The organism is Flavimarina sp. Hel_I_48, assembly GCF_000733945.1.
Lineage (GTDB): Bacteria > Bacteroidota > Bacteroidia > Flavobacteriales > Flavobacteriaceae > Leeuwenhoekiella.
Genome location: NZ_JPOL01000002.1, coordinates 1,804,728 through 1,862,398 on the forward strand (window position 1 = coordinate 1,804,728; position 57,671 = coordinate 1,862,398).

At 40.5% G+C, this 57,671-nt stretch carries 52 protein-coding genes, 1 tRNA gene and 1 pseudogene (2 of these 54 cut by a window edge); 35 read left to right on the forward strand and 19 right to left on the reverse strand.

The window, feature by feature from the left end:
• The 5 genes from P162_RS07965 to trxA all read right to left on the reverse strand — a co-directional run.
• Window positions 1–1,691, reverse strand: partial view of a protein-disulfide reductase DsbD family protein gene (locus tag P162_RS07965; RefSeq protein ID WP_031426771.1) — the 5' portion only. 289 nt of this gene lie to the left of the window's left edge; 1,691 of the gene's 1,980 nt are visible here — the first part of the coding sequence; it begins with the start codon at window positions 1,689–1,691; its stop codon lies beyond the left edge, outside the window.
• Window positions 1,692–1,983: 292 nt separating this feature from the next.
• Window positions 1,984–2,057 (reverse strand) — tRNA-Asp (locus tag P162_RS07970).
• A 96-nt stretch (window positions 2,058–2,153) separates the two neighbouring features.
• Window positions 2,154–3,083, reverse strand: a complete 930-nt coding sequence (locus tag P162_RS07975) for a DUF58 domain-containing protein (RefSeq protein WP_031426772.1) — start codon at window positions 3,081–3,083, stop codon at window positions 2,154–2,156.
• Between the two features lie 40 nt (window positions 3,084–3,123).
• A complete protein-coding gene (locus P162_RS07980; protein ID WP_031426773.1) occupies window positions 3,124–3,669 on the reverse strand; it encodes a ClpP family protease in 546 nt (181 codons plus the stop codon).
• A 132-nt stretch (window positions 3,670–3,801) separates the two neighbouring features.
• Window positions 3,802–4,119 carry a thioredoxin gene (gene trxA, locus P162_RS07985; RefSeq protein WP_031426774.1) on the reverse strand — a complete coding sequence of 106 codons (318 nt, stop codon included), beginning with the start codon at window positions 4,117–4,119 and terminating at the stop codon, window positions 3,802–3,804.
• 733 nt (window positions 4,120–4,852) lie between these two features.
• Between trxA and P162_RS07990 the strand changes: the two genes are divergently transcribed.
• Window positions 4,853–5,332, forward strand: a complete 480-nt coding sequence (locus tag P162_RS07990) for a regulatory protein RecX (RefSeq protein WP_031426775.1) — start codon at window positions 4,853–4,855, stop codon at window positions 5,330–5,332.
• Here P162_RS07990 and P162_RS07995 read toward each other — a convergent pair.
• Together P162_RS07995 and P162_RS08000 are read right to left on the reverse strand one after the other, a co-directional pair.
• The gene (locus tag P162_RS07995) at window positions 5,322–6,044 is read right to left on the reverse strand and encodes a geranylgeranylglyceryl/heptaprenylglyceryl phosphate synthase (RefSeq protein WP_031426776.1); all 723 of its coding nucleotides are present in this window, start codon (window positions 6,042–6,044) and stop codon (window positions 5,322–5,324) included. The two genes, P162_RS07990 and P162_RS07995, sit on opposite strands and share 11 nt — an antisense overlap.
• Window positions 6,045–6,048: 4 nt before the next feature.
• On the reverse strand, window positions 6,049–6,681 hold the full coding sequence (locus P162_RS08000; protein WP_031426777.1) for a 4'-phosphopantetheinyl transferase family protein: 633 nt from the start codon (window positions 6,679–6,681) through the stop codon (window positions 6,049–6,051).
• A 60-nt stretch (window positions 6,682–6,741) separates the two neighbouring features.
• Here P162_RS08000 and ahcY point away from each other — a divergent pair, with 60 nt between their 5' ends.
• Window positions 6,742–8,058, forward strand: coding sequence for an adenosylhomocysteinase (ahcY, locus tag P162_RS08005; RefSeq protein WP_031426779.1), 1,317 nt, complete (start codon window positions 6,742–6,744; stop codon window positions 8,056–8,058).
• 145 nt (window positions 8,059–8,203) lie between these two features.
• Here ahcY and P162_RS08010 read toward each other — a convergent pair whose 3' ends face one another.
• The 4 genes from P162_RS08010 to P162_RS08025 all read right to left on the reverse strand — a co-directional run bounded on the left by P162_RS08010 (window position 8,204) and on the right by P162_RS08025 (window position 10,452).
• Window positions 8,204–8,788, reverse strand: a complete 585-nt coding sequence (locus tag P162_RS08010) for a DUF3332 domain-containing protein (protein ID WP_031426780.1) — start codon at window positions 8,786–8,788, stop codon at window positions 8,204–8,206.
• A gap of 140 nt (window positions 8,789–8,928) precedes the next feature.
• Window positions 8,929–9,192 (reverse strand): 50S ribosomal protein L27, encoded by a 264-nt coding sequence (rpmA, locus tag P162_RS08015; RefSeq protein ID WP_031426782.1) that lies wholly within the window; start codon window positions 9,190–9,192, stop codon window positions 8,929–8,931.
• Window positions 9,193–9,225: 33 nt separating this feature from the next.
• Window positions 9,226–9,885: a 50S ribosomal protein L21 gene (rplU, locus tag P162_RS08020; RefSeq protein ID WP_031426783.1), complete on the reverse strand. Its 660-nt coding sequence runs from the start codon at window positions 9,883–9,885 to the stop codon at window positions 9,226–9,228.
• 102 nt (window positions 9,886–9,987) lie between these two features.
• Entirely contained in the window at window positions 9,988–10,452 is a 465-nt protein-coding gene (locus tag P162_RS08025; protein WP_031426784.1) for a DUF4199 domain-containing protein, read from the reverse strand.
• 253 nt (window positions 10,453–10,705) lie between these two features.
• On the opposite strand from P162_RS08025, the gene P162_RS08030 reads away from it, so the two are divergent.
• The gene (locus tag P162_RS08030; RefSeq protein ID WP_031426785.1) at window positions 10,706–12,022 is read left to right on the forward strand and encodes a M16 family metallopeptidase; all 1,317 of its coding nucleotides are present in this window, start codon (window positions 10,706–10,708) and stop codon (window positions 12,020–12,022) included.
• 76 nt (window positions 12,023–12,098) lie between these two features.
• Window positions 12,099–14,168 carry a M16 family metallopeptidase gene (locus P162_RS08035; RefSeq protein WP_031426787.1) on the forward strand — a complete coding sequence of 690 codons (2,070 nt, stop codon included), beginning with the start codon at window positions 12,099–12,101 and terminating at the stop codon, window positions 14,166–14,168.
• Window positions 14,169–14,250: 82 nt separating this feature from the next.
• Here the strand turns inward: P162_RS08035 and gldD are convergent, their stop codons facing one another.
• From gldD to P162_RS08050, 3 genes are read right to left on the reverse strand one after another with little or no spacing between them, the layout of a single operon-like run.
• On the reverse strand, window positions 14,251–14,850 hold the full coding sequence (gldD, locus tag P162_RS08040) for a gliding motility lipoprotein GldD (RefSeq protein WP_410471164.1): 600 nt from the start codon (window positions 14,848–14,850) through the stop codon (window positions 14,251–14,253).
• On the reverse strand, window positions 14,843–16,168 hold the full coding sequence (locus P162_RS08045) for a gliding motility-associated protein GldE (protein WP_031426789.1): 1,326 nt from the start codon (window positions 16,166–16,168) through the stop codon (window positions 14,843–14,845). The genes gldD and P162_RS08045 overlap by 8 nt, the downstream gene beginning before the upstream one ends.
• Window positions 16,169–16,209: 41 nt before the next feature.
• Window positions 16,210–16,698 (reverse strand): single-stranded DNA-binding protein, encoded by a 489-nt coding sequence (locus P162_RS08050; protein ID WP_031426790.1) that lies wholly within the window; start codon window positions 16,696–16,698, stop codon window positions 16,210–16,212.
• A 381-nt stretch (window positions 16,699–17,079) separates the two neighbouring features.
• Between P162_RS08050 and P162_RS08055 the strand changes: the two genes are divergently transcribed.
• The 17 genes from P162_RS08055 to P162_RS08135 all read left to right on the forward strand — a co-directional run bounded on the left by P162_RS08055 (window position 17,080) and on the right by P162_RS08135 (window position 33,118).
• On the forward strand, window positions 17,080–19,617 hold the full coding sequence (locus P162_RS08055; protein WP_031426791.1) for a tetratricopeptide repeat protein: 2,538 nt from the start codon (window positions 17,080–17,082) through the stop codon (window positions 19,615–19,617).
• A gap of 10 nt (window positions 19,618–19,627) precedes the next feature.
• Complete coding sequence (locus P162_RS08060; protein ID WP_316931592.1) at window positions 19,628–20,155, forward strand: polymer-forming cytoskeletal protein; 528 nt, start codon at window positions 19,628–19,630, stop codon at window positions 20,153–20,155.
• On the forward strand, window positions 20,124–20,339 hold the full coding sequence (locus tag P162_RS08065) for an AtpZ/AtpI family protein (RefSeq protein WP_031426793.1): 216 nt from the start codon (window positions 20,124–20,126) through the stop codon (window positions 20,337–20,339). The genes P162_RS08060 and P162_RS08065 overlap by 32 nt, the downstream gene beginning before the upstream one ends.
• A complete protein-coding gene (locus P162_RS08070) occupies window positions 20,336–20,734 on the forward strand; it encodes a DUF6168 family protein (RefSeq protein WP_031426794.1) in 399 nt (132 codons plus the stop codon). Before P162_RS08065 ends, P162_RS08070 begins: the two co-directional genes overlap by 4 nt.
• Window positions 20,735–20,824: 90 nt before the next feature.
• Window positions 20,825–22,012: a F0F1 ATP synthase subunit A gene (gene atpB / locus P162_RS08075; RefSeq protein WP_031426795.1), complete on the forward strand. Its 1,188-nt coding sequence runs from the start codon at window positions 20,825–20,827 to the stop codon at window positions 22,010–22,012.
• A gap of 17 nt (window positions 22,013–22,029) precedes the next feature.
• On the forward strand, window positions 22,030–22,218 hold the full coding sequence (gene atpE / locus P162_RS08080) for an ATP synthase F0 subunit C (protein WP_004569351.1): 189 nt from the start codon (window positions 22,030–22,032) through the stop codon (window positions 22,216–22,218).
• Between the two features lie 76 nt (window positions 22,219–22,294).
• Window positions 22,295–22,795 (forward strand): F0F1 ATP synthase subunit B, encoded by a 501-nt coding sequence (locus P162_RS08085; RefSeq protein WP_031426796.1) that lies wholly within the window; start codon window positions 22,295–22,297, stop codon window positions 22,793–22,795.
• Window positions 22,796–22,801: 6 nt separating this feature from the next.
• Entirely contained in the window at window positions 22,802–23,341 is a 540-nt protein-coding gene (atpH, locus tag P162_RS08090; protein WP_031426797.1) for an ATP synthase F1 subunit delta, read from the forward strand.
• A 50-nt stretch (window positions 23,342–23,391) separates the two neighbouring features.
• Window positions 23,392–24,966 carry a F0F1 ATP synthase subunit alpha gene (atpA, locus tag P162_RS08095; RefSeq protein ID WP_031426798.1) on the forward strand — a complete coding sequence of 525 codons (1,575 nt, stop codon included), beginning with the start codon at window positions 23,392–23,394 and terminating at the stop codon, window positions 24,964–24,966.
• A gap of 47 nt (window positions 24,967–25,013) precedes the next feature.
• A complete protein-coding gene (gene atpG / locus P162_RS08100; RefSeq protein WP_031426799.1) occupies window positions 25,014–25,889 on the forward strand; it encodes an ATP synthase F1 subunit gamma in 876 nt (291 codons plus the stop codon).
• A 105-nt stretch (window positions 25,890–25,994) separates the two neighbouring features.
• Window positions 25,995–26,495 (forward strand): hypothetical protein, encoded by a 501-nt coding sequence (locus tag P162_RS08105; protein ID WP_031426800.1) that lies wholly within the window; start codon window positions 25,995–25,997, stop codon window positions 26,493–26,495.
• Between the two features lie 144 nt (window positions 26,496–26,639).
• A complete protein-coding gene (locus P162_RS08110) occupies window positions 26,640–28,070 on the forward strand; it encodes an oligosaccharide flippase family protein (RefSeq protein WP_031426801.1) in 1,431 nt (476 codons plus the stop codon).
• A 12-nt stretch (window positions 28,071–28,082) separates the two neighbouring features.
• Window positions 28,083–28,517, forward strand: a complete 435-nt coding sequence (gene dut / locus P162_RS08115) for a dUTP diphosphatase (protein ID WP_031426802.1) — start codon at window positions 28,083–28,085, stop codon at window positions 28,515–28,517.
• A 167-nt stretch (window positions 28,518–28,684) separates the two neighbouring features.
• Window positions 28,685–29,695: a sugar phosphate nucleotidyltransferase gene (locus P162_RS08120; RefSeq protein WP_031426804.1), complete on the forward strand. Its 1,011-nt coding sequence runs from the start codon at window positions 28,685–28,687 to the stop codon at window positions 29,693–29,695.
• Between the two features lie 65 nt (window positions 29,696–29,760).
• Window positions 29,761–31,107, forward strand: coding sequence for a tetratricopeptide repeat protein (locus tag P162_RS08125; protein ID WP_031426805.1), 1,347 nt, complete (start codon window positions 29,761–29,763; stop codon window positions 31,105–31,107).
• Window positions 31,108–31,112: 5 nt separating this feature from the next.
• On the forward strand, window positions 31,113–31,877 hold the full coding sequence (locus P162_RS08130; protein WP_031426806.1) for a DUF4292 domain-containing protein: 765 nt from the start codon (window positions 31,113–31,115) through the stop codon (window positions 31,875–31,877).
• Window positions 31,878–31,939: 62 nt separating this feature from the next.
• Entirely contained in the window at window positions 31,940–33,118 is a 1,179-nt protein-coding gene (locus P162_RS08135) for a murein hydrolase activator EnvC family protein (protein ID WP_081868395.1), read from the forward strand.
• A gap of 33 nt (window positions 33,119–33,151) precedes the next feature.
• Here the strand turns inward: P162_RS08135 and P162_RS08140 are convergent, their stop codons facing one another.
• Window positions 33,152–33,508: a hypothetical protein gene (locus P162_RS08140; RefSeq protein ID WP_164076235.1), complete on the reverse strand. Its 357-nt coding sequence runs from the start codon at window positions 33,506–33,508 to the stop codon at window positions 33,152–33,154.
• Between the two features lie 107 nt (window positions 33,509–33,615).
• Window positions 33,616–34,374, reverse strand: a complete 759-nt coding sequence (locus P162_RS08145; protein WP_241077747.1) for a glycerophosphodiester phosphodiesterase — start codon at window positions 34,372–34,374, stop codon at window positions 33,616–33,618.
• A 218-nt stretch (window positions 34,375–34,592) separates the two neighbouring features.
• On the opposite strand from P162_RS08145, the gene recJ reads away from it, so the two are divergent.
• On the forward strand, window positions 34,593–36,299 hold the full coding sequence (gene recJ / locus P162_RS08150; protein ID WP_031426812.1) for a single-stranded-DNA-specific exonuclease RecJ: 1,707 nt from the start codon (window positions 34,593–34,595) through the stop codon (window positions 36,297–36,299).
• A 64-nt stretch (window positions 36,300–36,363) separates the two neighbouring features.
• On the opposite strand, the gene P162_RS08155 is transcribed toward recJ, so the two are convergent.
• Complete coding sequence (locus tag P162_RS08155) at window positions 36,364–37,197, reverse strand: endonuclease/exonuclease/phosphatase family protein (protein WP_031426813.1); 834 nt, start codon at window positions 37,195–37,197, stop codon at window positions 36,364–36,366.
• 87 nt (window positions 37,198–37,284) lie between these two features.
• Window positions 37,285–40,182: a triple tyrosine motif-containing protein gene (locus P162_RS08160; RefSeq protein ID WP_081868396.1), complete on the reverse strand. Its 2,898-nt coding sequence runs from the start codon at window positions 40,180–40,182 to the stop codon at window positions 37,285–37,287.
• 297 nt (window positions 40,183–40,479) lie between these two features.
• On the opposite strand from P162_RS08160, the gene P162_RS08165 reads away from it, so the two are divergent.
• The 6 genes from P162_RS08165 (at window position 40,480) to P162_RS08190 (ending at window position 50,800) form a co-directional block, all read left to right on the forward strand.
• Complete coding sequence (locus tag P162_RS08165) at window positions 40,480–43,596, forward strand: SusC/RagA family TonB-linked outer membrane protein (RefSeq protein ID WP_031426815.1); 3,117 nt, start codon at window positions 40,480–40,482, stop codon at window positions 43,594–43,596.
• Between the two features lie 9 nt (window positions 43,597–43,605).
• Window positions 43,606–45,120, forward strand: coding sequence for a RagB/SusD family nutrient uptake outer membrane protein (locus P162_RS08170; RefSeq protein WP_031426816.1), 1,515 nt, complete (start codon window positions 43,606–43,608; stop codon window positions 45,118–45,120).
• A gap of 18 nt (window positions 45,121–45,138) precedes the next feature.
• Window positions 45,139–46,005: a hypothetical protein gene (locus tag P162_RS08175; protein WP_031426817.1), complete on the forward strand. Its 867-nt coding sequence runs from the start codon at window positions 45,139–45,141 to the stop codon at window positions 46,003–46,005.
• Window positions 46,006–46,165: 160 nt separating this feature from the next.
• Window positions 46,166–47,632, forward strand: coding sequence for a glycoside hydrolase family 30 protein (locus P162_RS08180; RefSeq protein WP_031426818.1), 1,467 nt, complete (start codon window positions 46,166–46,168; stop codon window positions 47,630–47,632).
• Window positions 47,633–47,651: 19 nt separating this feature from the next.
• Complete coding sequence (locus tag P162_RS08185; protein ID WP_031426819.1) at window positions 47,652–49,391, forward strand: cellulase family glycosylhydrolase; 1,740 nt, start codon at window positions 47,652–47,654, stop codon at window positions 49,389–49,391.
• A gap of 2 nt (window positions 49,392–49,393) precedes the next feature.
• Window positions 49,394–50,800, forward strand: coding sequence for a glycoside hydrolase family 30 protein (locus P162_RS08190; protein WP_051907826.1), 1,407 nt, complete (start codon window positions 49,394–49,396; stop codon window positions 50,798–50,800).
• Window positions 50,801–50,808: 8 nt separating this feature from the next.
• On the opposite strand, the gene P162_RS08195 is transcribed toward P162_RS08190, so the two are convergent.
• Complete coding sequence (locus tag P162_RS08195) at window positions 50,809–51,699, reverse strand: helix-turn-helix transcriptional regulator (RefSeq protein WP_031426821.1); 891 nt, start codon at window positions 51,697–51,699, stop codon at window positions 50,809–50,811.
• A 193-nt stretch (window positions 51,700–51,892) separates the two neighbouring features.
• Between P162_RS08195 and hemA the strand changes: the two genes are divergently transcribed.
• The 7 genes and pseudogenes from hemA to P162_RS08230 all read left to right on the forward strand — a co-directional run.
• The gene (hemA, locus tag P162_RS08200; RefSeq protein WP_031426822.1) at window positions 51,893–53,152 is read left to right on the forward strand and encodes a glutamyl-tRNA reductase; all 1,260 of its coding nucleotides are present in this window, start codon (window positions 51,893–51,895) and stop codon (window positions 53,150–53,152) included.
• A gap of 3 nt (window positions 53,153–53,155) precedes the next feature.
• A pseudogene (gene hemC / locus P162_RS08205) lies at window positions 53,156–54,090 on the forward strand (hydroxymethylbilane synthase).
• A gap of 29 nt (window positions 54,091–54,119) precedes the next feature.
• Complete coding sequence (locus tag P162_RS08210) at window positions 54,120–54,665, forward strand: HNH endonuclease (RefSeq protein WP_031426823.1); 546 nt, start codon at window positions 54,120–54,122, stop codon at window positions 54,663–54,665.
• Between the two features lie 30 nt (window positions 54,666–54,695).
• A complete protein-coding gene (locus tag P162_RS08215; RefSeq protein ID WP_031426824.1) occupies window positions 54,696–55,355 on the forward strand; it encodes a uroporphyrinogen-III synthase in 660 nt (219 codons plus the stop codon).
• Between the two features lie 64 nt (window positions 55,356–55,419).
• Entirely contained in the window at window positions 55,420–56,502 is a 1,083-nt protein-coding gene (gene hemE, locus P162_RS08220; protein ID WP_051907827.1) for a uroporphyrinogen decarboxylase, read from the forward strand.
• Window positions 56,502–56,984: a DUF6973 domain-containing protein gene (locus P162_RS08225; protein WP_031426826.1), complete on the forward strand. Its 483-nt coding sequence runs from the start codon at window positions 56,502–56,504 to the stop codon at window positions 56,982–56,984. The genes hemE and P162_RS08225 overlap by 1 nt, the downstream gene beginning before the upstream one ends.
• Window positions 56,981–57,671: the 5' portion of an EI24 domain-containing protein gene (locus P162_RS08230; RefSeq protein ID WP_031426827.1), read on the forward strand. 68 nt of this gene lie beyond the right edge of the window; only the first 691 of its 759 coding nucleotides appear in the window; its start codon is at window positions 56,981–56,983; its stop codon lies off the right edge, out of view. The genes P162_RS08225 and P162_RS08230 overlap by 4 nt, the downstream gene beginning before the upstream one ends.

Sequence of the window (57,671 nt, forward strand, 5' to 3'; positions counted from 1 at the left end):
ACCTGTGGGTCTGGCCACACGCGCTCTTCCATCTTACGGCAGTTCACGCAGGCATATCCAGTAAAATCGAGCATTACGGGTTTATTCTGGCTTTTGGCGTATGCCATGCCCTCCTTATAATCTTTAAAGGTAATAATATCCAAAGGGCCCAATTCTGCATTTGGTGGGATTTCAACAGATGCGTTATTGCCTCCTTGTGAATTTCCCACGCCATAAGGGGACTCACTATATTGCATGGGTGGAGGAAAACCACTGATCCATTGCAAAGGTGCCCCCCAAAGTCCTGGGATCATATAAACTACAAAGGCTAGAACAAAAAGGCCCAGACTTAATCTTCCAACTGAAATATGTGGCAACGGACTATCGTGTGGAAGCGTTATTTTTCCGAATAAATACAAAGCCAGACTACTAAAAATAGCTATCCATATAGCTAGAAATGTCTCCCGCTCCAGTAAATGTAATTGCAATACGAGATCGGCATTGCTCAAAAACTTAAATGCAAAGGCAAGTTCCAGAAAACCCAAAACCACTTTTACCGTATTCAGCCAGCCACCAGATTGTGGCAAAGTGTTTAACCATCCCGGAAATGCGGCAAATAACGCAAAGGGCAATGCGATTGCAGAAGAGAAGCCAAGCATCCCTACAATAGGTGCTATCCCACCGGTAGATGCTGCTTTGACAAGTAAAGTCCCTACAATAGGCCCCGTACATGAAAAAGAGACAATGGCCAAGGCCAGCGCCATAAAGAAAATGCCAATAAACCCGCCACGATCTGCCTGTGAATCAATTTTATTTGCCCAGGAATTGGGTAACATTATCTCAAATGCCCCCAGAAACGAGCATGCAAAAATCACGAGCAGTGCAAAAAAGATGAGGTTGAACCAGACGTTTGTAGAAAGCGCATTGAGTGCATCAGCTCCAAAGATCGCCGTAACTACAGAACCTAAAATAACGTAGATCAAGATGATAAAAAAACCGTAAGACAAGGCATTTTTTATTCCGCTTGCCCGGCTTTTGCTCTGCTTGGTAAAGAAACTAACCGTCATGGGAATCATAGGAAACACACAGGGCGTAAGCAAAGCTGCAAAACCGCCTAAAAAACTGAGAATAAAAACACTCCAGAGATTGCCGTCACCCTCCTTTATCACTTCGGTCTCTTTAGAATCATCTTGAATATTATCAGAAGAAACAGAAGGTTTTGAATCTGTATTTTCGCTAGGCCCAGCAGTAGGTTCTTCTAAAATTGAAACCTGAAAAGATTCGGTTTTAGGGGGAAGGCACTGAGTATCATTACAGACCATAAATTCTACTGAAAAATCTATAGTTCGCGCCATATCTTTATTAAGCAGGATAAATTGCTGTGTAAAAAGGGCGGTATTATCAAAATACTTAATGGGCATTTCAAAAATGGGGTCGTCCACAATATGGCCTTCGGGTTCTTTAACCTCCTCTACAAGCTCATATCCTTCACTTTTCTCAAAAAGAAACGTTGTAGGAATAGGACCTCCGTCTTCAACATTTTGGGAATATAAATGCCACCCCGGTTGAATAGCTGCCGTTATATTTAATAAAAAATGATCATCTCCGGCTGTCTTCTCAATAGATGTTGTCCAACGTACAGGATCATAGATTTGCGCATATGACAATTCCACAATAAATAGTGCGCAGATTGCAAATAAAAGTTTCCTCATCATCAATTTTATTTCAAAAGTATTTTAAAAACAACTTTTGCTAGAAGTTCTCCCTATTTATTAAGAATGCAAATTTAGCGATAACTAATTTGTCAATATTATAAGATCGTATTTAAATCTGAAGGGAAAGTAAGCCAAAAGTATGGGGCACTATAACTAATGAATGAAGGATGCTGGTGGATAGAAGTTCAAAAGATTGTAGCTACCTTTTAAAGATATAGAATGTCCTGAAGCTATATAAAAGTGGAATTTCTATAAACAAAAAAAGCCCTTCTTTCGAAGAGCTTTTAAGCGGTCTGGACGGGACTCGAACCCGCGACCCCATGCGTGACAGGCATGTATTCTAACCAACTGAACTACCAGACCAAAATTTCAATCTGCAAGAGCGCCTATTGCTTTCTTGCGGGTGCAAATATAGCTTCTTTTTATAAGTGCACAAACAATTTTCGACAAATTTTTATTTTATAAAAATTTACGTCGTTCAACTAAAAAGGAACTCAGTATAGGAGCAAAACCTTTATTGATATCCGCAGCTATATAGCTAATGTTATACTGTGCACAACGTAACTTCAACCCTTCAAAATATTCAGAAACCGCTTTTTTATAATTTGATTTCACCGTATCTGCATATATATTGACATGATTTCCAGTTTCAGTATCTATAAATCGTTTAGGTGCGTTATCAAATTCAAAATTGAGCTCGCTATCACCATCATAGGTATGAAATACCACGACTTCATGTTTATTATATTTTAAATGCTGTAAGGCTTCAAAAACACGGTCCCGTGCAAGTTCATTTTGAAAAAGATCACTGAATAAAAAGACAAGGGACCGCCTTTTGAGTTTTTCGGCAATAAGATGGAGATTGGAATGCGTTGCGGTTTTTACCTGCTCCGGATTACTCAGCAGCGTTTTATTCAACTGATCAAGTAACATATAACGGTGCCGGTCACTCCCCTTCTCTGGCGCATAGTATTCAAATTCTTCGCCGTAGACGCTCAAACCTACTGCATCACGCTGTTTTTTCATAAGATGCATTACCGCAGCTGAAGCAAGTACCGCAAAGGCCATTTTGTTAGGTCGGTTGAGATCTACTTCCTTCAGCAGGGGATAGTGCATAGAACTACTGTTATCTAATATAAGATGACAGCGCAGATTCGTCTCTTCTTCGTAACGCTTGGTGTATAACTTATCAGTACGCGCAAAGAGCTTCCAGTCGATATGCTTTGTGCCTTCGCCCTTGTTATAAACTTTATGTTCGGCAAATTCAGCAGAAAAACCATGAAACGGACTTTTATGCATTCCCGAAATAAAACCCTCTACCACCTGCCCCGCAAGCAATTCCAGATTGTTGAATCCTGATATGCTGTTGAGTTGTGCCTGAAAATCCATTTGCTAGAGGGTTTGATAACGCTTACTATGAAGCAGCAGACTATTTTATTCCGTCCACAATGCCATATTCTACAGATTCTTCCGCGCTCATCCAGTGATCACGGTTAAAGTCCTTCATTATCTTCTCATATTTCTGGCCACAATTGTCGGCTAAAATCTGCGCACTCAGCTCTTTGGTTTTTAGGATTTCCTGTGCGGTAATTTCAATATCACTGGCCTGACCACGTGCACCTCCACTAGGTTGATGTATCATCACACGGGCGTGTGGCTGTATAAAACGTCTGCCTTTAGCCCCTACGGAAAGAAGAATACTTCCCATACTGGCTGCCAGACCCGTACAAATGGTAGAAACTGGACTTTTGATTGATTTTATAGTATCGTATATAGAAAAGCCTGCCGTTACATAACCCCCGGGACTGTTAATATAAAATTGTATTTCTTCACTGCCTACAGCATCCAGATATAATAAACGGTCCACAACATGTTTTGCACTTTTATCATCTACCTGACCCCATAAAAATACTTTGCGTTCTTCAAGTAGTTTTGCGTCTATTAAGTCTTGTGGTTTTATCTTTTTGTTTTCCATAATGAATATTCTTTAATGAGAAGGAGCACATACGCATCCTTTTCATCTTCTTACTTATTGTTTATTTATGTACTAAAATAGAAAAGGTCTGGCTTTGCGCCAAACCTTTATCTTACTATTCTTTACTACAGCTTACAATAGTTTGTCTATTGCCTCTGCGTATACATTTTTTGCAGCAACACCTACTTGACGTCCTACTACTTCTCCATTTTGAAACATAAGTACAGTAGGGATGTTACGAACACCAAATTTTGCAGCGTATTCCTGATTTGCATCAACATCCAGTTTTCCTATAACAGCCTTGCCGTCATATTCTTTGCTTATTTCTTCTATTACGGGACCTACCATTCTACAAGGTCCGCACCATGCCGCCCAAAAATCTACAAGAACGGGCTTGTCTGATTTTAAAACGGTTTCCTCAAAATTAGCGTCTGTTATCTCTAGTGCCATATTTTTATCTTTTATATTGAATTATATACAAATTTACTCAATTATTGTTCCATCAAAGCTACTAAGTAAATTAGATTTCTTTATCTGCCAATTGGTCATATTTATTGCCTTTGAAGGTCCAAGAAATACGGTTTTAGTCGGTTTTCCGTAGTTATCAATGAATATGAGTGGAAAATCAAAAAATATGATTTAGAAACCTTTAGAGATATTAACCTATAAAGCATCGAGTAGAGAATCTGTTGGATAAACTTCCATATGCACCGGAAAAATACTGAGCGTTAGGTATTGCAGTGGCTCGGCCAGCCCCTACCAGGAGGAAGCCTTTTTGTGAGGCACGAACAAAAAGATTGTAACGTAAAGCCCCGCCCGCAAGGTAACGCCCAAAACTATCAAAGAACTAAATAATTAAGCTACGTTTGAAACCTCTAATTTTATATTAAGCAGCTTTGCGATTATTCAATCAAACGTTTAAAATCGCGCTTCAAAACCCCTTTTTATGGAATCTTGAGCTTCAAAAAGCTCAATTTTATACCATAAATTGACCTATTTAAGCCTATTTTTCTTTGAAAACAAATCTTGCATTAGGGATTGCAGTGGAAATCCTTTTTGTGAGGCACGAACAAAAAGATTGAAACGCAAAACCCGACCAGCAGGGAAACGCCCAAAAAATTAATTAAAGGGCCGAAAAGTTACTTGGAAATCAAAATGAACAAGATTGCTTAATTTTACGTTCATGGAACCCAAGGTAAAAACCTACACCGTAGATGAAGCCCGCGATAAACTGGAAAATTACTGTATTTACCAGGACCGTTGCCATAAAGAAGTGCGCGATAAACTGTACACCATGCGAATGATCCCGGCAGCCATTGAGCAGATTACCATTCATCTTATAGAAGAAAAATATCTAAATGAAGAACGGTTTGCCCGAAGTTTTGCCCGCGGAAAATTCAAAAGCAAAAAATGGGGAAAAAGCCGAATTATAAGGGAACTGCGCAGCCGTGAAATCTCTAAACCGAATATAGATCTCGCCTTAAAAGAGATAAACGAGGAGGATTATTTAGCAACCTTTGAAGCACTCGTTGAAAAGCGTATGGGCCAACTCACTTCCGAAAAGAATAAGTTTAAAAAGAAAAAAAAGCTTGCAGATTATTTACTCTACCGTGGCTGGCCCACACATTGGATCTATGAGAAAGCAAGCGAACTTATACCTTAAAAACATCATTTTCAAGCGCCGTTCCCACAACTACCAGAGTTGCCCCTGCATGATAGGCAGCTTCCATTGTATTTTTGTCCCGTATCCCACCGCCTACAATAAGCGGAACGTCTATAGCCGCATGCACCGCTTTAATTACAGATGTTAATACAGGATGTTTTGCTCCGCTACCAGCTTCCAGGTAGATGAGTTTTTTACCGGCATATTGACCGGCGAGCGCCGTCGCTACAATAGTATCAATATCCTTCATGCCTAAAGGCAATGTATGACTCACACGTTGTACACTTGTTATATTTCCCCCGTTTATAAGAATATAACCGGTAGGAATTACTTCCATAGTAGAGGTTCTCAAAAAAGGCACTGCCTTTATATGTTCCCCAATCAAATAATCTGGATTGCGCCCGGAAATCAAACTTAAAAACAGCAAAGCATCGAAGCCTTTTACCAATTGATTGTGATTTCCCGGGAACAATAAAACGGGCAATGTTGTGTGTTTTTTGATTTCTTCAACACAAGCTTTGATAACTGATGTCCCTCCAGTGCTGCCACCCACAAATATATGGGTAGAAAAAGAAGGTATTTTGGTCAAAAAACGGGATATTTCAGTTAGTTTTTGTTTCTCTGGATCAATTAATACGGCAAATAGCGGGTTTCCTTTAAGATGGGCTTCAACGATCTGATCATAAATTAAACATACTTTTGATTGCGTCATGCGGTTACTTTGTAAGTGCATATACACACGTAAAGCCTTCAAATTCCGTAAAAACTATAGTGTAGTGGCTTTCATTCCCCTGATAATTAATAACAGCGGTTGTCTTCCCGTTGTCAAAATCAAAATCGTTCACGTAAATATGCTGCAGGAAGCTCAGGCCTTTTACGCCGTAAATTTTATACAGGGATTCTTTGGCACCCCACACAATAGTTAGTTTGCGCATAACGGCATCATCATTTGCCAGGGTTCTGTACTCTTTTAGAGGTGTGAATTTTGGGGCGATTTTCAGGATTTTTTCACGCTGTTTTTCGATATCCACCCCTACTGCAATCGTTTCTGAAATAATGATCGCGGTAAATTCATACGAGTGCGTTATAGAAATAAAATTACCATTCTTGAGGTGCGGTTTTCCAAAATCATCATAATACATATCGTGATCCACATAACCCAATGCTGCCAGAAGTTTTCTAATACTCATAAAAGCACGCTGGTGCAATAGCGATTTCATGTGCTTAAAACGATTTTTGCAATGCGGGGTAAGTTCCACCCCTTCAGCAAGTTTATCTAAAGGTTCTTCAACCTTCCAGATTGCCAGCGAAGTGGTTTTGTTTACTGTTATAATTTTGTAAAGTGGCACGTTAACTATCGGATTATATGTACTTTTGAAGGTAATTCAAGAAAAACAAAGATAAATAATATGGCAACGAAAACATTGCAATACGTACCCAATAAAGTAAAAAACATTTCATTAGCTGCTTACGGCCGCAAGGAGATCGAACTCGCCGAAGCAGAAATGCCGGGACTTATGTCCCTTCGTGAGGAATATAAAGAGGAGCAGCCACTTAAAGGCGCACGCATCGCAGGATGTTTGCACATGACCATACAAACGGCCGTTCTTATTGAAACATTGATTTCGCTGGGAGCAGAGGTAACATGGAGTTCTTGTAATATATTTTCTACTCAGGACCATGCCGCTGCTGCCATAGCAGAAGCTGGTATCCCTGTATATGCATGGAAGGGAATGAACGAGGAAGAGTTTAACTGGTGTATCGAGCAAACACTTTTTTTTGGCGAAGACCGCAAACCTCTTAACATGATTCTTGATGATGGTGGGGATTTGACCAATATGGTTTTTGACAAGTATCCAGAACTTGCAGAAGGTATCAATGGTTTATCTGAAGAAACAACTACCGGTGTTCACCGTCTATATGAGCGCATGAAGAAAGGAACACTTTCCATGCCTGCCATTAATGTAAATGATAGTGTGACCAAGTCTAAGTTTGACAATAAATACGGTTGTCGCGAAAGCGCCGTAGATGCCATTCGTCGTGCAACTGACGTTATGTTAGCTGGTAAACGTGTGGTAGTTTGCGGTTATGGTGATGTAGGTAAAGGTACTGCTCAATCGTTTAAAGGTGCTGGTTCTATTGTTACCGTAACCGAAATTGATCCTATTTGCGCCCTACAGGCGGCTATGGATGGTTTTGAAGTCAAGAAGCTTGAAAATGTACTTTCAAAAGCGGATATCGTGATCACGACTACTGGAAACAAAGGTATTGTACGTAGTGAGCATTTTGAAGCCATGAAGGACAAAACAATTGTTTGTAACATAGGCCATTTTGATAATGAAATTGCTGTGGCCTGGCTTAATGAGAACTATGGTGATACTAAAGATGAAATCAAACCACAAGTTGATAAATACACGATCAACGGTAAGGATATTATTCTTCTTGCTGAAGGCCGACTTGTAAACCTGGGTTGTGCTACAGGACATCCTAGTTTTGTAATGAGTAACTCTTTTACAAATCAGACCCTGGCTCAAATTGAACTGTGGACTAATCCTGATAACTACGAGAATAAAGTTTATATGTTACCGAAACATCTGGATGAGAAAGTAGCGAAACTACATTTAGAAAAAATAGGAGTAGAACTTACAGAATTATCTGAAGAACAAGCCGAATATATAGGTGTGGAAGTAGAAGGACCGTACAAACCAGAATACTACAGATACTAAAATTCACTCAGCTGAATTTAAGAATCCCGTGCTTCATGCACGGGATTTTTTGTTTATAATACTTACCTATTATGCCCAATTATTGGCTCTAAAACAGCAAAAACCCCGCAAAAGCGGGGTTTTTTAATAGTATGATTTGGAAAAATTAGTTCCCAACTACTAATGTACGCTGCTCAAATTTAAAGTTGTGTACGGCTTCATTAATTTGTGCCAAACTTTCTTCACGACTTTCAGCAGGATTTATTTTAACGGTTTCTCCATTAGGAAGATAAACGAGCATCAACCCATCTTTAAAAGAAGAAAGCTTGATTAGTTCGCCATCTTTTTCTGTATTCCAGGATTGATCTTCTGGCTTGTATACCAGGGATATAGTATTGCCCTGCTTTTCACCATCTATAACAGTTATATCAAATTTATTTTTGGTTGCGGTCATCTTATAGGTATTCCCTTTATAAGCAAGTACTTCGGTCTGGCTCTCTCCTTCATTCATTGCAACCGGGTTGTCCCCACTCCAGAATTCAATTACGTTGAAGATCAAGGTATCCCCTGCAAAGAAAAGTCCGTAAACTGGAATAATATTCAGTCCCCAGAAGATTAAGTTGTTTACAAATTTGTTGTTGGTCGCATCTTCATTCCACTCCCTGAGGTTATTAAAAGCACTGTAAGAACCCAGGCAACTGTTGAACAAAAAGGCTAAGCATAGCATTCCTACGATAGATAATTTTTTCATGATTTAAGTGTATTTGTTAGATCGAAAAAATACAAATCTTTGCGCACTATTTAACAAAACTCCTAGGATTTAACATCAAAAAAAAAGATGAACAGGTACAAAAACCTGTTCATCTTTAATATTCTTAAAAAGAATAAAAATTATGCCTGTCCTACTGGATCTATAGACACATAAGATTTATCATCTTTTTTCTTGGTAAACCTTACAACTCCGTCAACTTTTGCATGCAAGGTGTGATCCTTACCTGCATAAACGTTTTCACCGGGTTTGTGAGCAGTACCACGCTGTCTTACAATAATATTTCCTGCGATAGCTGGCTGACCTCCAAAAATCTTAACACCTAAACGTTTCGATTCCGAATCCCTGCCGTTTTTCGAACTACCAACTCCTTTTTTGTGAGCCATTTTTTAAAGTTTTATGTGATTATACTTTAATTCTTAGTTTTTAAGCAACGCTTTAGCTTGCTTTACCCATTCATCAGATTCAATCTTTTCACGGGTAATACCGTCTATAGAAGAAAGTTCTTCCATATCTGCTTCTTTGAGTTTACTTATTTGCTCATAGGTAAAAATCCCTACTTCGTTAAGTCTCTTTTCATAGGCTGGGCCTATACCGTTGATCTCTTTAAGATTATCTGCATCCTCTTTTTTAGCGGTGCCTATATTCTTTAAAAAACCATTAGCATCAGAAGCTTGATTTTCGCTGGTTTTAGACTCTTTTTTTGAAGCGTCTTTTGCAGCTTCGGTCTTTTTTGAATCCTCTTTCTTAGATTCTTTCTTTTTACCAGAAAGACTAATATCAACAATTTCCAGTTGCGTTAAGGACTGTCTGTGACCGTTTTTCTTTTTGTAACCTTTACGTCTCTTTTTCTTGAAGACGATTACTTTGTCACCTCTAAGGTGCTTTACGACTTTTGCTCCTACGAGAGCGCCGTCTATAGCCGGGGCGCCTAAAGTTACGTTACCGTTATCATCAGCAAGAAGGACTTTGTCAAAAGAGACATTTGCTCCTTCATCTTCTGCTAGGCGGTTTACGTAGATCTTCTGGTCTTTCGCAACTTTAAATTGCTGCCCTGCTATCTCTACAATTGCATACATAGCGTTATGGTTAAAAATTAAAATAACTGTGCCAGGCCGTCAGGCCATAGCGGGCGCAAATATACAGCTATTTACTTAAAACACAAATCTATAAAATGAAATTTATTTTTGTTGTTTCTTAGTGCTCTTCGTGTTCCAGCTTTGTTTGAACAACTGCATAAAACTTAAGGTAAGTACTGCTGATGTGGCAAAGCCAAAAATAGCCACTAAAAATATAAGACTTCCCAGGCTTGTATTGTAAGTATCCTCCCAGCGGTTAATAATGTTGTCCAAAAAGTCAGGATTGAAATTACCCGCGTACAGGGCAAAGAAAATCGTAAAAAGTATCGTGGCAACAAAACCTGTTACCACACCTACAGAAAAACCGTCACTATATTCAAAAGAAGGCCCTTTTTCCCTTTTGTAGTATTTTATGGCCTCAAAAATCCCGAAACCAGTAATCACCCCATTAAAAAGGCTGAAAAAAGGATTTACATGCAATCCAAAAAGGGATAACAATAGAAAATAAACTATAAGGGCAGCAGCAATTGCAAGACCAAAACGTATGGGTAAAATAATTTTAGGCATAATTCAAGTTTTTGTATAAAGGTCTTACATTTCTGATGCATTACCGTCTATGGTCCTGTTAAATTTAACATTTATAATGTGTTTATGCAAACCTTTGCGTTAATTGAATTATTTCTAAATTATGCTATATTATTAACTGGTTTAAATGCTTTACAAGAAGTATATATTCATTCCTGTCGGTCAATAGTAGCTTTTTGTAACGAATCCTGTATTTTGACGTCCTACTGAACGATTAATCAAAACCCTAAATAAAATGAAAAATTCCATTTTTTCACTTCTATCCCTTTTTACTCTTACCTTTTGTGCTACCGCACAGGAAGTTGACTTTAGGGAATATGATCTAGACAATGGCCTGCATGTAATACTTCATCAGGATAAATCTGCCCCGGTAGTGACAACATCTGTTATGTACCATGTGGGCGGAAAGGATCGTGAAGATGGCCGCACCGGTTTTGCCCATTTCTTTGAACATTTGCTATTTGAAGGTACCGAAAATATTGATAAGGGCAAATGGTTTGAGATCGTTAGTTCTAACGGTGGGTCAAACAATGCCAATACCACAAATGACCGTACCTATTACTATGAAAATTTCCCTTCAAACAATCTCAAGCTGGGATTATGGATGGAGTCTGAACGTATGCTGCACCCCATCATTGGTCAGGACGGCGTAGATACGCAAAACGAAGTAGTAAAAGAAGAACTTCGCATGCGTTACGACAATTCACCTTATGGACAGGTAATCAATGCCGTTAGCAAAAATGTTTTCAGTAAGCATCCCTATAAAGATCCTAACGTAGGGTATATGGAAGATCTGGATGCTGCAACGCTACAGGAATTTCAGGGTTATTTTAAAAAATATTACGTTCCCAATAACGCGGTACTTGTCGTTGCAGGGGATATTGAAATAGCACAAACCGAAAAATTGATTGAAGATTATTTTGGTCCTATACCAAAGGGCGCGGAGATTGATCGCGATTTTCCCGAAGAGGAACCTATTACCGAAGAAATCAATACCGAATTCTTTGACAAAAACATACAGATTCCTGCACTTATCAACGCGTATCGTACTCCAGGTTTTGCTGATCGTGATGCCTATGTCTTAAATATGATCTCTTCTTATTTGAGCGACGGTAAAAGTTCAAAACTTTATAAAAAACTGGTTGAAGATCAAAAACAAGCTTTGCAAATAGGTGCTTTTAATGTCGCCCAGGAAGATTATGGCGCGTACCTGGTTTTTGGGCTTCCGTTAGGGGAAACTGCTCTAGACACTCTTGCTGTGGAAATAGAAGAAGAGATTGCAAACGTGAGGAACAGCCTTATTTCTGAACGTGATTATGAAAAGCTTCAAAATCAGTTTGAAAGCAGTTATGTAAATTCAAACTCAAGTGTATCTGGCATTGCAGGTTCCCTTGCCACGTATTATTTACTGTATGGCGATACAGACCTCATCAATGAAGAAATAGATATTTATCGTTCTATTTCACGCGAAGAAATCAAGGAAGTGGCCAATAAGTACCTCAAACCTAATCAGCGGGTAATCATTGATTATTTGCCGGAAGCGGGTCAATAAGCATCAAAATAGATCGGTTTTTTGCCTTAAAAGACCACTTTATTGAACAATTTTTAAAATTTAAATTAAAAGCATAATGAAAAATATACTATTCAGTCTTCTGTTTATAAGCAGTCTGGTGGCAACCGCGCAAATAGATCGCAGCGTACAGCCTAAACCCGGCCCTGCACCAGAAATCAACCTTGGCGTACCAGAAACTTTCAGTCTTGATAATGGGCTAAAGGTAATCGTGGTAGAAAATCACAAACTCCCCAGGGTAACCTTTAACCTTAGCCTTGATAACCCGCCGGTAGTTGAGGGCGAGATTGCGGGCGTTTCCAGCATTTTGAGCGGTATGCTGGGAAAAGGTTCGTCAACTATCGCAAAAGATGCGTACAACGAAGAGGTAGATTACCTGGGTGCTTCCATGAATTTTAGCGCGAACGGCGTTAGTGCCAGCGGACTCTCAAAATACAGCGAACGTATTCTTGAGCTTATGTCTGAGGCGGCGATCCATCCTAATTTTACGCAGGAAGAATTTGATACCGAACGTACCAAAGAAAAAGAAAACCTAAAATCTGCCGAAAAAAGCGTTCCTCAAGTGGCCGCCGTTGTAAGTCAAAGCCTTGCCTATGGTAAAAACACTGCGAAGGGCGAGTTTGAGACCCAGGAATCTCTGGACAGGGTAAAACTAGATGATGTAAAGAGTTTTTATAATACCAACTTCCTTCCAAACAATGCATACCTCGTTGTCGTGGGAGATGTGAAGTCTAATAAGATAAAAAAACAGATCAAGAGCAATTTCAAGGACTGGAAGAAGGGAAATGCTCCAGCAAACGATCCAGCTTCTGCAAAAAACCTGGATAACACTACCATCAATTTTGTGGATATGCCTAATGCGGTACAATCTGAAGTAATCGTAGAAAATACTATAGATCTCAAAATGAGCGATCCAGATTATTTTCCTGCCATTATAGCAAATCAGATCCTGGGCGGCGGTGGCGAGGCGCGCTTGTTTCAAAACCTTAGGGAAGACAAAGGGTATACTTATGGTGCGTATTCTTCGCTGGGGAACAGTAAATTTGGTTCCTCGCTTTTTAGTGCTTCGGCAAGTGTGCGTAATGTGGTAACAGACAGTTCTGTGGTTGCTTTTCTAAAAGAAATACAAGATTTCCGTAAGAATAAAATCAAAGACATTGACCTTGAAAACGCCAAGGCTCGCTATGTGGGCAGTTTTGTGCGCTCACTGGAGCAGCCTGCCACCATTGCGCAGTTCGCCATTAATATTGAAACGGAAAACCTGCCAGATGATTTCTATAAAACCTACCTCAGCAAAATAAATGCCGTGACTAAGGAGCAGGTTCAGACCGTGGCACAAAAGTATTTTATGCTTGACAACGCCCGTATAGTGGTAGTGGGAAAAGGAAGTGAGGTTCTTGAAAATCTTGAAAAAGTACAATTTAAGGGCAAGGCTATACCCATCACCTATTATGATAAAGAAGCTAACGAGGTCGAAAAGCCGAGTTATGAAAGTGCGATTCCTGAAGGGATAACCGCTCAGACTGTCCTCAATAAATATATCGAAACCATAGGTGGCGAAGAAAAGCTGAAAACAGTAAAGTCTATCGTAATGATGGCTGCCGCCGAAATACAGGGAATGAAATTGAGCATGGAAATGAAGAAGTCTGATAAAGGCCAGTTTTTGCAGGAAATTGCCATGATGGGCAACGTGATGAGCAAGCAGGTTTACGATGGCAAAGAAGGTTATGCGATGGCACAGGGTCAAAAAATGGAACTTTCTGCAGAGCAACTTGTAGCTATGAAAGAAGAGGCTGCGCTTTTTCCAGAACTTGATTATCTGACTGCAGAAAATACTTCGCTTGACGGCATGCAAAAGGTGGATGGCAAAGATGCCTACTTAGTTAAAGTAAGTGACAAAAAAACGAACTTCTACGATGCAGAAAGCGGATTGAAAATCAAGGAAGTCAGCACTGTGGAAGCCAATGGCCAAACAATGACCCAGGCGCTGGAACTGGGAAATTATGAGGCGGTAGATGGGATTTTATTTCCTTATATGCTCTCCACTTCTTTTGGTCCTCAAAAAGTAGATTTCAACGTTTCGGAGATCATGCTCAATGCAGGTGTAAAAGAGGATGATTTCGAATAAATATGACCGTTTTCTGAACAAAAAAGGCTGGTTTTACCAGCCTTTTTTGTTTTTTATAACCTTATTTCACAATAGGATTTTTCTACTTCCATTGTAAACTTTCCATGAGATGTTTTATATCGTCTTTTAGATAAGCTGCCGCGGGATAAATACTGTCGTAATTGGGCTTCGCATTGAAATAAATAGAACCGGTAAGAAAATGTGAGGTACTGTCAGTAACGTAAAATTGCGATTGTGAAGCTGCATTCCCAGAGACATCGTAAAACATGCCATAAACGTCTTTTGCATCGTTCACATATTTCTCTTCTACGATATTGTCTGCTTTTATCACATGCTCATACGTTAGCTTCTGCGCATCGGTGAGCAGTTGTTTGATGTTATTTTGTACCGGGCGATAGGTAAGGTATAAAGCACCATTGAGATCGGGATATGAAATAACTACAGAGCAGTCTTTTTCAAACTGCACTTCTCCCAGATCATTTTTTTGAAATAGATATGGACAATCACTTTGATCAAAAGATTCATAGTTTGCCGCGGGATAATTTAAGGCAAGCATTCCATTAGGTTTAGGTAATGGGTCTTCTTTACAGGCAAAGACGGAAAACGAGAGAAAACCAACTAAAATCGCCTTATTTATCTGCTTTTTTACCCGTTTTTTCAACATAGTGTGAGCTTTATTCATTCATGATCGTCATTTTGATCTGCTTGATACGTTTCTTATCAATAACTTCAATGGTGAAGGAATAATTGTCAAAAACGAGAATTTCGTTCTTTTTAGGGAATCCCTGTGAAATTTCCAATAAGAACCCGGCAAGTGTTTCGGCTTCTCCTTTTTTGTCTTCAAAAAGGCTATAATCTTCAAGTTTGATGACTTTATAAAAATCTTTTAAAGAGGTTTTGCCTTCAAAAATATAGTTGTTGTCATCAAGTTTTGAAAAAATGATATCCTCATCATCAAATTCATCGCTAATGTCTCCCACAATTTCCTCAATAATATCCTCAAGAGAAATCAGACCACTTGTCCCACCGTATTCATCTACGACAATGGCGAGATGATTCCGTTTGTCTTTAAACTCATTGAGCAGATCATCCAGCTTTTTATTTTCGGGAACAAAATAAGCCTCACGTAATAAAGTGGTCCAGTCAAAATTTTCTTCATCAATATGCGGAAGCAGATCTTTTACATATAAAATCCCAGAAATGGAATCCACACTCTCTTTATAGACCGGCACCCGTGAAAACCCATTTTCAATAATGGGCGGAATAATATCGGCATAGCTAAGGGCCTGATTGAGGGCAAAAATATCCATACGGGGTTTCATGACCTGTTTGGTATCGGTATTGCCAAAACTTACAATTCCTTTTAAGATTTTTTGTTCTTCAAGCGAAGTGTCCTCCTCACTGGTAAGTTCTAATGCCTGTGAAAGTTGATCCACGCTAATATTTGCCTTCTGTTTGCCAAAACGGTTTTGCATGAACAAGGTTACGGAGCGCATGGGCATGCTTATAGGGGTAAAAATAAAGTCCATCACCATCATGGGGTACGCCATTTGATGCGAGAACTTCACGCGGTTCCTGCTCGCGTAAACTTTAGGCAGAATTTCCCCGAACATAAGGATCAAAAAGGTCACCAGAACAACTTCTACCACAAACCGAAGATCTGTGATCCAGAACTTTATGGCTTCAAGATCTGCAAAGAGCACCTCTCCCAGGGTTGTAAAAATGAGTACAATGGCAATATTGATAAAGTTGTTTGCGACTAATATGGTCGCGAGCAATTTCTTGGGACGGTCCAACAATTTGATGACCAGAACCTCCTTACGGGAACGCTTTTCTGGATCAAGCTCAAGATCTGAGGGGGTTAGGGAGAAGAATGCCACTTCGGTGCCACTTATCAAGGCAGAACATATCAATAAAATGATGACGGTAAAAATACTTATCATCGTGGCAACGGTAAAAGGTTCTTGTTGCACAATTAAACTTGCGGGATCAGGATCCAATAGAAGGGTTTTTTGTTGATGATATGCCTTTTAAAAGGCTGTTAGAAGGGAAGATCATCCTCTTCTTCATCTTGCTGCGCGGCCGGGGCAGGGGGATTGCCATATTGCTGTGCAGGTTGGTTATTATTTTGCTTATGCTGTGCGGGTTGCTGCTGGCCACCCTGGGGATTTTGTGGTGCGCTGCTGGCATCTTTAGGGGTGAGAAACGTAAACTCGTTACATTGTACTTCTGTACTGTAACGGTCATTACCTTGCTCATCTTGCCATTTTCTGGTTTTTAAACGTCCTTCTATATAGACTTTATCGCCTTTTGCCAGGTATTTTTCACAGATTTCGGCAGCTTTGTTGCGCACTACGATATTGTGCCATTCTGTATTACTGACTTTTTCACCGGTACTCTTGTTTACATATTCTTCATTAGTAGCTACCGGAAAACGGCCTATACAGCCTCCTCCTTCAAAATAATGCATTTTAACATCATCTCCGGTGTGCCCTATAAGCATGATTTTGTTCAATGTACCTGCTGCCATAATAAATTGTATTGAAGGGTCAAAATTAGTGAAAATCATCCAGTTGTTAAAGTAAAAGTATGTTAAGCCTATTTTGAAGCGCTACTTTATAAAAACCAGAAATTTTAAGGAGCGTCGCAGCAACCATAAAAGACTAAACTGTAATCTCAAATGAGCTGGCGGTTCGTAAATACCATTTTCACCAGCGACATTAGTTACATTGATGTATAAATAACCGATACATTATGGTATATCTAACGCAGCCAATTTATTGAATTCAAGCGGCAAACCTTTGTCAATTAGATTCTATAAGGTGTATAAATTTCTAAAAAACACCCTATTTTTACCACTTTTCATACTAAAACGGCTATTTTACGTTTTTAAATAATAATCCTGAGCCCATTGCAAAACGCTTACAACAAACTACTTCCACTGCTTGCACTATTGCTTTTATGCATAGGCTGCTCCCGTAAAAACGACAGTTTCCTGAGCCGCAACTTTCATGCGGTTACAGCAAAGTACAATACCCTTTATAATGGTGAAGTTGCTTTTGAAGAAGGCCGGGAGGCACTTGTGGCAACTTATCAGGATAATTTTTGGGAAATACTCCCCATTGAACGCCTGGAGCAGTTTAACATGATCACCTTACCGGGAGAGTCAAAAGATGCAAACTTTGAACGTGCCGAAGAAAAGGCGATCAAGGCCATCCAGAAACACAGTATGGAAATTAAGGGCAAAGAACGCAATCCTAAAATTGACGAAGCTTTTATGCTTTTGGGGAAATCCCGTTATTATGATCAGCGGTTTGTACGTGCACTAGAATCTTTCAACTATATCCTGGCCGTTTATCCTACGAGCAACAACATCGCACAGGCCAATATCTGGAAGGCAAAAACGAATATCCGCCTCGATAACGATGTGATCGCCATAGAAAACCTGCATGAATTACTGGAGGAAGAAGAAAGTTTGAATAATCAAGATTATGCTGATGCTTCTGCCATGCTTGCGCAGGGATACCTCAATATCAACAGAAAGGACAGCGCCCTGGTTTATATAGATAAAGCAGCAGCGCTTACGCGGAAAAATGAAGAAGAAGGAAGATATCTTTATATAGAAGGCCAGATTTATGATGCCATAGGGGAACACGGCCTGGCCAATGAAACCTATACTAAAGTTATTGATCTCAATAGGAGGATCCCACGACGCTATATGATCAATGCTTACATCGCACGCGCCCGAAATTTTGATTATGAGACCGAAGATCGCGTGGCCTTTCTGGAAATGCTTCAGGAATTGGCTGAAAACCGTGAAAACCGACCTTTTTTAGACCGAATTTATAACCAATTGGGCGAATATTACCTCAATATCAAAGAGACTGATACCGCGATCATTTACTACAACAAATCGCTTAGAACACCGGGCAACGACACGTACCTAAAGTCGCGTGATTACCTCACGCTGGGGAATATTGCGTTTGACAGCGCCCAGTATCAACAAGCGGGCGCGTACTATGACAGCACACTTACTAACATAAACGATCGTACACGTGAATATCGTGACATCAACAAAAAAAGGGAAAACCTGACCGATGTGATTCGTTATGAACAAATAGCGAAAGAAAATGACAGTATCCTTGCGCTGGTTGCCATGAACGATGAAGATCGCGTTGCCTTTTTTGAGGACTACGTTTCAAAACTAAAAGAACAGGCCGCAAAAGATTCTATTGCGGCAGTGGCCAATGGTGGAATCGTAAACAATGAATTTTTCACTTCAGAACCGGGAATATCCGGTCCACAGGCGGGTACATTTTATTTTTATAACGCGGCCACGGTAGCGCAGGGTAAATTGAATTTTAAGGCGCGCTGGGGAAACCGTGAACTCGTAGACAACTGGAGGCTTTCAAGTACGCGCAGTATTGCAAATGGGGATGATGCTATCGCACAATCTGAACAGGACAGTACGGGAACAGATGCCCGTTATGACATAGATCAATACATAGCCAGTATCCCAACGGCAACGGGAAAAATTGACACCTTATCCCGTGATCGTAATTTTGCGTATTATCAATTGGGCCTTATTTATAAAGAAAAATTTAAAGAATACGATCTTGCAGCCCAGCGCCTCGAGAAATTACTGGATCAAGACCCTGAAGAACGTCTGGTACTTCCTACAAAGTACCATCTTTATCAAATTTTCGGCAATGCCGAAAATCCCGCAATGGAGCAGCAGTACCGTGATGATATTCTTAACAACCATGCAGATTCACGTTATGCCGCATTTATAAAAAACCCGGACAAGGCACTTGATAAGGAGGCTGACAGTCCAGAAACGCTTTACAGTGCCCTTTTCCGCAGTTTTGAACAGCAACAGTATGAATACGTTATCACACAGGCAGACGCCTATATTGATCAGTTTGTGGGCGATCCTTTTGTGCCAAAATTTGAATTACTGAAAGCTACCGCCATAGGGAAGTTGCGCGGTTTTGAGGATTATAAGGAAGCATTAAATTATGTGGCGCTCAATTATCCCAATGAAGAGGAGGGCAAAAAAGCCCAGCAAACTTTAGAAGAGGTTATACCACAGATACAGGATAGCGCTTTTACTCCTGATATGGAATCACAAAGCTGGAAGCTTGTTTATTCTTTTCCTACAGGTAACGATGAAGACTTTGAAAAGAAACGGGAGGGGTTGCAGCACGCACTCAATGTTTATTTTTTCACACAGTACTATATTTCGGCAGATTTTTATACTGCACAGGAACGTCTGCTGGTTCTTCATGGCTTTACGAGCAAAGACGCTGCTGAACGTTTTGCCTATAAACTGGAAACCGATGAAGATTATGACTGGAAAACACCTGCAACGCCCATAAGTTCAAAAAATTACAGGACGATTCAGCTTCATAAAAATCTGAATACGTATCTTTCTCATGATTCTAAATAAATGAAAGACAATGAAATGGGAAGAAACCTTGAACCGGTATTTTAATACAACAGATGATGAAAACCAACTGCCGGAAAGCACAACGGACATTACAGAAAAAGAACCAACTCGGAAAGTAAAAAAAAAAGCCATGAACAGATCAAGCACACTGGGCATAGATCCCAATAATAATCAGAATAGAATAAGCCAGGGAACAAAGATTGTAGGTGATATTACATCTTCCGGAAGTTTCCGGGTAGATGGTGAATTTGAAGGTACCATTAAGAGTTCTGGTAAGGTGGTTATAGGAGAAACCGGTACTTTAAAGGGAACACTTCACAGTTCAGAAGTGGAAGTAGAAGGTAAAATAGAAGGCAAGATCGTGGTAAGTGAACTGTTGTCCCTACGTTCTACCGCCCGGGTTCAGGGAGAAGTAATTACTTCAAAATTAGCTGTAGAACCCGGAGCAACATTTAATGCCAGCTGTGATATGAATTCTAACGCAAACCGTGCGATAAAAACCCTGGATGGAAGAGAAAAAACCGAACAGCCCGCTTAAAAACTGGGCAAAATTTTCAACTATCGCTATACAAATGGGGTCGACCATTTATTTCGGAAATCTTTTTGGTGCCTGGTTGGATCGTAAATTTGAAACCACATTTTTAGAACCCGTAGTCTCCCTTATAGCAGTTTTTCTGTCTATGTATGTGATTATACAAGCAGTAAAAAGTCTCGATTCATGAACCTTACAAAGTTATTGACAACGGCAGCCTTGATCATACTGGGCTTAGGTATTGTGTTTTATTTTTTACACCTGGGCGTTTTGAACGTACTTAACGTAGAATTGCCCTATAATTTGCTGAATTTTTATCTCTTTGGAGCAATAAGTAGTTTGATTATTTGCCTCACGTTTATCACACTTCCAGAGTTGCTTCCAGAGCTGCACGATAAGCTGGGATTCATGTTTTTGTTTTCAATTTTCGCAAAACTGTTGTTGTTGGCATTAATATTCAGGAATTTGCTTTTTTCAGATACCGTATTTACAAGAATGGAGCGTCTTAGTATGTTGATTCCCATATTTGTATTCTTGATTTATGAAGTTCTTGTACTTACTAGGATCTTAAAAAAACATTCTTGAATCTATTTCTTGATAAAAAAGATGCATTTTTGAATAAAATGATTAGTTTTGCACCAAATTTTAGCAAGCCTGATTTTTTAAAAAATTATAATGAAGATAACTTCTTTACCCATTCATTTTCTAGCTGTTATCAGTTTTCTGCTGTGTGGATCATTAGTAAATGCGCAAGAACATAGCGTTGCAGAAGCTAATGATGAAGGACCTGTAAACACCCAACAGGAGATCAACGATTATACTGATCACCACTTAAAAGACTCTCACGATTTTCATTTGTTTTCTTATACGGGAGATGAAGGTGAACGCGAACATTTAGGTTTTTCACTGCCTATAATTTTATGGGCAAGCGAGGGTCCTGTAGCATTTATGTCTTCTGCTTTTCATCATGATATTGATGGTGATGTTATTGTGGAAAAAGGCGGGATGCGCTTTGCAAACTTTCACGATAAAATATATGAGCTGGAAGCGGGTGCTGATGAATTGGTAATGGGAGAAGATCACCATCCTGAAAATGCGCACAAGCCTTTTGATTTATCAATAACCAAAAGTGTTTTGGGCATTTTAGTGGTTGGATTGCTGTTGTTATTATGGTTTGGTTCTTTAGGCAAGCAATACAAAAAGAAAAAAATCCCTACCGGTTTTGGTCGTGCCTTAGAGCCTTTAGTACTGTACGTACGCGATGAAATTGCACGTCCCAACATAGGAGAGCACAAGTATAAAAAGTACATGAGTTTTTTACTTACTGTGTTTTTCTTTATATGGGTTTCTAATTTATTGGGAATGACTCCCTTTGGATTCAATATTACAGGCCAGATTGCAATCACCGTTTGTTTGGCATTATTCACCTTTGTTATCGTACAATTTAGTGGTAACAAAGACTACTGGAAACATATTTTCTGGATGCCAGACGTACCGGTAGTAATGAAAATCATATTAATACCTATTGAACTTTTAGGTATATTAACCAAGCCATTTTCTTTATTGATACGTTTGTTTGCAAACATTACCGCAGGCCACGTAGTAGTAATGGGATTGATAGCTTTAATGATAACTTTAAAGGCCCAGTTTGGCGCTGTAGGTTCCACAGGATTATCTTTGGTCCTTACCTTGTTTATCTCGGTTATTGAAATATTAGTAGCATTCCTACAAGCATTTATCTTTACGATGTTGTCTGCATTATTTATAGGTATGGCCGTGGCAGAACACGACCATCACCATGAGCATGATGCGGCGGGTCACGAAGTTGATGATGTAGAGGATGTACGGGAAGAGTTTGTTTAATTTTTAAATCAATTGTTATGTACAATTTAATTGGAGCTGGATTAATCGTTATCGGAGGTGGTATCGGACTAGGGCAAATCGGTGGTAAAGCGATGGAAGGTATCGCACGTCAACCAGAAGCGGCTGGTAAGATTCAAACTGCGATGATTATCATTGGTGCACTTTTAGAAGGTCTTGCCTTCGGTGCGTTGATCTTAGGTAAATAATCAAAGCTTAAACAACTAAGCAATTCCTGTGACGGTTGGTTACAGGAATTGTTTTATTTAAAACTTAAAATTAAAGATGGATCAATTAATAAATGATTTTTCTCCTGGCTTGTTTGTAATGCAAGCGGTTATATTGCTTATTCTTATCCTGTTGATGAAGAAGTTTGCATGGAAACCTATCTTAAGCTCACTTGATGAACGTGAGAGTGGAATTCAGGGTGCATTGGATGCAGCGGAAAAAGCACGTTTAGAGATGCAAAACCTCAAAGCAGATAATGAGAAGTTATTGCAAGAGGCACGTAATGAGCGTGAGAGCATGATCAAGGAAGCCCGCGAAATCCGTAAAAAGATGATCGCAGAAGCAGAAGAAGATACTAAAGAACGTACCTCTGCCATGATTGCACAGGCACAAGAAGCCATTAAAGCAGAAAAGCGTGCGGCAGTAGCAGAACTAAAAGGTCAGGTTGCAGAATTATCACTTGAAATTGCAGAAAAAGTACTCCGCGTAGAGCTTTCTGACAAAGACAAGCAAAAGCAACTTGTTGATAAAATGTTGCAGCACGCAACCTTAAACTAAACGAATATGTCTACCAGAGCAGCTTCACGTTACGCTAAAGCAGTTTATGCAGGTGCTAAAGAATCGGCAACCGAAGAATTGGTATATGGCGACATGAAATCCATCGCTGAAACACTTAGCGGTAGCAAGGAACTGCGTAACGTTCTTGACAGTCCGCAAATTAAAAGCGAAGACAAACGTTCTTCTTTGCATGCAATTTTCAGTGGTGTTTCAGAACTTACAACGAGCTTACTTGATATTATAGTTGATAATAGCCGTGCCGGTCTTCTTGAAAAAGTGGCCATCGCTTATGTTCAAATCTATAATGAAGATCATGGTATCGTTACCGCTACAGTTACCACCGCAGTAGAAATGGACGCCGCTATGGAAGAAAAAATCATGGCAAAAATCAAAGAAATCACCGGTAGTGAAAAGGTTATCTTAGAACATAAGATTGACTCTGATATACTGGGTGGTTTTATATTACGCGTAGGTGACATGCAATACGACGCCAGTATTTCAAATCAGTTAGAACGCATACACAAAGAATTCAGCAAACGTATATAATTACAATTGAGTCAGCTTTTAAAGCGACTTTCAAAATATAATTTACTAAAATGGCAGCAGTTAAACCAGCAGAAGTTTCAGCAATTTTAAAGAAGCAACTTTTAGGCTTTGAAGCATCGGCCTCGCTTGATGAAGTGGGAACCGTGCTTACCGTGGGTGATGGTATCGCCAGCGTTTATGGATTATCAAACGCACAATATGGAGAGCTTGTCGCCTTTGAAGGAGGTCTTGAGGGAATCGTACTCAACCTTGAAGAAGATAATGTAGGGGTTGTATTATTAGGCCCATCTAAAGAAATAAAAGAAGGATCTACCGTAAAACGTACGGAACGTATCGCATCTATCAATGTAGGTGAGGGTATCGTGGGACGTGTTGTAGATACCTTAGGTAACCCTATTGATGGTAAAGGTGGTATTGAAGGCAAGACCTATGAAATGCCCTTAGAGCGTAAGGCTCCAGGCGTAATTTACCGTCAGCCCGTTACTGAACCTTTACAGACTGGTATAAAATCTATTGATGCCATGATCCCTGTGGGACGTGGACAACGGGAACTTGTAATTGGAGACCGTCAGACTGGTAAGACAACAGTTTGTATTGACACTATACTGAACCAGAAAGAATTTTATGACGCTGGCGAACCTGTTTATTGTATTTATGTAGCCATTGGTCAGAAAGCATCTACTGTTGCCGGTATTGCCAATACGCTGGAAGAAAAAGGCGCTCTTGCCTATACTACCATTGTTGCTGCAAATGCATCAGACCCTGCTCCTATGCAGGTTTATGCTCCTTTTGCAGGCGCCGCTATTGGTGAATATTTTAGGGATACGGGTCGTCCTGCATTGATCGTTTATGATGATCTTTCCAAGCAAGCGGTAGCATATCGTGAGGTTTCTCTGTTATTGCGTCGCCCACCGGGTCGTGAAGCATATCCTGGTGACGTCTTTTTCCTGCATTCCCGTTTATTGGAGCGTGCAGCAAAAGTCATCAACAATGATGAGATTGCAAAAAACATGAATGATTTGCCAGAAAGTCTTAAGCCCCTTATCAAAGGTGGTGGTTCACTTACTGCCCTACCCCTTATCGAAACACAGGCGGGCGACGTTTCTGCTTATATTCCTACAAATGTGATTTCTATTACTGACGGTCAGATTTTCCTGGAATCAGATTTATTTAACTCTGGTGTACGACCAGCGATCAACGTGGGTATTTCCGTATCTCGTGTGGGAGGTAGTGCGCAGATCAAATCCATGAAAAAAGTAGCGGGTACGTTAAAATTAGACCAGGCAGCCTACAGGGAACTGGAAGCTTTCTCTAAATTCGGTTCAGATCTTGACGCGGCTACCATGAACGTGATCGCTAAAGGTCAACGTAACGTGGAAATCCTTAAGCAGGCTCAAAACGATCCTTATACAGTAGAAGACCAGATCGCGATTATTTATGCAGGTTCAAAAAATCTCTTGCGTAATGTACCGGTAAATAAAGTAAAAGAATTTGAAAAAGACTATCTGGAATTCCTTAATGCACAGCACAGGGATGTTCTGGATACGCTGAAAGCGGGTAAACTTACTGACGAAGTGATAGATACGCTTACAACGGTTGCTAAAGATATGGCAGCCAAGTATTAAAAGAACAGAATAATTTAAATTTTGAATTCAAAATTCTGAATTAAAAAATGGCCAATTTAAAGGAAATTAGAAATAGGATTTCATCGGTGTCATCAACGATGCAGATAACCAGTGCCATGAAAATGGTTTCTGCGGCAAAGTTGAAAAAAGCACAGGATGCAATTACCGCCATGCGCCCCTACGCTGATAAACTGACAGAACTCCTGCAGAACCTCAGCGCCACTATGGAAGGTGACAGCGGAAGCCGTTACGCTGAGCAACGACCCATTAATAAAGTGCTTGTTGTCGCTATATCTTCTAACCGTGGTCTTGCAGGAGCCTTTAATGCCAATGTCATTAAAGAGTCCAGAAATATAGCCAATGATGCCTATCCCAACAAAGAAGTTCATTTTCTTACCTTAGGGAAAAAAGCAAATGATGTGCTTAAGAAAGGCTATACGGTTGTTGAAAATAACAACGCCATTTTTGATGACCTTTCTTACGAAAATGTTGAGGTAATCGCTGAACACGTAATGGATCTGTTTACAAAAGGTACTTATGACCGTGTAGAATTGGTATACAACTCATTTAAGAATGCAGCGACGCAAGTTGTGGTACGTGAGCAGTTCTTACCTATCGTTCCCTTACAAGAGCAAAACATTCAGACTACAAATGCCGCTCAGGTAGATTACATCTTTGAGCCTTCTAAAGAAGAAATCGTAAAACAATTGATTCCAAAAGCCCTAAAAACTCAATTTTTTAAGGGAATAAGGGATTCTGTCGCCAGTGAGCACGGTGCACGTATGACCGCTATGCACAAAGCAACAGATAATGCGACAGAACTTCGTGATGATCTCAAATTGAAATATAACAAAGCGCGTCAAGCATCGATTACTAATGAAATATTGGAAATCGTAGGTGGTGCAGAAGCATTAAATAACTAGTTTGATTCACTAAATATTAGATTTAAAGCCCTGTTTTTAGCAGGGCTTTTTTAATTTATCTACTTTTTAGCACTGTTTTTGAAGTATCCTTTTAAACGCAACGCAATGAAAAAAACATGCACTATATTCCTGCTTATTATCACGCTTAGCACGATAACCAGCTGCGCACAAAACCGCCAAATCGTGAAAAAACCAAGTTTTACCGTAACGGACTCTTATTATACTTCCTGGATCACGAATCAGCCTAACAATACTTCAGGAATGGATATTTCTGTGATTATTGAAAACAAACCAGATGCTATAACTTTAAAGTCGGTGTTTTTTAAGGGTCAGTCTGCAGCATTGAATAAAGAAAAGGAAACGCTATATACCGCACATTTTATTTCCGCGAGAAAAAAACCTGATTATGTCCTTTCCAGTGATAGTAAGGATGAGGCCAATAACCCAAAACCGAGAATTCCTGAAAAATCCCCTATTCCACTCGCACCAGATGAAGCACTGCTTGTTTATCTCAAAGACGGAAAAGAGAACTACCATGTGTTGAAAAATTTAAAGGACAAAGGCACAAAATATCCTGCCGAAGCACCTTTTAATACTAATAACTAAATCATTTACGGAAAAAACTTCCGTCTAAAATCTACCTCGTACACCCCAATAGAAAGATATATTTTAAGTTCTCCCCGAAAAGGACCTCTAATAGCGATTGTTCAAGGTATTAAATAGCTAATTTTAGCCCCAAATTCATCATTTTTGAGCGTACTCAAGCGATTTGTTCAGGATACTGCCGTCTATGGCCTTGCGACCGTACTTCCCCGGGTCATGAGCATAATTCTCATAGGCCTGCATACAGATGTGCTGGGAAACCGCAGCTATGCAGATAACACCTCGTTTTATGTAGGGGCGACTTTTCTCAATGTACTGCTCAGTTTTGGTATGGAAACTGCCTTTTTTCGATTCTTTTCAAAAAGCCAGAACAAGCAGCGCGTATATAGCACGGTACTTATTGCGATCACTACGGTTTCCCTTATAGCGTTTGTACTGCTGTGGTTTTTAAAAACACCTATAACCACTGCCTTACTCTTACCTCCACAATATTATACCTATCTGCTGGGAATTACCATTCTGGATGCACTGGTTGTGGCTCCTTTTGCCTACTTACGCGCCCAGGGAAAAGCATTGCGCTTTGCAGGTATAAAAATTGCCAACCTTTTTGTTTATGTTGTGCTCAATTTTTTCTTTCTCTGGACGATCCCAAAGTACAATCTGCAGTTTGAATGGTTTGATCCAGAGAATTTGGTCAGGTATATCTTTATAGCCAATCTCGCTGCAAGTGCGGTAACGATTTTGATCATTTTACCCGATTTTTTAAAGACCAAATTGATTTTTGACAGACAGATCTTCAAGCAATTATGGGATTACGGTTGGCCAGTACTCGTAGCCGGTCTTGCCTTTGCCATCAATGAAAACCTGGACAAGCTTTTACTGGGGGACCTGCTTGATAAGAACATTATGGGCGCCTATGCAGGCTGCTATAAACTAGCCGTTTTTATGACCATTTTCATACAGGCTTTCCGGCTGGGGGCAGAACCTTTTTTCTTCAATCATGCTTCGGAAAAAAACGCGCCGCAAACCTATGCAACCATCCTCAAATATTTTGTCGTTGTAGGCGCCGCAGGGCTACTGATCATCATCAGCTTTATAGATTTTTTTAAGGTGATACTCATTCGCAATGATTCTTATTACATCGCAATTGGGATCGTGCCCGCGGTACTTCTGGCCAATTTATTCCTAGGTATTTACCACAATCTTTCCATCTGGTATAAATTGACAGATAAAACCCGCTACGGAATGTATTTTTCAATCGTGGGCGCTGGTATTACAATAGTTATAAATATTGTTTTTATACCTATCGTTGGATTTATGGCTGCTGCGTATGCCACACTGGTAGCTTACGGTAGCATGATGCTGATTTCTTATTTTATAGGTCAAAAACACTATAAAATACCCTATAATCTAACCAGAATAGGCAGTTATTTGATTATAGCCATACTTTTTTCCGGGTTAAGCTTTTATGTTTTTAGGGAAAATTATTTAGTAAGTGTTATCTTGCTCGCAGTTTTTGGCGCACTGGTTTTAAAGCTTGAAAACAAAGAACTTAAACGTATTTTATTAAAAAAATAAGCAGTTATCGCAATGACGGTTAAAATTGTAAACAAATCTGAACACGCACTACCCGCTTATAGTACTTCGGCTTCTGCCGGGATGGATTTACGGGCAAATAACCCTGAACCTATTGAGCTTAAACCCCTGGGCAGGGCCATTATCCCCACAGGGCTTTTTATTGAACTTCCCGAAGGTTATGAAGCACAGGTACGCCCGCGCAGTGGCCTGGCCGCAAAAAAAGGGATTACCGTCCTTAATTCGCCGGGTACTATTGATGCAGATTATCGTGGGGAGATAGGTGTTATACTTGTCAACCTTTCTGATACTACCTTTGTGATTGAGGCTGGCGAGCGAATCGCCCAGATGGTCATCGCAAAACATGAACAGGCCACATGGGAAGCGGTTGAAACGCTTCAGGAGACAGCGCGCGGTTCTGGTGGTTTTGGCAGTACCGGATCACGATAATTTTCAGTTCGATAATTTGCTGAAAATCTAACGTATCCAGGTTAATAGTACGTTTTATTTGAGCAAATCTAAACATTAAATATATTCATAAACTTTCCGCTTTTGCGGAAGGAGTTAATCTCAAATCATAAGTCTTCCCGGTAACACCGGGTCTAAAATCCAATAAAATGAAAATAATTGTTCCCATGGCCGGTCGCGGTTCCCGCTTGCGCCCACATACCCTAACCATTCCAAAACCCCTTATTCCCATTGCTGGTAAACCTATTGTACACCGCCTTGTACAGGATATTGCCGGTGTATTGGAAGAACCTGTAGAAGAAATAGCTTTTGTGATAGGTGCTGATTTTGGGGAGCAGGTAGAAAACAACCTTAAAGAAATCGCTAAGGAACTAGGGGCGAAAGGCACCATTTATTATCAGGATAAACCACTGGGAACGGGCCATGCAATCATGTGCGCAAAAGAATCCCTGAGCGGTCCTTGCGTGATCGCTTATGCAGATACACTTTTTAGGGCAGATTTCACGTTAGATAAAGATGCTGATAGCGTGATCTGGGTAAAACAGGTAGAAAATCCACAGGCGTACGGTGTAGTATCCCTTAACGACAAAAATGAGATCACCGGCCTGGTTGAAAAACCAGAGGAATTTGTTTCTGACCTGGCCGTTATAGGAATTTACTATTTCAAGGACGTAGCAGTGCTTAAAAATGAACTTCAGGAAGTTCTGGACAAAAATCTAATGCACGGCGGAGAATATCAGATCAACGACGGTATTAAGCAAATGCAGGCTAAAGGATACACCTTTAAACCTGGCCAGATTGAGGAGTGGATGGACTGTGGCAACAAAGCGGTTACCGTAGAAACAAATGGAAGAATGCTCAACTTTTTACACCAGGAAAATGTAGAAATGGTATCCTCAAGCGCTAAATTAGAAAACAGCGAGATCGTACCGCCATGTTTCATAGGTGATGACGTAGTGCTTAAAAATGCAACAATAGGCCCTAATGTTTCCATAGGTATGGGGACGGTGATTGAAGACAGCACGATTGCTGACAGTTTAATACAAAATTTTAGTTCGGTTAAAAATGCCAATTTGAAAAATGCCATGATAGGTAACTATGCAAAATTTGATGGTAATTTTACCGAAATAAGCATAGGTGATTATTCGGTATTGGATTAATGGCCTTTTTGATACATAAAACAGCCTTTTAAGGTACTAATTTCCGCTTTGCGGATCATATATTTATGCGTAATCTACTTCTTTTATTTGGTTTGCTTTGGCTTACCGTTCCCATGCATGCGCAAGAAGATCCTGCGCTTAAAGAAGTGAATATTGATGATCTGGGCAATGTGACAGATAAATTTCAGGAATCGTTTTTTGAAGCTTTAAAACAAAAAGCGATCGAAAATTATGACCGTGCGATTACCGCGTTGGATGTCTGTATTGCCCTTCGTCCCAAAGAAGCTATTCTCTACTTTGAAAAAGGGAAGAATATGGCACTTTCTGGAAAAACGGAAGGCGCAGAATATAATTACTTAAAAGCGCTGAAATTGAAGCCTAAGCAGCGCGATGTGATGGAAAGTCTTTACGAAGTGTATTATGCGAAGCAAAATTTTCAAAAGTCCATAGACCTTGTAAAGCAGCTTATTTCTTTTGATCCGCAGTACAAAGAAGACCTTGCACGCATTTATATACGTACTAAAGAATTTGATAAAGCGCTTGCGCTACTGGATGAGCTTGATAATGAAATGGGTAAAGATACCTACAGAGACCAGATGCGGCGTCAGGCTTATGCGCTAAGCGGTGGCGATCTTGAAGAACAGGCCATTAGAGAGCGTATCAAGTCCAATCCTGATTCTGAACAAAATTACCTTAACCTTATCTATGTATTCAGTGAGCAGGGCGAGACGCAAAAAGCGTATGAAACTGCCCAAAAATTACTGGATATCAATCCCAAAGCAGATGCCGCGCACCTTGCTCTTTATAAATTCAACCTGGATAAAGGCAATATAGAAGAAGCAGTACGTTCTATGGATAAAGTGCTCAGGAGTACTTCTATTGAAGTGAAGGCGAAGCATAGTGTGCTCAATGATTTTTTGCTCTTTGTGGAAGAACATCCCGAGTTTGAGAATGAACTTGAGCAGGCAGTAGCCCTTTTCAGCGAAAAGGAAAAAATAGATGTCAATCAGGAGTTGGCGGGTTATTATCTTAAAAACGATGATAAGGAAAAAGCGCTTGATTATTACCTCAACGCCTATCAAAGTGAGCCCGAAGATTTTAATGTGATCAAAAACCTCATGATTTTACAATTGGAAGCCCTGAAGTTTCAGGAAACGGTAAAACTGGCTCAGGAAGGTCAGGATCTCTATCCCAGCCAGCCTATCTTTTATTTGATTTCGGGTGTGGCTAATAACAGTTTGGAAAATTACACGGCTGCCATTCAGGATCTTGAAATAGGTATTGATTATGTAATTGAAGACCCTACAATGAAAAGTGATTTTTATACGCAACTAGGTGCTGCTTATGAAAAATCTGGAAATCCCACTAAAGGCGCTGAATATAAAAAACGCGCTACCCAATTGATGCAATAAAAACTATGAAATATACTTTTTCAATTCTTTTTTGCTTTGTGCTATTACTAAGTGGTTGTAAATCTACCCGTACAGCGGTCACTCCAGAAGACCTGGCTTCGGCAAAAATTATAGAATCGCATTACGATACGCATTTCGATTTTAATACCCTTGCCGCAAAACTTAAGGTTCGTTATAAAGATGAACATACCACACAAGGCGTAAGCGTGAGCCTGCGTATGGAAAAAGATAAAACCATATGGATGAGTGCCTCCATTTTAGGTATTTCGCTTGCAAAAGCAAAAATAACCCCAGATCATGTGCAGTATTATGAAAAGATAGATGGAACCTACTTTGATGGTGATTTTGAATTATTGAGTGAGCTTTTGGGTACAGCGCTTGACTTTAAGCAGGTGCAGGCACTTCTTCTGGGCCAGCCTATTTTTGAACTCAACAAAGGCGGTTACAACGCCATTGCCGGTCAACAGAATTACCTGGTTGTTCCTAAAAAACAGCGTGATCTTTTTAGTTTGTTCTTTTATCTGGATCCACAGCGTTTTACCATGCAGCAGCAACGTCTGCAACAGAAAAACAAGGATAGGGAACTTACTGTTTCCTATAGTGATTATGCAGCTCAAAATATAGGCATCTTGCCAGAAGAGGTTTTGGTACGTGCAAAAGAAGGCGACAAAACTACAGAAATAGATATCTCCTACCGCAATGTAGAGGTCAATGAAGAGGTAAGTTTCCCTTTTGAAATACCTGGCGGTTATAAAGAAATTGAACTTTGATCCGACTTTTTTGCATACCGAAGTCCGTTTTTTTACTTGTTTTCCTAATTTTTGGAACCCAAATGCTTTCGGCACAGACCGAAAAACAAAAACAGCTGGAGCGTGAGCGCCAGGAACTGCTGAACCAGATCTCTCAGATCAATAAACTAAGGCAGACCAATAAAAGACAGGAGATCAATGTGCTCAATCAGGTGGAAGATCTCTCTCAGAAAATCAAAGCGCGTGAAGATTTGATACGGGTAACTAATAAACAAGCCAATCTCCTTACGGGTGAAATCAATAAGAATCTTGAGAAGATATCGGCGCTACGCGATGAGCTCGAAAAGTTAAAGCAGGAATATGCAGCGCTCGTGCTCAAATCCTACAAAAGTAAAAGTAGCCAGAGCCGTATTATGTTCTTGTTATCTTCAAAAAGTTTTACCCAGGCCTATAAAAGGGTACAGTACCTCAAACAATACAACAATTACCGAAAAAAACAGGGCGAGCAAATACAGGAACGTGCAGCACTTCTGCAAGAAACCAACCGTAAATTAGCTGCTCAAAAAGCCGAAAAAGAACAACTTATTGCCGAAAATAAGAAGGAACAGGCCCAACTTCAAGAAGAGAAAAAACAGCAGGATGGTCTGATGGCAACCATAAAGAAAAAAGAAAGCACGTACGCAGGCCAGATAAATAGCAAGCAACGCGCAGCAGACCGTATTGATAAGGAAATAGACCGCATCATTCGAGAAGCGATTGCGGCATCAAACAAAAAAACAGGAAATACCAGCACTACTAAAGGCAGCACAACCACCTTTGCACTGACCCCAGAAGCACGTGCCCTGGCCAATGACTTTGCATCCAATAAAGGTAAATTGCCCTGGCCGGTCGAATCTGGACGCATTTATAAAAAATTCGGTACTTCGCGCCACCCTACCCTATCAAATATTACTACCTACAATAGCGGTGTAGAAATAGAAACCGAACCCGGAAGCCTTGCGCGGTCTGCGTTTAAAGGAACTGTTTTCAAGATACAAAGTCTGCCAGGTGCAAATTTTGCGGTTTATGTACGCCACGGTAATTATATAACCGTCTATCAAAATCTTATAAACCTTCAGGTAAGCGTTGATCAGCAAATAGCGGTTAAACAAGCTATAGGAGCAGTGGCAAAAGACACTTTTACCGGAAAGACCATCCTAAAATTTGTGGTTTACAAAGATAGCGAACGCCAGAATCCCGCAGAGTGGATCAATAGTATGTGAAAGTGATCGTTTACCCTAAAGTATTTCAACTACCTATAATTGAAAGTTGCCTCCCGTATCTAAAGGAAAATCTAAAGCTGTGTAGAATAACCCAGTGAAAATTGCGGTAACAACGGCTATGAGCGATGTTTTGAAAATAGAAAATTTCCCCTCTTTGATTTCCATAGCATCAGATAGGGCGATTTTATCATTCTTGTCAAAAAAAAGGGAGGCTATTTTCAGGCTATCCATTCCATCTTTGTACTTAAATCGTTTAACCGTTCCATCTTCAAAGGTCATCTTATAGTGCTTGCCTATTAGCATATCTTCTGTATTCTCTATAGGTGTTTTGTAACTGTAGCAACTGTTGAAGATAATAGATAATATGAGAAAATAACAAAATCTTTTCATGTTAGCTGTTTATTACATTAATAACACAAATTAGGTAAAAATTGAATATAATTCACTACTATAGTACGCTCCAATAAATGTTTTTATCCTAGTTATTAACTACTTGGCTATTCTTGATTTTTCCGTTTCTCGAGAATCTCAAATAACAATTCGGGCTCGTTTGTGGTGATAAATTCAGCATTCTGGTCTAGCAAACGCTTCATATCTTCTGGTTTGTTTACGGTCCAGGCATTGATACTGAGTCCCAGTTCATGGGCATCTTTAATCCAGTGCCGATTTTTTTCATACACACTAAAATGGTAATCAAGGCCGGTATAACCTGCTTCTTTAACTTCCTCTGGTGTTTTATCACCATTTAAATAAGCAATGTGCGCATTGGGATCGAGTTCATGTACATATGCTCCCGCGTCAAAATCAAAACAGATATATTCTACCCACTTTTGGGCCTTTAGATGATGCACTAACGCAACAGACAATTTTGTAAGTTCTAAAGTGCGTTCTTTATCAACTTCTGAAGATTTTATTTCAAAAATGAGCTTTGTTTTATCCTGCTTCATTCCTTCGGTAAGATACTCTTCAACGGTAGGTATTTTTTCCCCGTTGGGATGTTTTAGAGCCAGCAGCTCGTTATAAGTAGAAGTCGCTATATCCAAACCGTAAAATTCAGCATCATGATTCACTACAAGCACGTTATCGCTCGTCATATGAACATCAAATTCTGAACCATGACAACCCAGTTTAATAGCTTCTCTAAGCGCGGCTATTGAATTTTCTGGATATTGGTTCTTTTTCCATGCGCCCCTGTGGGCAATAACAACATTATCGTGAAATTGTGCCATAACTTCCAGCGGACGTATTAAAGACATTAGCAGAAAAAAAATCAAATAATTTTTCATAAAACCCGAATTGCTCTTTTCAAAAATAGACATGAAAAACGGTTATTTCTTTGTATTTGTATCATTTCTAAGTTAAGAATCAACACATTTTGAAAAAATGATAGTTGAGGACCATACTACCTTGTAGAAGTAGGGCATTCTGTAATCACCCAATCCTTAATTCGTATCTTTACGCTTTATAAAGCATTATGCGCTGGAGCTTAAAACCCATTCCCGAACAAAATACAACCAGGACACTTTCTACAGCGCTTGGTGTTTCAGAAACCGTAGCACAGCTCCTTGTGCAGCGAGGTATCCATACTTTTGAGGAAGCAAAAAAATTCTTTCGCCCTTCGCTGGATGATTTGCACGATCCCTTCCTGATGAAAGATATGGACCTTGCCGTAGACCGTATTGAAAAAGCGATTGAAAATGGAGAAAACATACTTGTTTATGGCGATTATGACGTAGATGGCACAACCAGCGTAGCACTTATGAGCAGTTATCTGGAAAGCCGCTATCCCAATGTTGCAAGTTATATTCCTGATCGCTACGCAGAAGGGTATGGCATTTCCTATCTGGGTATTGATTTTGCCCATGATAATGGGATCACGCTTATCATATCGCTTGATTGTGGTATCAAAGCCATTGAAAAGGTTCAATATGCAGCTGAAAAAGGGATTGATTTTATCATCTGTGACCACCACCGTCCCGGTGAAAATATCCCAAAAGCGGCTGCCGTTCTCGATCCCAAAAGAACGGACTGTGACTATCCCTATAAAGAACTTTGTGGTTGTGGGGTAGGCTTTAAGTTAGTACAGGCGCTTGCAGGCCGGCAAGGGCAAACCATTGAAGAACTTAGTATTTACCTCGATCTGGTAGCGGTGGCGATAGGCGCAGATATTGTGCCCATTACAGGGGAAAACAGGGTGCTTGCCTATTATGGGCTCCACGTGATCAATACTGCCCCCAGAATAGGGTTAGAAGCACTGATCAAACAAATTGATAAGAAGAAACTCAGTATTACGGATGTTGTTTTTATCATTGCCCCACGTATAAACGCGGCAGGACGTATAAAACATGGTCTGCACGCCGTAGAATTATTAAAGGAAAACGATCCTGAAATTGCGACAAATAAGGCCGCTGCTATTGAATCATTAAATACGGAACGCCGGGAACTGGATCGCGAGATCACAGAGCAGGCACTCAGCCAAATCCTTCATAATAAGGAAGAAGAGCGCAAAACAACCGTGGTTTTTCATGAAGACTGGCACAAAGGCGTTATAGGTATCGTTGCCTCCCGCCTCACTGAAACCTATTACCGTCCTACCCTTGTATTTACTAAAAGCGGTGAAAAGCTGGCCGCAAGCGCACGTTCTGTAAAAGGTTTTGATGTGTATGACGCCTTAGAACAGTGTGCTGAATATATTGAGCAGTTTGGTGGTCATAAATATGCTGCGGGGCTAACGCTTTTTGAAGATCAGTATGAAAACTTTAAACTGAAATTTGAAGAAGTGGTTCACGATAAGATTGATGAACGCTTGCTAATTCCTGAAATACGCATTGACGCGGCACTTGAACTGGAAGAAATCACACCTAAATTTTACAGAATCTTAAAACAATTTGAGCCTTTTGGCCCCGGTAATATGACCCCGGTATTTATGAGCACAGATTTAAAAGATACGGGCTATGGTAAATGTGTGGGCGGTGAGGGCAAGCATTTAAAATGTACCGTTACCCAGCACGGCCTTCCTGGGGAACACAGCGGTGTTTCCATAGGGGCAATAGGATTCAACCTTGGTGAAAAGTGTGCATTGATCACAGATCAGAAACCCTTTAGTGCTTGTTATTCTTTGGATATCAATGAATGGAAAGGTGATGTTTCCCTACAATTAAAATTAAGGGATATCCAATGAAAACAGGTAAAAATCGCATGTTTTCGGCTTGAAAAAGGGTAAAAAAAATCAGTTTTTGGGGCTTTTATTCCAATTTTAGCAGCGTATACACGGGCAGGTGATCTGATGGATATTTGAGATCTCTGGAGTCACTCAAAATCCCATATTTTAGGACTTTTATCCCATTTTTTGATACAAATATATGATCGATCCTTTTGGTTACGGGTTCATCAAAATGAAAACCGTTAAAGGTTCCTTCTGGACCAAAAGCGCCTGCTTCTGAAATTTCATGCGTGTCGATCAATTGTTTTTCAAACGTTGCGATCACTTCTTTATCAGGTTCAACATTGAGATCGCCCATCACCACAACCGGGTAATTTTCGGTATTTAAAGATTTGATTTTATCCAGTATAAGTTGGGCGCTATTCACACGCGCCTGCTGGCCTATGTGATCAAAATGCGTATTGAAAACCCATATTTTTTTGTTTCCCTCTTTTAAACGGAACAATCCATAGGTACAAACCCTGGGCAACGCGGCATCCCAACCTGTGGAAATTTTCTCAGGCGTTTCAGAAAGCCAGAACATACCGTTTTCCTCCAGTTTAAATTTCTCTTTCCTAAAGAAGAGCGCGGAGAATTCCCCTTTGTTTTTTCCTTCTCGACCTTCCCCTAAAGCAGTATAATCTGAAAACGCTTCCCTTAAAAAATCCATTTGCTCCGGGAGCGCTTCCTGAACCCCAAAAAAATCAGGATCATAAAATTTGATTTGTTCCGCTAAATATTCTTTGCGAAGCGGCCAGGCGTTTTCCCCATCAGCATCCGTATTCATTCTAATGTTATAGGTCATCGTGGTGACTTCCTGAGCTTGCGACATTTGCAGCACGAGCATAAATAAGGTGAGAACAATTAGGTTTTTCATTGTAATTTTTTGAGGTGGGATAAAACTAGTACAAAACAAAAATTTTAAAGTTAAGCAATTATTAATCCTCAATCAGCTTTATAGAGTTTAGTTCGCAGGTGCATGAGAAAGATTTTGAAGAAATTCTTGAAAACTGGTCTCATGTACATCAAGTTTTTTACGCACACGATAACGTGCTGTTTCCACTCCACGTACCGAAATATTGAGTAATGGCGCTATTTCTTTATTTGTTAGGTTCATCTTTACAAAAGCACAAAGGCGTAGTTCTCTTTTGCTCAGATTGGGGTCGAGATCTTTAAGGGCTTTAAAAAAGTTTTTGTGTACTTTTTCAAAATTAACATCAAATACGCGCATATATTCTTCCCCTATACGGTGCTGGTTAAGTTTAGAAAGTACGTCATTTAGGCGTTTCTTTGCAGGTTGCGTGTTGAGGGTTTTTCTAAATTCCTTTAGGTTAGTGTAAGTATCTGAGAAAATATCCTTTTTTTTGACCAAAAGCATGGTAAAATTGGCCAATTCCTTACTTTTCTCAATATTGTCTTCCTCGAGCATCTCTTTATCCCGTTGAATGCGTTCCCTATCTTGCATGAGTTTGAGTTGCTCGATTTCCAGTTCCAGTAGTTTTTTTGACTTATAGGCTTCAACCTTTGATTTTCTACGCTCGGTTTTGATTTTTTTCTTAACAAGGGTATATGTTATGAGAATACACAGAAAAAATAGGGTAATATAGCATACGATCGCCGTTACAGTCTGATACCAGAGGGCGGGAACATATAATTTTAGTGCTGCTTTTTGACCTTCCACACCGGCAAAATTTCTACTTTTAACCTCAAAAGTATAATCACCGGGCACCAAGCGGGTATATTCCTTTGTAGGATTTAAGGTCCAGGCAGACCATTTATCTTCGGCGTTGTTCAAGCGATAACTATATTCTATGGGCGTTTTAGGCGACATCTGCGGTGACGCAAATGAGATGCTGAATATAGCGGTTTCATTAGGTACGAGAATACGATCAGATGTATGTATAGGCAATTTTTTAAGCACCTCACCCTTGAGGTAATACGCTTCGGTAATTTTTGTGTCAATATTTTTTTGAGCTTTCCCTGGCATTAGGTCATATAGAAAAAGGCCGGTTTTAGCGCCAATGAGCACATGCGCGCTGTCAATAGGTAAAATGCGCTCCATACCTTTATTGAGGTTTCCCTTCAGATTCAGGAATAGATTTTTATGAAGATCCCTAGGGTTTGATTTATCAAAATAGGCCACTTCATCGTCCTGCACCACCCACGTCCTCTCTCCTTTTTGAATAAGTTGCCTCGTATTTAACGTACTATCCAGGATTTTATTTAAGGGCGTAAAAGGCTCGAAAGTATTTCCTGCGTAGTTAAACGTATAAACGCCTGTGTTAGTTGTAAAAACAGTACTGCCCTTCCAGCGGCGCACATTGATATTAAAAGGTGAACTAAAACCATTCTTATCAGTATAATGGTCTACCGAGTAAATACGACTGTAATCTGCATTGAACTTGATTTTATAAACGCCCTGATATCCATGACAAACCCAAAAACTGTTTTCCTCTTCAGCCTGAGCTATATCTCGTGTGGACTCGTCAAAACCTTCAATTTTTGCAGAGAGTTGCCAGTTATTGTCCTTTTTTGTTAAAAGATAAATTCCGTTGTAATTGGTGGCCAGATACCTATTTTCTAAATCTGAAATAGGAATGATTTTCCAGAACCCATTAGCCTTATCTATCTTCTCAACCTGATCGTCATTTAAAATAAACAGACCTCGGTCATGCGATACGATAATGCTTCCACTTTCTTCCTGAATGGACCACGCCGGACCTTCAAGTCCGTTAATTCGTTTAAAATCTGTTTTTCTGATGTTCTGATTACTTTTTTCTGCGCGGTAAACACCTCTGTTTGTTGCTAGATAAATAGTAGTGTCGCGTATCAGGATATCATAGATTGAAGCCTGGTCAAAAAGGGAGGTCACCGGTGCATTATAATCTATAAAATCAAGACCATTGTTCAAAAGCACCCATAAATCACCTTTGTGCTCAAACATGTTTAATACGGTAGAATCAAAAACATTGTCAAAATAATTGACTTTTTCTGCCAGACTTCCCGTCTCATCAAGTACAATTATCTTTGAGCTTAAAGTTCCCAGGAAAAATTGGCCGTTCTTTTTTAACGCTGTTATGACCTGGTCCCTTTGCCCCTTATTGAATATTGATTTCCAAAAAACGACCTTCTTATTGAAAACATCCGCCTTGTAGAGATTTCCGCTTTTTGCAATCAATAAAAGGTTATTATCCGTTTCAAGCGGTAAAAATGCAGTGATCTCCTCTCCATTGAAAGCTTCATTTTTAAAAACCAATTCCAGCTTTCGAACGTTTGGGTCAAACTGCATGATACCACTCCCCTGCTCCTGGATAAACAAACGTTCTGCCACTACTCCAGAATGCGTGAATCGTGAATTTGTTGACAAATGGGTTGCTGCATTTTTATTAAATACAATAAGTTCGCTGAAAGTTCTAAAAACTACCAGGTCACCTACGGCATGTGCCTGCCAAATATTTTCAAGATTACGGTCGTCCAGATTAAGCCTATCAGTTAGTGACTGGTACATATAGGTACCCGTACTATCTTTATTAATTACCCCAAGTTCATTAAAACCACCAGCATACACCGTACCATTTTTCCCGGTGCATAGACTACGCACAGATGAACTATTGGGCAGATTGACTTTTTTCCAAAATTCACCGTCAAAAATTATAACCCCATCGTTGTTTCCAAAGTAAAGTACACCTTCAGCATCTGAGGTCATATCCCAAAACTGGGCATCACTCTTAAAATCATTCCGTGAAAAATGACTGATTTTAGGAGATTGAATATTCTTATCAAAAAAAATTGCCTGCGACCTGGCATTATTAATCCCGATTAGAAACAAGAAAACAATAAATGTATTAATACAAATACGCATAGAATGAATGCTACTTATTATCCAATAAAAGAATAATCAATATTTCTTAAAATTAATCTATTTTTTTTAAAATATAATTATTGAAATTCAAAGACTTATGGCGAATGACGTATAAAAAACGTAGTCTTTATGAATGATGACGTAACACAAAAGTAATAGAAAAGATATTTAACGAATATCATATTCTAATTTAGCCCCGCTTAAAATTTCAATAAAACGATTTCGTAGCGCCTTAATTGTGATATTAACAAAATAGCAAATAGGGCAATTTATAAAATCATTCTAAAATTTAACTTAATGAAAATTAAACATTACTTTTTGTTTGCTTTCGTCTTTCTCATGCAAGCCGTTATGGGACAGACACAACAGATTACGGGAACCATACTTGATGCAGTTAATGTCCCATTACCTGGTGCAAATGTTCTTGTTAAAGGAACCAATACAGGTACACTAACCGATTTTGATGGTAATTTTAGTATTGCAGCTTCTCAAGGAGATGTGCTTGTAATTTCTTACGTAGGTTATAATACGCAGGAAATTCCCGTTAATGCCGATTCAAATTTTAAAATCAATCTTACAGAAGATACTAACTCTCTAGATGAAGTAGTTGTCGTAGGTTATGGTACGCAGAAAAAAAGTGTGGTGACCGGTGCTATTTCAAGCGTCAAAGCTGAAGATCTGGAAAGCCTACCTGTTACAAGGGTTGAACAATCCTTACAGGGCCGTTCTTCTGGTTTGACCATTGCCGCAAATTCTGGCCAGCCCGGTTCTTCTTCAACCATAAGGGTGCGCGGTATTACGAGTTTTGGTAATAATGAGCCGCTTTGGGTGGTTGATGGTGTTATTGTTGATGCAGGCGGCATTGGCTACCTCAACCAATCTGACATTGCGTCTATAGAAGTTTTAAAAGATGCTGCTTCCCAAGCTATTTACGGAGCACGAGCTGCGGCAGGGGTTATATTGGTTACCACCAAAAAAGGGAAATCTGGCAAGTTGAGTGTCAACTATAACGGATATTCTGGTTTATCTGGCCCGGCAAGAAAATTGGATCTCTTAAACGGTACACAATATGCCACCCTTTATAACGAAAAATACGCAAATGACTACAGCGGTCCGGTAAGTGGTTATGCTTTGCCTTTTGCAGACCCTCAAAGTTTTGGTAAGGGTATAGACTGGCAGGATGCGATTTTCAACAACGCTGCAGAACGCGCAAACCACGAGGTTAGTCTGAGCGGCGGAAATGATGTTTCTACCTTTTATCTATCCTTTGGGTATCTGGATCAAGAAGGGATCGTAACAAAAGATATTTCACACTATACGCGTAAAAACATTCGCCTCAACTCTACCCATAAAATCAATGACATCATTACCATTGGTCAGACTATTGGTTATTCAAACGAAAAAAGTACCGGTCTGGGTAATACCAATAGTGAATTTGGTGGTCCGTTGAGCTCTGCTATTAATCTGGATCCCTTAACTCCTGTAGTAGAAACTGATCCTGCCCTTGTTAATGGATCACCTTATTCCAGTAATGATGGAATCTTGAGAAGTGCCAACGGAAATCCTTATGGTATTTCAAATTTGGTAATTCAGGAAATGACCAATCCACTTGCCTATACCCAAACACGATTGGGCAATTACAACTGGGCAGATAATTTTGTCGGTAATGTGTACGTAAATTTGGAATTGATACCTGGTTTAAATTTAAAAAGCACATTGGGCGGTAAATTGGCAAATTACGGTGCTGAAAATTTTACCCCTGTTTCTTATCTAAACAGTTCTGTGGTAACCTCTCAAAATAGTTTTTCTCAGGAAATGAATCGTGGTTTTGGATGGAATATTGAAAACACGCTTAATTATACCAAAGAAATAAATGGACATAATTTCAGCGTTTTGCTGGGTCAGGGAACCTATACGGAGAATGATACCAGAGGTTCAACGGTTACTTATAATAATATTCCTGTAACAAATCGTGAAGATGCAGCGTTTTTTGAGGTTCCAGATGATCAGATTATCTCTAGTGCCTACATTGGTACAGAGCACCGCGTCACTTCCTTGTTTACAAGACTTACATATGATTTCAAGGAAAAATACCTTTTTACCGGTATCATCCGCCGGGATGGTTCAACCCGTTTTGGTAGCAATAACAAATACGGTTATTTTCCCTCCTTTTCATTGGGGTGGGTTCCTACTAAAGAAGATTTCTGGCCAGAAAATGATGTTGTGAGTCAGTTGAAAATAAGAGGTGGTTACGGTGTTGTAGGAAGCGATGCGATTGGTGATTTTCGTTATCTATCAACAATAGGCGCAGGGCGCAACTACACGTTTGGCAACGTGGCAACCGTGGTTATTGGCAACAGTCCCAACGCACCTGCCAACCCAGATCTTAAATGGGAAGAAACGCACCAGACCAACATAGGCTTTGACACCCGCTTATTCAACAATCTGACCCTTACTTTTGACTATTATAACAAGAAAACCGTAGGCATTCTGCAAGATCTGCGTATTCCAGGTTATGTAGGAACGGGCAATCCTGCTGCAAATGTGGCAGATATGGTAAACAGGGGTTTTGATATTGAACTGGGCTATAATAAGACTTTCGGGGATTTTAATATTTCTGCAAATGCCAACCTATCGTATTTAGAAAATGAAGTTACGTATTTAGGTGACGGTATTGATTTTCTTTCGGGAGGACAAACTATTCAATCAGGTAATTACCCCATAACCCGTACAGCTGTAGGAGAATCTTTTAATTCGTTCTACGGTTTTAAGACCAATGGTATTTTTCAGAATCAGGCAGAGGTGAACAATTACGTGAATTCTGCAGGGCAGGTTATTCAGCCTAATGCCGTTCCAGGTGATTTTAAATGGGTAGATCTTGATGATGATGGCGCTATAACCGAAGCAGACCGGAAGTTTTTAGGGAATTCTATCCCAAAATATACCTTCGGTTTTACACTGAACATGGATTATAAAAACTTCGACCTACTTATTTTTACCCAGGGCGCTGCCGGAAATAAAATCTTTCAGGGTCTAAGAAGATTAGATATCGAAAACGCAAATTATCAGACCGAGGCACTTGGCCGTTGGACGGGTGAGGGAACTTCTAATTCGTACCCGCGCCTTTTAAACAGCGACGCCAACAACAACTTCTCAAACCCGTCTGATTTTTACCTTGAAAAGGGTGATTATGTGCGCATTAAGACGGTTCAGCTAGGATACAGTCTTCCTACAGACGTGATTGATAAGGTGGGTCTTTCCAGGTTGCGCCTTTACGTTACGGGAGAAAATCTGTTCACCTTTACAAAATATACAGGTTTTGATCCCGAAATTGGTGGGGGTGTATTTGGGATTGACCGCGGCTTCTATCCACAGGCCGTTACAGGTTTAGTGGGTGTTAATTTACAATTTTAAAAAAACGATATGAAACTGAAACATTTAGTATATCCCGTAGTAGGTATTGTTTTCACAACCTTGACCATTTCCTGCTCTAAAGAATACATTGAAATAAAACCTCAAGGAACTTTTCTTGAAGAAAATTACTATGCCAATGCTGATCAGGCATATACTGGTCTTGTTGCAACCTATGACATTATGGGTAAGCAGACCAAGACTTTTGAGAACATGATCACCATGATGAATGCCGGCTCAGACGATTTTAACGCTGGGGGTGGTAGTTCTTCTGATGGTGCAGGAATCCAGTCTTTTAATGATTACACCATTGATGAATCAACGGTGCCTCCAAGCTTTTGGAATGATTTTTTTCAGGGCGTGAACCGAGCCAACGTGCTGCTTCAAAAATTACCAGACGTACCTATGGATGAAAATCTAAAGGCACGTTTTACCGCAGAGGCAAAAACCCTGCGCGCCTATTATTATTTTGAACTGGTGCGCCTTTTTGGTAATGTCCCATTGATCACCGTACCCTTACTTACTGCCGAAATCTATGATGTACCACAGGTAACAGCGGCAGAAGTGTACGCACAAATAGAAACCGATCTTACGGAGGCAATACCAGACCTTCCCATGACCATTACAGATCTGGAGAACGAAGGTGGCCGTTTTTCTCAGGGGAGCACGAAAGCATTGTTGGGCAAAGTGTACCTCTACGAGGGTAAAAATGAGCTGGCAGCAGAACAGTTTGTTGCTGTAAATGGGACTGCAGGGGGAACTAGTCCATTCGGTTATAGACTAGTAGATAATTATGCTGATCTGTTTTTGAGTACTGTTGGCTTTAATTCCGAAGGGATTATTGAAATAGCCAGCACCAGTGGTGCAAATGTAGATTATGGCAACTGGGGTGGTGGTCAAAATGAAGGGAATACCGTAAGTCACATGGTAGGTCCTCGTGGCTTCTCGCTTATCGCAGGTTCTGATGCTCCTGATTACGCTGGCGGTTGGAGTTTTAATACAGTTACTCAAGATCTATATAATGCTATGCAGGGTGATCCTCGTTTCGCAACCACAATCGCAGATCTTGCAGCCCTACAACAGCAAGGGAAAATCACCTACACGCCGGCCAATCAGGACACGGGCTACTTTCTAAAAAAATTCATGCCACTAAATTCAGATAAAACTACTGGTGGCGGTGTTGTTGAACTTAATTACGCACAAAATGTTTATGTCATGCGTTTGTCTGACAGCTATTTAATGGAAGCAGAGGCATTGGGCGGAAACGGTGCCCGTGCGCAAGCCTTACTTGATGCGGTTCGTGCCAGAGTAGGTTTACCATCTGTCCCCGTATCTATAGATGCGATCATGACCGAACGCCGTTTAGAACTCGCTGGCGAGGGCCACCGCTGGTTTGACCTTGTACGCACCGGCCGCGCTGCTACGGTACTTTCTGGCGCTGGGTTTACAGCAGGCAAGAACGAAGTACTTCCTATACCGCTCAACGAGCTGGAAAATACTGTTATTGTTCAAAACCCCAATTACTAACTCAAAACCCGAAAGAACATGTTTTCAAAAATAATCAATCCCTTCCGGTCTTATTCTCTTTTAGCAATACTAACGGCAGGCCTTCTTGCCAGTTGTACACCTGACGAGTCCGGAATAGGCAACGGCCTTACCGATCCTGATGTAGACGCTTCCTTTACCGTTAAACCGGTAGATGGTGATCCCAACAGCTTTGTGCTACAATCCACAAATGATAATGTATTGCGTTTTATGTGGAACATTGGCGATGGGTTTTATAACGCACCGGCCACAGATACCATCTTTTTACCGGACGCAGGAACCTACACCGCTTCGCAACGGGTTATAGGCCGTGGTGGCGCGGTGAACATTGCTACACAGGAAATCGAGGTAGCCACATCAGATCCCGCTGCAGGGAACATTATCCAGGGCGGTAAGTTTGAAAATCAGGCTGCGCAAGAACATTGGACGGTTTTAAACATTAGTGAATCAGGCGCAAACTGGTCTTTTAACGATGGCTTTGCGACCATTACTGCAAGTGATTTCAACCAGCAGGGCATTTTTCAGGCCGTTGAAGTGGAGGCCAATAAAGAATATACAATAGATATGCGGGTTTTTGGAAGTGGCGCAACAAACACTTGGTTTGAAGCTTATGTTTCCCCCGAGCCACCTGTACAAAATAGTGATTATGCCGCAGATGGTAGAAGAATTGCCCTTAGTACATATGATGGATGTGGAAATTCTGAGTTTGACGGAAGGATTTCCCAGTTAGGCTGTGTAGGATCTGGTAATACAGTTAGTTTTGAACAATCAGGAACGGTTTATTTTCTTATCAAAAGTGGTGGTGAAAGTACGGGTTCTACTGGTATCTCTGTTACTAATATTGAAATGCGTGGCAAACGCGAATAGAAATTTTGTTTGAAGAAAAGATTTCCTCGCTTCTCCTCAAATACAAGCACATTTTTGGTCAATTACCTGTCAAAAAGAGTTGAAAATCGTCGTTTTAAACATATTAATGACCTCTTTTAGACCAATAATGGGTTGTTTTTCCAATTTAAAAATCAATGCTATGAATCATTTTTATTTATCAAAAATAACAAGGATGGTTGTGCTTTGTTTTGCGCTAATACAGTTTTCCTGCTCTTCTGACAATGATGGCAATACGGCGAATATATCAAACCCAGAGCCGGAAAATCCTGCTGCAACCGCAGATGTTACTTTTTGGCTAACAAAATCTGATGAAAGCGTAAAGCTGAAAAAACAAAGTGATATCATCAGTTTTAAGACCGAGACCAATACTTTCCCAAGTATCACCGTTGATGAATCTCAGACCTTTCAAACCATTGATGGTTTTGGTTATACGCTTACAGGCGGTAGCGCAGACGTAATTAATGCACTTGACGCCTCTAAAAAAACGGCGCTTTTAGAGGAATTGTTCGGCGATTCAGATGCTTCTATTTCGGTAAGTTATTTACGTATTAGCGTGGGTGCTTCAGACTTAAATGCGGCACCTTTTACCTACAATGACCTTCCCGAGGGAGAAGCAGATACTGATCTTTCTGAATTCAGCCTGGAAAAAGACAGTGGTGTGATTTCACTTTTACAGGAAATCCTGGCGATAAATCCAGATCTAAAAATCATGGCTTCCCCGTGGACGGCGCCCGTATGGATGAAGGACAATAACAGTTTTATAGGCGGCAGCCTGCGAAGGGAATATTATCAGGTTTATGCCGATTATTGGCTAAAATACCTCCAGGAAATGCAAGCAGCGGGCATTACAATAGATGCGCTTACGCCCCAGAATGAGCCACTTCATGGTGGAAACAACCCAAGTATGTACATGGAGGCGACAGATCAGACCGATTTTATCAAAAACAATCTTGGCCCCACCTTGCGCGAAGCAGGTTTTGAAACCAAAATCATTGCTTACGACCACAATTGTGACAATCCCAATTATCCCATTACCGTGATGAGCGACGAAAAAGCCAATCCGTTTGTAGATGGGGCTGCATTTCACCTTTATGCCGGCGATATCCGCGCGCTTTCTACCGTTCACAACGCTTTTCCTGATAAAAATGTCTATTTCACTGAACAGTATAATTCTTCTGAAGATGATTTTGGCGGCACCCTGCGCTATCACGTAAATAATGTCATCATCGGCTCGATGCGCAACTGGAGTAAGAATGCCTTGGAATGGAATTTGGCAAACGACGCAGATTTCGGTCCGCATACTGATGGCGGCTGCACGATTTGCAAAGGCGCGCTTACCATTTCGGGTGGAGAAACCGTTAACCGGAATGTCGGTTATTATATTGTTGCCCACGCGTCAAAATTTATACCCGCCGGTTCTGTGCGTATCGCAAGTAACGTTGCCGGTTCCCTTCAAAATGCCGCTTTTATCACTCCAAATGGAAAAAAAGTGTTGCTCGTTGAAAATGATGGAAACAGTCAAACAACGTTCAATATTCAGGTGGGCGATGAGTTCGCAATTACCACGCTAGATGCCGGCGCTGTGGGCACGTACATTTGGGAATAAAACCATTTAAATTTTCTCTATGAAATTCAATTATTTACTTCCTGCTTTATTATTGTTCACGACACTTACTTTTGCACAGGATTTTTTAAAAACCGATGGAACGCGCATTGTAAATGCCAACAATGAGAATGTACTGCTCCGCGGAATCGGGCTGGGCGGTTATATGCTTCAGGAAGGTTATATGCTGAAAGTGCCATTTTCTGGACAGCAATACGTTTTTAAAGAGCACGTGGAGGAGCTGATCGGCGCTGAGAAAACTAAAGCTTTTTATTCCGCATGGCGGGAAAATTTCATTCAGAAAGCAGATATTGATTCCCTTAAACGCTGGGGTTTTAATTCCGTGCGTTTACCGATGCACTACAATTTGTACACGCTTCCTGTTTATGATGAACCTATAAAAGGAAAAAATACGTGGCTCGAAACTGGTTTTGCACTCACAGATTCACTTGTAAACTGGTGCCGCGCAAACAATATGCACCTCATCCTGGATATGCACGCCGCACCGGGCGGACAAGGGCATGATGTGAATATTTCTGACCGCGACCCCACAAAACCTTCCCTCTGGGAAAGTCACGAAAATCAGCAAAAATTGACCGATTTATGGGTGAAATTGGCCGAAAAATATAAAGATGAACCAGTTATTGGCGCGTATGATATCATCAACGAACCCAACTGGAGCTTTGAAGTCGATAAAAACGAAAACGGTACGCAGGACACTAAAAACGTCCTTTTGCGACAATTAATGGTCAATATCACCAACGCCATTCGCAAAGTTGATCAAAACCACATCATCATCATTGAAGGCAACGGCTGGGGCAATAATTACAACGGAGTACTGCCGCCATGGGGCGATAATATGGTACTGAGTTTTCATAAATACTGGAACAATAACGATCAAGGTTCTATTCAGCAGTTTCTGGACTATCGCGAGAAATACCAAATACCGATCTGGCTGGGCGAATCTGGCGAAAACTCCAATACCTGGTTTACCGATGCTATCGCTTTAATGGAAAAAAACAATATCGGCTGGTGCTGGTGGCCGCTCAAAAAACTTGGTAGTAACAATCCGCTGGAAATTAAAATCAATCCCGGATATCAAAAAATCCTTGAATATTGGCGCGGCGATGCCGAAAAACCTTCCGCTGGCGAAGCGGAAAAAGCCTTTATACAACTTGCCGAAAACACAAAAATCACAAATAATATAGTTCAGAAAAACGTGATCGACGCGATGATGCGCCAGTCAAATTCCGATAAAACCCTTCCCTATAAAATGGTCAACATTCAAAATAGAGGTACGATCCTAGCGGCAGATTATGATATGGGCAAAAATGGAATTGCCTATAATGACAATGGTTTTGGTAATTATTACATCTCCACCGGCGGCGAGCGGACTACCGGAAACCTGGGCCATACGTATCGAAATGACGGTGTGGATATTTTTAAAATGGAAAATAAATCCGATTCGGTTTATGTGGGCGATCTGGAAAAGGGTGAATGGATGATCTATACTTTTCAAACTGAAAACGAAGGGGATTATTTATTGAAAATGAATATTTCGGCTAAAGAAAAAGGCGGAAATGCCATGATATCCATAAATCAAATGAATGAAAAAAGTATTGAAATCCCCAATACTTCCGGCGACTGGAAAACAGTCGATTTTGGTAATATTTCGCTCAAAAAGGGCGAAAATCAGCTTAAATTCAACGTAAATCAGGGCGGTTTTAATATCGAATCCTTTCAATTTGAATCCAAAAAATAACAATGAAGCAGTATTTATTCCCGATCATAGCTTTTTTAATCTTACTTTTTTCTGCTTGCGCAGAAGAGGAAAAATCGAAGGAAACGGCGCACTTTTATCTAACAACGCTGGATAAATCTGCCTTGATGAAAGAGATAGAAATCCCCGTAAATGAGTTAAAAACCGACTCAAATGGATTAAAAATCACCTTAAATCCGGCTGAAACCTATCAAGAAATGGATGGCTTCGGCTATACGTTGACCGGCGGAAGCGCGCTGCATATTCACAACATGAGCGATTCTGCACGCGGTGCGTTGCTCCATGAACTTTTTGGCCGTGAGAAAGACCAGTTGGGCGTTAGCTATTTACGCCTTAGCCTGGGTGCTTCAGATCTGGATGCAGAGCCTTTCTCTTATGACGATTTGCCCACAGGGGAAACCGATAAAACGCTGGAATATTTCAGTTTAAGCCAGGATACATTGCACCTTATTCCCGTTTTAAAAGAGATTTTGAAGATTTCGCCAGATATAAAAATTTTAAGTTCGCCATGGTCACCACCGGTCTGGATGAAAGATAACGGTGATACTCGCGGTGGTAGTTTACAAGAAAAATATTATAACGTTTACGCCCGGTATTTTGTAAAATATATCCAGGCAATGGCTGAAAATGGAATTACCATAGATGCGGTGACTGTACAAAATGAGCCTTTACATCCCGGCAACAACCCTAGTTTATTGATGGAAGCTGATGCGCAACGCGATTTTGTAAAAAATGCCCTAGGCCCCATTTTTCAGAAAAACAATATCAAAACCAAGATCATAGTTTACGATCATAATGCAGATCGCCCAGATTATCCCATGGCGATCCTGGCCAATAGCGCCGCCTTCAACTATGTGGATGGATCCGCCTTTCATCTTTATGGCGGCGATATTGATGCTTTAAAAAAAGTGCATGACGCCTACCCCAATAAAAATCTTTATTTCACCGAACAATGGGTGGGCGCACCGGGCGACTTTGCCAAGGAAATGTCCTGGCACACAGAAAACCTCATCATTGGCGCCACCCGCAACTGGTGCAAAACAGTGCTGGAATGGAATCTTGCCGCAGATGAAAACCAAAAACCGCACACAAACCGCGGTGGTTGTGATCGCTGCCTGGGCGCAGTTACCATAACCGGCGACAACGTGACCCGCGAACCTGCATATTATATTATAGGCCAAGCTTCACGTTTTGTACCGCCTGGTTCCTTGCGCATCGCTTCAAATGAAGTTGAAGGAATTCCGAATGTTGCCTTTAACACTCCAGATGATCGCCTGGTTCTTATTCTACAAAACAAAACTTCAAACGGAAAAAAAATCAATATCGTTGCAAAAGGGGAAACTTTGGAAATAGAATTAGAAGCAGGCGCAGTGGGAACTTTAGTTTTTTAATAAAACCTTTAGCCCATCCCCTGCACGTACTTCTTCGGTGTGGTACCAAATTGTTTTTTAAAGGCAGCGATAAAATGGCTGGCGGTGCTATACCCTACTTTTAAACCCACTTCATTTACGTTGTGCGTTCCCGTAGCGAGAAGCTGGCGGGCAACTTCCATTTTGTAATCAAAGAGAAAACTGTACACCGGTTCGCCATAAATCTGTTTGAAACCTTCTTTGAGTTTATTGAGGCTCAGACCTATCTCTTCTGCCAGCTCTTGCAGCGTGGGCGGTTCTGACATACGGGCGAGAATGATTTCCTTGGCTTTTTTGATCTTGGCGACATTATCTTCATCTACAAGAAAAGGGCATTGTTCAATATCAACATCTTCTGGCCGGTTAAAATATAAACTGAGCAGTTCATAGGCTTTCGCTTTAAAATACAGGGGTTTTATACTGGAGTGTAAGTTGTAATTTACAAGTTGGTTGAGCACTACGGCCATAGATGGCGGTACGCTTCCATCTTTGTAATATTTTCGGTCTTTGTTCTCGTCACTCAAAAAAGTGATATAATCAGCTTCCGTTGAAAAAAGGGAATGGAATTTCTTTATGGAAATCAATATGGAAATAACCCAGCTTCCTGTTTCCAGCGCCATGTTCATGGGCAAATCACGCTGTGGATTGTACAATAGCAAAGAGTTTTCTTCCTTTAAAGGCAATAGGTAAGCGCCGGAATTAAAATTGAACTCGGCATTTCCCTTTGCACAAAAATGAAATTGGATAAAACTACTGTCCACTTCCCGCAATACCTGCTGAACCTCATCGGTTTCATTATTGAATTTCAGAACAATAAAACCTGGCTCTATCATCACCTCGTTGTAAAGGCTTATGGCGTTATTTTCAATTGTATTTTCCATAGTATTTGCAATAAACTGTTTAGAAAGATTCTAAATTAAACGAAAGAAATAATTCGAATAGACCACTAAATTAGGCTATTTACAGCTTTTCTGATAAAAAATAGCCTTCAAAATCGTCTACCGATATAAATGATACCGCTAGCGTTGTTTTTTAAAATACTTGTCTAATACTTTTGCAGCGTTGAATCTAAGTATGTACAGCAAACGATCTTTTTACCCCGCGTATTCTGGAAATTTTTTCGCCATAGGCCTCAGCTATCTCAAAGCAGACGCCGAGGTGCGTGGCCACTTTAGTGTGGATATGAAAACGCAGGACCTCATCCTGCAGCGCGCTCAGGAAGATGGTATTGATGGTCTTACGATCATTTCTACCTGTAACCGTACGGAATTATATGGCTTTGCCGATGAAGCCCTTGATCTTATCAAACTCCTCTGCGAACATACACAGGGCACGGTTGCCGAATTTCAAAATGTATCGTATACGTACGAGAACGAAGCTGCCGTTGATCATCTTTTTAAGGTGGGCACCGGTCTTGACAGTCAGATTCTGGGTGATTTTGAGATTATAGGCCAGTTAAAATCGGGTTTTAAACGCTCTAAAAAACTGGGGCTTGTGAACCCATTTATGGAGCGGCTCATCAACTGCGTGATCCAGTCCAGCAAGCGCATCAAGAACGAAACCAATATTTCAAACGGTGCAACTTCCGTAAGTTTTGCTTCGGTGCAATATATTATGGCCCGCGTTCCTTACATTTCCGAAAAAAATATCGTTCTTTTTGGTACCGGAAAAATAGGTCGAAATACCTGCGAAAACCTCGTAAAACATACTAAAAACGACCATATTACCCTTATAAACCGAACAAAAGATAAGGCGGAAAAAATCGCGGGTCGGTTTAATCTTTTGGTTAAAGATTATGCAGATATACAATCTGAAATTGCCAGCGCAGATGTATTGATCGTCGCTACCGGCGCTCAGAAACCCACGATTTCAAAAGATTTACTTCACCTTAAAAAACCGCTGCTCATCCTTGATCTTTCTATCCCAAAAAATGTGGATTCTAATGTGGAGGAAATTGAACATGTGACCCTGGTTCACCTTGACCAACTTTCAAAAATCACAGACGATACCTTGAACAGAAGAAAACAGCATGTACCGCAGGCGGAAGCGATCAACAAAGAGATACAGACTGATTTTTATGAATGGCTGGGATCCAGGCAATTTGCCCCCACGATTCGCGCATTAAAATCAAGATTGCTGGAGATTAAAGATGGTGAGATTGATTTTCAGCGGAAAAAGATAGTCGGTTTTAATGAAGAACAGGCTGAAATCATCAGCAACCGCCTTATTCAAAAAATCGCTACCCAGTTTGCAAAGCACCTTAAAGACGAAAAAGTTCCGCAAAATGAAAGCATTGAACTTATTCAAAAGGTCTTTAAACTTCAAAACCACTAAATTTTGGAAAAAACAATACGCATTGGCACGCGCGATAGCGAACTTGCCCTATGGCAGGCGCACTATGTACAGGACAAACTGGAAGCACTGGATTATAAAACGGAACTGATTTCTGTAAAATCCACCGGTGACCTTATCCTTGACAAGCCCTTTATGAAATGGGAATCACAGGTATTTTTACAAAAACCCTTGATGTTGCCATGATCAACGGCGCCGTTGATATCGCGGTACATTCCATGAAAGATGTGCCGACAAAACTTCCTTTCGGTATTGTACAGGGTGCCGTGCTCAAAAGAGCTGTCGTAGAAGATATTTTAGTTTACAACCCGGTAGAAAATATTGAAAATCAGTTGGAATCAGCTGAAAATACCCTCGCAACGGGAAGTTTACGACGAAAAGCACAGTGGCTGCACCGGTACCCCAATCATGATTTTACAGATTTACGAGGCAATGTGAATACGCGTCTTCAGAAATTAAAAGACAGCGACTGGACGGGTGCTATTTTTGCAAAAGCGGGATTGGAACGCATTAACCTGATCCCAGAAAACCATATCGAACTTGACTGGATGATCCCTGCCCCGGCGCAGGGCGCGATGGTTATCGCTGCGATGGAAAACGATACCTATTGCCGCGAGGCGTGTGCGAAGTTGAACGACCTTGCCGCTGAAGTGGAAACTACCGTAGAACGTGATTTTTTAAACGAATTAGAAGGCGGTTGCACGGCACCCATAGGAGCGCTTGCCCGTGTGATGGACAAAAAGCTACATTTTGAAGCAGCACTTTTTAGCCTGGACGGAAGTCAGAAAATAGGTGTAAACAAAACCATTGATCTTACTAAAAATCGAAATTTTGGCCGTTTTTGTGCTACCGAAGTTCTCGAGAATGGCGGGAAAGAACTTATGGCCAAAATAAAAGCTGCGCTCAATACGGAGGTCTAACGTTAGATATCAACTACGAACCGATGAAAATAATCCCCGATCTTAAAAATGAAGAATGGAAAGAGGTGGAGTTTGATGCAAAGATCGCTGAGAATGAAAAGTTCAAAATATCTAACTACGGCAGGCTGATCAATTGCAAGAAAGAAGAGGACTTTCTTTCTAAAAAGTATTTTATCAACGGGTATCAGACCATCCCGTTACAGTTGGAAACAGGTGGCCGCACGAGCCGTTATATTCATAAACTTGTGGCGCAGCATTTTTTACCGCAAAACGATGGCGTATATGTGATTCACCTGGATTATGACAAGAAAAATAACCGACTGGAAAATCTAAAATGGGCCACTAAGCGTGAAAAGGAAATTCACCAGCACACGAATCCTGATTTTAAGAATATCGTCAAGAAAAAACCCTCTACCGCTAAGCTTACCGAAACCAAGGTAAAACTCATCAAGCGTAAGATCAACGATCCCAACCGCAGGACGCGAATGAAAATGATTGCCAAGCAGTTTGGTATTTCAGAAATGCAGCTTTACCGCATCAAAACCGGTGAAAACTGGAAAGAAGTCAAGGAATAGACCCATTTTATTGCCATTATTATTTAATCGATGCCCAGCATACTTTCCACTAAAAGATTAACCCACATTCAGAGAGAAACATTCCGCAAAGCGGGAATACAACTTGTGGAGTATGATGCGATCAAGATAGAGAATGTTGATTTTAAAATGCCAGAGTATGTAGAAAATGCCATTTTTACCAGTAAAAACGCGGTACAGGCAGTTGTAAAAAATTCCGCGGAAGCGAGAAAAATCAAGAACAGCTTTTGTGTAGGTTCAAAAACTGGTAAAATCTTATCAAAAAACGGCCTAAAACCTTTAAAAATTGGTCATAATGCGGCAGATTTAGGGCAGTTTATTGCTAAATATCATTCAGAAAAAAGCTTTTATTTCTTTTGTGGCGATAAGCGCCGGGAAGAATTGCCCATAATTCTTGAGAACGCAAATATCCCTGTACAGGAAGTCATTACTTATAAAACAGTCTTGAACCCAGAAAAATTTAATCAGGATTTTAATACTGTTTTATTTTTTAGCCCAAGCGGAATACAGAGTTTTGTAAAAAATAACGATTTAAGTCAAAAAACGGCCATTTGCATAGGTAAAACGACCGCTTTTGAGGCAAAAAAACATACAGAAAAGGTCGAAATTGCAGTTGTAACCACGGTAGAAAGCGTTATTGAAAAAGCGATCGAGCTTACTAAAAGAAGATAAATTGATGCGACGGATCCAGAGGTTTTAAAAACCTGAGGTCTTGATACAAATAAAAATATATTTCATGGAGAACAAGAAAGAGACTTCCGCCTTCGCAGAAGTGATAAATAAGAAACCAAATATCAAGAATGACCTGTTTTTGCGCGCGTTAAAAGGCGAAACCGTACAGCGCCCTCCCGTATGGATGATGCGTCAGGCCGGCAGGTATTTGCCCGAGTTTATGGAGCTTAAAAGAAAATATGATTTCTTCACCCGCTGCCAGCAACCCGAACTTGCCAGTGAGATTACCGTACAGCCCATACGGCGCTACGGTATGGACGCGGCGATCCTTTTTTGTGATATCCTGGTGATCCCGCAGGCCATGAATATTCATGTGGAAATGAAACCTGGCGTGGGGCCATGGCTTCCGCAGCCCATTCGTTCACAGGCAGATCTTGACCGGGTGATCGTACCAGATATTCACGATACCCTGGGCTATGTGATGGAAGCCATTAAAATGACCAAGGAAAAACTCAATGATGAGATTCCGCTTATTGGTTTTGCCGGTTCGCCGTGGACGATCCTTTGCTATTGCGTACAGGGGCAGGGTTCTAAAAACTTTGATAAGGCCAAAGAGTTTTGTTTTACCCAGCCACAGGTAGCACACCAACTTTTACAGAAAATAACAGATACGACCATCGCTTATTTAAAGGAAAAAATAAAAGCCGGCGTAGATGCGGTACAGGTTTTTGACAGTTGGGGCGGCATGCTCTCCCCTACTGATTATCAGGAATTCAGCTGGCAATATATTCAGCAGATCATAGATGCGCTCAAGGATGAAGCCCCGGTGATTGCCTTTGGCAAAGGATGCTGGTTTGCACTGGGCGAAATGGCAACAAGCGGTGCATCTGCACTGGGCGTTGACTGGACATGCAGTCCTCAAAATGCGCGTATTCTTTCCGGTGGAAATATTACGCTTCAGGGAAATTTTGACCCTACGCGTCTTTTTTCGCCCCCGGCGGAAATAAAACGTATGGTCAAAGAAATGATTGACGCTTTTGGAAAAGATAAATATATCGTGAACCTGGGTCATGGTATTTTACCGAATATCCCACTTGAAAATGCCGGGGCCTTCATTGAAGCGGTAAAAGAATACAAACAGGACTAATGTTAATGAACGTGCTGCGCTCCGCCGACTTTAAACAGCTTCCCGGGCTGTTTTGGATAGCGTGCTCCCATCCGCTTTTTATAATCCCCACATTAAAGGCGACACGGGAAACAATGAAGATCGCGCAGCAGGAATATGGTAATGCACACAAAGGGAACACACCAGCAAATGCTTTTAGGCATGCGCTGTGGAATGTGCTCATCGCAAAACACTGTCTCAAACGAAAACAAAACTTTAAAAAAGTGCTTCTCTGGACCGAAAAAATAACCGCAAAACATGAAAAATTAGCACCAAATAAAACGCTGGAGCGTGCTATGGACCTGCACAATAACCAGATAGGTTTGATGCATTGCAGTGAACTGGTCTCTCAGGATAACCGCGAGATCATTGCTTTTTTAAAGAACGAAGCCGGGCGGGCAAAAAAAGTCAACCAACTAGCTGAAATAGAAAAGGCGAATAAAGAAATGGTTTATCTCTCATGATAAAAAGTTGTTTACATGCCATAAACGCGTATCGCCGCTCCTTTAGGCTCATCAACGAACTGGGACTGTGGAAATATTATATGATCCCCATGGTTATCAGTCTTTTAACAGCGGTAATCATCGGCTTTTCGGCATGGGGATTTTCTGATGACATTGGCGCTTTGATCAGTCGGTTGTGGTTCTGGGAATGGGGCGCGAAGACTTTTGCCACAGTGAGTACGTTTTTTGGCGGTTTGCTGGTGATATTGCTCGGTTTGATCCTATTTAAACACGTGGTCATGGCATTTTCAGCTCCTTTTATGAGTTCGGTTTCCGAAAAAATAGAAATGCACCTTTATGGTAAAAATGAAATGTATCGCGACACTTCAAATATGGGGCAATTGTGGCGCGGTATAGGTATAAACATGCGCAACCTTGTCTGGGAATTGCTGATTACGCTTCCCCTGCTCCTTTTAGGATTAATTCCGGTAGTAAACTTTATCACTACACCACTGGCATTTCTGGTCCAGGCATATTATGCGGGTTTTGGTAATATGGACTGCACGTTAGAACGGCATTTTAGCTATCAGCATAGTGTTGATTTTGTAAAGAAAAACCGTGGTCTCGCCATAGGTAACGGGATTGTTTTTATGGGTTGCCTCTTGATACCGATCATTGGGATTATCCTGGTGCTGCCACTTTCTATTA

Excerpts from the sequence above, each read along its gene's own strand:
- P162_RS07975 (WP_031426772.1), bottom strand. The coding sequence starts at position 3,083 with ATGGATTTTCAGGCACAACTCAACAGCATATCAGGATTCAACAATCTG.
- P162_RS07980 (WP_031426773.1), bottom strand. The coding sequence starts at position 3,669 with ATGGAAAACAAAAAGATAAAACCACAAGACTTAATAGACGCAAAACTA.
- trxA (WP_031426774.1), bottom strand. The coding sequence starts at position 4,119 with ATGGCACTAGAGATAACAGACGCTAATTTTGAGGAAACCGTTTTAAAA.
- P162_RS07990 (WP_031426775.1), top strand. The coding sequence starts at position 4,853 with ATGGAACCCAAGGTAAAAACCTACACCGTAGATGAAGCCCGCGATAAA.
- P162_RS07995 (WP_031426776.1), bottom strand. The coding sequence starts at position 6,044 with ATGACGCAATCAAAAGTATGTTTAATTTATGATCAGATCGTTGAAGCC.
- ahcY (WP_031426779.1), top strand. The coding sequence starts at position 6,742 with ATGGCAACGAAAACATTGCAATACGTACCCAATAAAGTAAAAAACATT.
- P162_RS08010 (WP_031426780.1), bottom strand. The coding sequence starts at position 8,788 with ATGAAAAAATTATCTATCGTAGGAATGCTATGCTTAGCCTTTTTGTTC.
- rpmA (WP_031426782.1), bottom strand. The coding sequence starts at position 9,192 with ATGGCTCACAAAAAAGGAGTTGGTAGTTCGAAAAACGGCAGGGATTCG.
- rplU (WP_031426783.1), bottom strand. The coding sequence starts at position 9,885 with ATGTATGCAATTGTAGAGATAGCAGGGCAGCAATTTAAAGTTGCGAAA.
- P162_RS08025 (WP_031426784.1), bottom strand. The coding sequence starts at position 10,452 with ATGCCTAAAATTATTTTACCCATACGTTTTGGTCTTGCAATTGCTGCT.
- P162_RS08030 (WP_031426785.1), top strand. The coding sequence starts at position 10,706 with ATGAAAAATTCCATTTTTTCACTTCTATCCCTTTTTACTCTTACCTTT.
- P162_RS08035 (WP_031426787.1), top strand. The coding sequence starts at position 12,099 with ATGAAAAATATACTATTCAGTCTTCTGTTTATAAGCAGTCTGGTGGCA.
- gldD (WP_410471164.1), bottom strand. The coding sequence starts at position 14,850 with ATGAATAAAGCTCACACTATGTTGAAAAAACGGGTAAAAAAGCAGATA.
- P162_RS08050 (WP_031426790.1), bottom strand. The coding sequence starts at position 16,698 with ATGGCAGCAGGTACATTGAACAAAATCATGCTTATAGGGCACACCGGA.
- P162_RS08060 (WP_316931592.1), top strand. The coding sequence starts at position 19,628 with ATGAAATGGGAAGAAACCTTGAACCGGTATTTTAATACAACAGATGAT.
- P162_RS08065 (WP_031426793.1), top strand. The coding sequence starts at position 20,124 with ATGGAAGAGAAAAAACCGAACAGCCCGCTTAAAAACTGGGCAAAATTT.
- P162_RS08070 (WP_031426794.1), top strand. The coding sequence starts at position 20,336 with ATGAACCTTACAAAGTTATTGACAACGGCAGCCTTGATCATACTGGGC.
- atpB (WP_031426795.1), top strand. The coding sequence starts at position 20,825 with ATGAAGATAACTTCTTTACCCATTCATTTTCTAGCTGTTATCAGTTTT.
- atpE (WP_004569351.1), top strand. The coding sequence starts at position 22,030 with ATGTACAATTTAATTGGAGCTGGATTAATCGTTATCGGAGGTGGTATC.
- P162_RS08085 (WP_031426796.1), top strand. The coding sequence starts at position 22,295 with ATGGATCAATTAATAAATGATTTTTCTCCTGGCTTGTTTGTAATGCAA.
- atpH (WP_031426797.1), top strand. The coding sequence starts at position 22,802 with ATGTCTACCAGAGCAGCTTCACGTTACGCTAAAGCAGTTTATGCAGGT.
- atpA (WP_031426798.1), top strand. The coding sequence starts at position 23,392 with ATGGCAGCAGTTAAACCAGCAGAAGTTTCAGCAATTTTAAAGAAGCAA.
- atpG (WP_031426799.1), top strand. The coding sequence starts at position 25,014 with ATGGCCAATTTAAAGGAAATTAGAAATAGGATTTCATCGGTGTCATCA.
- P162_RS08105 (WP_031426800.1), top strand. The coding sequence starts at position 25,995 with ATGAAAAAAACATGCACTATATTCCTGCTTATTATCACGCTTAGCACG.
- dut (WP_031426802.1), top strand. The coding sequence starts at position 28,083 with ATGACGGTTAAAATTGTAAACAAATCTGAACACGCACTACCCGCTTAT.
- P162_RS08120 (WP_031426804.1), top strand. The coding sequence starts at position 28,685 with ATGAAAATAATTGTTCCCATGGCCGGTCGCGGTTCCCGCTTGCGCCCA.
- P162_RS08125 (WP_031426805.1), top strand. The coding sequence starts at position 29,761 with ATGCGTAATCTACTTCTTTTATTTGGTTTGCTTTGGCTTACCGTTCCC.
- P162_RS08130 (WP_031426806.1), top strand. The coding sequence starts at position 31,113 with ATGAAATATACTTTTTCAATTCTTTTTTGCTTTGTGCTATTACTAAGT.
- P162_RS08135 (WP_081868395.1), top strand. The coding sequence starts at position 31,940 with ATGCTTTCGGCACAGACCGAAAAACAAAAACAGCTGGAGCGTGAGCGC.
- P162_RS08140 (WP_164076235.1), bottom strand. The coding sequence starts at position 33,508 with ATGAAAAGATTTTGTTATTTTCTCATATTATCTATTATCTTCAACAGT.
- P162_RS08145 (WP_241077747.1), bottom strand. The coding sequence starts at position 34,374 with ATGTCTTTAATACGTCCGCTGGAAGTTATGGCACAATTTCACGATAAT.
- recJ (WP_031426812.1), top strand. The coding sequence starts at position 34,593 with ATGCGCTGGAGCTTAAAACCCATTCCCGAACAAAATACAACCAGGACA.
- P162_RS08155 (WP_031426813.1), bottom strand. The coding sequence starts at position 37,197 with ATGAAAAACCTAATTGTTCTCACCTTATTTATGCTCGTGCTGCAAATG.
- P162_RS08160 (WP_081868396.1), bottom strand. The coding sequence starts at position 40,182 with ATGCGTATTTGTATTAATACATTTATTGTTTTCTTGTTTCTAATCGGG.
- P162_RS08165 (WP_031426815.1), top strand. The coding sequence starts at position 40,480 with ATGAAAATTAAACATTACTTTTTGTTTGCTTTCGTCTTTCTCATGCAA.
- P162_RS08170 (WP_031426816.1), top strand. The coding sequence starts at position 43,606 with ATGAAACTGAAACATTTAGTATATCCCGTAGTAGGTATTGTTTTCACA.
- P162_RS08175 (WP_031426817.1), top strand. The coding sequence starts at position 45,139 with ATGTTTTCAAAAATAATCAATCCCTTCCGGTCTTATTCTCTTTTAGCA.
- P162_RS08180 (WP_031426818.1), top strand. The coding sequence starts at position 46,166 with ATGAATCATTTTTATTTATCAAAAATAACAAGGATGGTTGTGCTTTGT.
- P162_RS08185 (WP_031426819.1), top strand. The coding sequence starts at position 47,652 with ATGAAATTCAATTATTTACTTCCTGCTTTATTATTGTTCACGACACTT.
- P162_RS08190 (WP_051907826.1), top strand. The coding sequence starts at position 49,394 with ATGAAGCAGTATTTATTCCCGATCATAGCTTTTTTAATCTTACTTTTT.
- P162_RS08195 (WP_031426821.1), bottom strand. The coding sequence starts at position 51,699 with ATGGAAAATACAATTGAAAATAACGCCATAAGCCTTTACAACGAGGTG.
- hemA (WP_031426822.1), top strand. The coding sequence starts at position 51,893 with ATGTACAGCAAACGATCTTTTTACCCCGCGTATTCTGGAAATTTTTTC.
- P162_RS08215 (WP_031426824.1), top strand. The coding sequence starts at position 54,696 with ATGCCCAGCATACTTTCCACTAAAAGATTAACCCACATTCAGAGAGAA.
- hemE (WP_051907827.1), top strand. The coding sequence starts at position 55,420 with ATGGAGAACAAGAAAGAGACTTCCGCCTTCGCAGAAGTGATAAATAAG.
- P162_RS08225 (WP_031426826.1), top strand. The coding sequence starts at position 56,502 with ATGTTAATGAACGTGCTGCGCTCCGCCGACTTTAAACAGCTTCCCGGG.